Source organism: Arcicella sp. BE140 (genome assembly GCF_031456255.1).
GTDB classification, from domain to species: domain Bacteria; phylum Bacteroidota; class Bacteroidia; order Cytophagales; family Spirosomataceae; genus Arcicella; species Arcicella aquatica.
The window spans coordinates 1-57,671 of sequence record NZ_JAVDUE010000008.1 but is presented as its reverse complement, the minus strand read 5'-3'; the positions used below and the strand labels follow the sequence as shown (position 1 = coordinate 57,671).

At 34.6% G+C, this 57,671-nt stretch carries 43 protein-coding genes, 1 other RNA gene and 1 CRISPR repeat array (1 of these 45 running past the window's edge); of the genes, 15 read left to right on the top strand and 29 right to left on the bottom strand.

Annotated features, from left to right (window positions below; all coding sequences use genetic code 11):
* The 5 genes from J2Y60_RS12665 to J2Y60_RS12645 form a co-directional block, all read left to right on the top strand.
* Positions 1-1,288 carry the 3' portion of an FAD-dependent protein gene (locus J2Y60_RS12665; protein WP_309916088.1) on the top strand. Its footprint begins 287 nt before the window's first position, so 1,288 of the gene's 1,575 nt are visible here — the last part of the coding sequence; its start codon lies off the left edge, out of view; its stop codon occupies positions 1,286-1,288.
* A 103-nt stretch (positions 1,289-1,391) separates the two neighbouring features.
* On the top strand, positions 1,392-2,027 hold the full coding sequence (locus J2Y60_RS12660) for an NUDIX hydrolase (RefSeq protein ID WP_409014228.1): 636 nt from the start codon (positions 1,392-1,394) through the stop codon (positions 2,025-2,027).
* Positions 2,028-2,104: 77 nt separating this feature from the next.
* Positions 2,105-3,832: a hypothetical protein gene (locus J2Y60_RS12655; protein ID WP_309916083.1), complete on the top strand. Its 1,728-nt coding sequence runs from the start codon at positions 2,105-2,107 to the stop codon at positions 3,830-3,832.
* A gap of 192 nt (positions 3,833-4,024) precedes the next feature.
* Positions 4,025-6,691, top strand: coding sequence for a DNA gyrase/topoisomerase IV subunit A (locus J2Y60_RS12650; protein ID WP_309916080.1), 2,667 nt, complete (start codon positions 4,025-4,027; stop codon positions 6,689-6,691).
* Between the two features lie 214 nt (positions 6,692-6,905).
* The gene (locus J2Y60_RS12645) at positions 6,906-7,556 is read left to right on the top strand and encodes an ElyC/SanA/YdcF family protein (protein ID WP_309916078.1); all 651 of its coding nucleotides are present in this window, start codon (positions 6,906-6,908) and stop codon (positions 7,554-7,556) included.
* A gap of 120 nt (positions 7,557-7,676) precedes the next feature.
* On the opposite strand, the gene J2Y60_RS12640 is transcribed toward J2Y60_RS12645, so the two are convergent.
* From J2Y60_RS12640 to J2Y60_RS12615, 6 genes are all read right to left on the bottom strand, one after another.
* The gene (locus J2Y60_RS12640) at positions 7,677-8,459 is read right to left on the bottom strand and encodes an SDR family oxidoreductase (RefSeq protein ID WP_309916077.1); all 783 of its coding nucleotides are present in this window, start codon (positions 8,457-8,459) and stop codon (positions 7,677-7,679) included.
* 47 nt (positions 8,460-8,506) lie between these two features.
* Positions 8,507-9,334, bottom strand: a complete 828-nt coding sequence (locus J2Y60_RS12635; RefSeq protein ID WP_309916073.1) for an amidohydrolase family protein — start codon at positions 9,332-9,334, stop codon at positions 8,507-8,509.
* A 156-nt stretch (positions 9,335-9,490) separates the two neighbouring features.
* Positions 9,491-10,345, bottom strand: a complete 855-nt coding sequence (locus J2Y60_RS12630) for a fumarylacetoacetate hydrolase family protein (protein WP_309916070.1) — start codon at positions 10,343-10,345, stop codon at positions 9,491-9,493.
* Positions 10,346-10,351: 6 nt separating this feature from the next.
* Entirely contained in the window at positions 10,352-11,020 is a 669-nt protein-coding gene (locus J2Y60_RS12625; RefSeq protein ID WP_309916067.1) for a GDSL-type esterase/lipase family protein, read from the bottom strand.
* Positions 11,021-11,036: 16 nt separating this feature from the next.
* Positions 11,037-11,801: an SDR family oxidoreductase gene (locus tag J2Y60_RS12620; RefSeq protein WP_309916062.1), complete on the bottom strand. Its 765-nt coding sequence runs from the start codon at positions 11,799-11,801 to the stop codon at positions 11,037-11,039.
* A gap of 214 nt (positions 11,802-12,015) precedes the next feature.
* Positions 12,016-13,686, bottom strand: coding sequence for an amidohydrolase (locus J2Y60_RS12615; RefSeq protein WP_309916059.1), 1,671 nt, complete (start codon positions 13,684-13,686; stop codon positions 12,016-12,018).
* 364 nt (positions 13,687-14,050) lie between these two features.
* On the opposite strand from J2Y60_RS12615, the gene J2Y60_RS12610 reads away from it, so the two are divergent.
* The gene (locus J2Y60_RS12610; protein ID WP_309916057.1) at positions 14,051-14,821 is read left to right on the top strand and encodes a DUF475 domain-containing protein; all 771 of its coding nucleotides are present in this window, start codon (positions 14,051-14,053) and stop codon (positions 14,819-14,821) included.
* A gap of 119 nt (positions 14,822-14,940) precedes the next feature.
* Here the strand turns inward: J2Y60_RS12610 and J2Y60_RS12605 are convergent, their stop codons facing one another.
* The 9 genes from J2Y60_RS12605 to J2Y60_RS12565 form a co-directional block, all read right to left on the bottom strand.
* Positions 14,941-15,987, bottom strand: coding sequence for a hypothetical protein (locus tag J2Y60_RS12605; RefSeq protein WP_309916054.1), 1,047 nt, complete (start codon positions 15,985-15,987; stop codon positions 14,941-14,943).
* A 21-nt stretch (positions 15,988-16,008) separates the two neighbouring features.
* Positions 16,009-17,652 carry an NAD(P)/FAD-dependent oxidoreductase gene (locus J2Y60_RS12600; RefSeq protein ID WP_309916051.1) on the bottom strand — a complete coding sequence of 548 codons (1,644 nt, stop codon included), beginning with the start codon at positions 17,650-17,652 and terminating at the stop codon, positions 16,009-16,011.
* Entirely contained in the window at positions 17,649-19,145 is a 1,497-nt protein-coding gene (locus tag J2Y60_RS12595) for a polyamine aminopropyltransferase (RefSeq protein ID WP_309916050.1), read from the bottom strand. Before J2Y60_RS12595 ends, J2Y60_RS12600 begins: the two co-directional genes overlap by 4 nt.
* Positions 19,146-19,147: 2 nt before the next feature.
* The gene (locus J2Y60_RS12590) at positions 19,148-19,366 is read right to left on the bottom strand and encodes a DUF350 domain-containing protein (protein ID WP_309916048.1); all 219 of its coding nucleotides are present in this window, start codon (positions 19,364-19,366) and stop codon (positions 19,148-19,150) included.
* A 249-nt stretch (positions 19,367-19,615) separates the two neighbouring features.
* Positions 19,616-20,929, bottom strand: coding sequence for a DUF4178 domain-containing protein (locus J2Y60_RS12585; RefSeq protein ID WP_309916045.1), 1,314 nt, complete (start codon positions 20,927-20,929; stop codon positions 19,616-19,618).
* Positions 20,913-21,263: an adenosylmethionine decarboxylase gene (gene speD, locus J2Y60_RS12580; protein ID WP_309916041.1), complete on the bottom strand. Its 351-nt coding sequence runs from the start codon at positions 21,261-21,263 to the stop codon at positions 20,913-20,915. The genes J2Y60_RS12585 and speD overlap by 17 nt, the downstream gene beginning before the upstream one ends.
* Positions 21,264-21,624: 361 nt before the next feature.
* Positions 21,625-22,947 (bottom strand): DEAD/DEAH box helicase, encoded by a 1,323-nt coding sequence (locus J2Y60_RS12575; RefSeq protein ID WP_309916038.1) that lies wholly within the window; start codon positions 22,945-22,947, stop codon positions 21,625-21,627.
* A gap of 274 nt (positions 22,948-23,221) precedes the next feature.
* On the bottom strand, positions 23,222-24,946 hold the full coding sequence (locus tag J2Y60_RS12570) for a GMC family oxidoreductase (RefSeq protein ID WP_309916034.1): 1,725 nt from the start codon (positions 24,944-24,946) through the stop codon (positions 23,222-23,224).
* Between the two features lie 55 nt (positions 24,947-25,001).
* Positions 25,002-25,550 (bottom strand): gluconate 2-dehydrogenase subunit 3 family protein, encoded by a 549-nt coding sequence (locus tag J2Y60_RS12565; protein WP_309916031.1) that lies wholly within the window; start codon positions 25,548-25,550, stop codon positions 25,002-25,004.
* Between the two features lie 355 nt (positions 25,551-25,905).
* On the opposite strand from J2Y60_RS12565, the gene J2Y60_RS12560 reads away from it, so the two are divergent.
* The 4 genes from J2Y60_RS12560 to J2Y60_RS12545 all read left to right on the top strand — a co-directional run bounded on the left by J2Y60_RS12560 (position 25,906) and on the right by J2Y60_RS12545 (position 29,258).
* Positions 25,906-26,439 carry a 30S ribosomal protein S16 gene (locus J2Y60_RS12560; RefSeq protein WP_309916028.1) on the top strand — a complete coding sequence of 178 codons (534 nt, stop codon included), beginning with the start codon at positions 25,906-25,908 and terminating at the stop codon, positions 26,437-26,439.
* A gap of 143 nt (positions 26,440-26,582) precedes the next feature.
* On the top strand, positions 26,583-27,110 hold the full coding sequence (gene rimM, locus J2Y60_RS12555) for a ribosome maturation factor RimM (protein WP_309916026.1): 528 nt from the start codon (positions 26,583-26,585) through the stop codon (positions 27,108-27,110).
* 16 nt (positions 27,111-27,126) lie between these two features.
* Positions 27,127-27,813, top strand: a complete 687-nt coding sequence (gene trmD / locus J2Y60_RS12550; protein WP_309916023.1) for a tRNA (guanosine(37)-N1)-methyltransferase TrmD — start codon at positions 27,127-27,129, stop codon at positions 27,811-27,813.
* 449 nt (positions 27,814-28,262) lie between these two features.
* Entirely contained in the window at positions 28,263-29,258 is a 996-nt protein-coding gene (locus J2Y60_RS12545) for a glycosyltransferase family 2 protein (protein WP_309916020.1), read from the top strand.
* A gap of 74 nt (positions 29,259-29,332) precedes the next feature.
* On the opposite strand, the gene J2Y60_RS12540 is transcribed toward J2Y60_RS12545, so the two are convergent.
* Together J2Y60_RS12540 and J2Y60_RS12535 are read right to left on the bottom strand one after the other, a co-directional pair.
* On the bottom strand, positions 29,333-30,247 hold the full coding sequence (locus J2Y60_RS12540; RefSeq protein ID WP_309916017.1) for an alpha/beta hydrolase: 915 nt from the start codon (positions 30,245-30,247) through the stop codon (positions 29,333-29,335).
* 37 nt (positions 30,248-30,284) lie between these two features.
* A complete protein-coding gene (locus J2Y60_RS12535) occupies positions 30,285-31,211 on the bottom strand; it encodes an EamA family transporter (protein ID WP_309916014.1) in 927 nt (308 codons plus the stop codon).
* A gap of 68 nt (positions 31,212-31,279) precedes the next feature.
* On the opposite strand from J2Y60_RS12535, the gene J2Y60_RS12530 reads away from it, so the two are divergent.
* The 5 genes from J2Y60_RS12530 (at position 31,280) to J2Y60_RS12510 (ending at position 39,158) form a co-directional block, all read left to right on the top strand.
* Positions 31,280-33,328: a S9 family peptidase gene (locus tag J2Y60_RS12530; protein WP_309916011.1), complete on the top strand. Its 2,049-nt coding sequence runs from the start codon at positions 31,280-31,282 to the stop codon at positions 33,326-33,328.
* A 56-nt stretch (positions 33,329-33,384) separates the two neighbouring features.
* Positions 33,385-35,811, top strand: coding sequence for a zinc-dependent metalloprotease (locus J2Y60_RS12525; protein WP_309916008.1), 2,427 nt, complete (start codon positions 33,385-33,387; stop codon positions 35,809-35,811).
* 115 nt (positions 35,812-35,926) lie between these two features.
* Positions 35,927-36,556 carry a Uma2 family endonuclease gene (locus tag J2Y60_RS12520; RefSeq protein ID WP_309916005.1) on the top strand — a complete coding sequence of 210 codons (630 nt, stop codon included), beginning with the start codon at positions 35,927-35,929 and terminating at the stop codon, positions 36,554-36,556.
* Between the two features lie 308 nt (positions 36,557-36,864).
* Positions 36,865-38,325 carry an amino acid permease gene (locus tag J2Y60_RS12515; RefSeq protein WP_309916003.1) on the top strand — a complete coding sequence of 487 codons (1,461 nt, stop codon included), beginning with the start codon at positions 36,865-36,867 and terminating at the stop codon, positions 38,323-38,325.
* A gap of 122 nt (positions 38,326-38,447) precedes the next feature.
* Positions 38,448-39,158 carry an SDR family oxidoreductase gene (locus J2Y60_RS12510; RefSeq protein WP_309916000.1) on the top strand — a complete coding sequence of 237 codons (711 nt, stop codon included), beginning with the start codon at positions 38,448-38,450 and terminating at the stop codon, positions 39,156-39,158.
* Between the two features lie 84 nt (positions 39,159-39,242).
* Here J2Y60_RS12510 and J2Y60_RS12505 read toward each other — a convergent pair whose 3' ends face one another.
* The 12 genes from J2Y60_RS12505 to J2Y60_RS12450 all read right to left on the bottom strand — a co-directional run bounded on the left by J2Y60_RS12505 (position 39,243) and on the right by J2Y60_RS12450 (position 57,404).
* On the bottom strand, positions 39,243-40,085 hold the full coding sequence (locus J2Y60_RS12505; protein WP_309915997.1) for an SDR family NAD(P)-dependent oxidoreductase: 843 nt from the start codon (positions 40,083-40,085) through the stop codon (positions 39,243-39,245).
* Positions 40,086-40,202: 117 nt separating this feature from the next.
* Entirely contained in the window at positions 40,203-41,159 is a 957-nt protein-coding gene (locus tag J2Y60_RS12500) for a hypothetical protein (RefSeq protein ID WP_309915994.1), read from the bottom strand.
* 166 nt (positions 41,160-41,325) lie between these two features.
* A CRISPR array of direct repeats spans positions 41,326-46,564; the repeat unit is 29 nt; unit sequence ATTTCAATTCCACTTGGTACGATTAAAAG.
* A 203-nt stretch (positions 46,565-46,767) separates the two neighbouring features.
* On the bottom strand, positions 46,768-47,031 hold the full coding sequence (gene cas2, locus J2Y60_RS12495; protein ID WP_309915991.1) for a CRISPR-associated endonuclease Cas2: 264 nt from the start codon (positions 47,029-47,031) through the stop codon (positions 46,768-46,770).
* Between the two features lie 110 nt (positions 47,032-47,141).
* Complete coding sequence (gene cas1b, locus J2Y60_RS12490) at positions 47,142-48,146, bottom strand: type I-B CRISPR-associated endonuclease Cas1b (RefSeq protein WP_309915987.1); 1,005 nt, start codon at positions 48,144-48,146, stop codon at positions 47,142-47,144.
* Positions 48,147-48,193: 47 nt separating this feature from the next.
* A complete protein-coding gene (gene cas4, locus J2Y60_RS12485; RefSeq protein ID WP_309915984.1) occupies positions 48,194-48,724 on the bottom strand; it encodes a CRISPR-associated protein Cas4 in 531 nt (176 codons plus the stop codon).
* Positions 48,725-48,883: 159 nt separating this feature from the next.
* Positions 48,884-51,211, bottom strand: coding sequence for a CRISPR-associated helicase Cas3' (cas3, locus tag J2Y60_RS12480; RefSeq protein ID WP_309915979.1), 2,328 nt, complete (start codon positions 51,209-51,211; stop codon positions 48,884-48,886).
* Entirely contained in the window at positions 51,192-51,872 is a 681-nt protein-coding gene (cas5b, locus tag J2Y60_RS12475) for a type I-B CRISPR-associated protein Cas5b (protein ID WP_309915976.1), read from the bottom strand. Before cas5b ends, cas3 begins: the two co-directional genes overlap by 20 nt.
* 2 nt (positions 51,873-51,874) lie before the next feature.
* Complete coding sequence (gene cas7i / locus J2Y60_RS12470) at positions 51,875-52,960, bottom strand: type I-B CRISPR-associated protein Cas7/Cst2/DevR (protein WP_309915974.1); 1,086 nt, start codon at positions 52,958-52,960, stop codon at positions 51,875-51,877.
* A 34-nt stretch (positions 52,961-52,994) separates the two neighbouring features.
* Positions 52,995-54,395, bottom strand: coding sequence for a type I-B CRISPR-associated protein Cas8b1/Cst1 (gene cas8a1 / locus J2Y60_RS12465; RefSeq protein ID WP_309915970.1), 1,401 nt, complete (start codon positions 54,393-54,395; stop codon positions 52,995-52,997).
* A 145-nt stretch (positions 54,396-54,540) separates the two neighbouring features.
* Entirely contained in the window at positions 54,541-55,329 is a 789-nt protein-coding gene (gene cas6 / locus J2Y60_RS12460; protein ID WP_309915967.1) for a CRISPR-associated endoribonuclease Cas6, read from the bottom strand.
* A gap of 239 nt (positions 55,330-55,568) precedes the next feature.
* Positions 55,569-55,970, bottom strand: an RNA gene (gene rnpB, locus J2Y60_RS12455) — RNase P RNA component class A.
* Between the two features lie 24 nt (positions 55,971-55,994).
* Positions 55,995-57,404, bottom strand: coding sequence for a DUF4403 family protein (locus J2Y60_RS12450; protein ID WP_309915964.1), 1,410 nt, complete (start codon positions 57,402-57,404; stop codon positions 55,995-55,997).
* Positions 57,405-57,671: the final 267 nt, after the last annotated feature.

Sequence of the window (57,671 nt, the reverse complement as noted above, 5' to 3'; positions counted from 1 at the left end):
CGCTGCACTAAGAATGATTGAGCTGGGTGTAAAACCTATTCTATTAGAACGTGGCAAAGACGTTAGGGCGAGAAGAAGAGACTTAGCGGCTATCAATAAAGAACATATTGTAAATCCTGAATCAAACTATTGCTTTGGCGAAGGTGGTGCGGGTACATATTCTGACGGGAAACTTTATACTCGAAGTAAAAAAAGAGGGGATATTCGTAGGGTACTAGAAATTTTCGTGGCTCATGGTGCTACTGAAGAAATACTAGTGGATGCTCACCCTCATATAGGTACGAATAAATTACCACAGCTAGTTGCTGACCTCAGAGAAAGTATATTAAAGGCTGGTGGAGAAGTACATTTCAATACCAAAGTAGTTGACTTTATTATTCAACAAAAGGAAATCAGAGGCGTTGTTTTAGAGGATGGCAGGGAGATTTCAGGTATTGGTGTAATTTTAGCAACTGGTCACTCAGCCAGAGATATTTTTGAATTATGTCAGAAAAGAGATGTATTGATTGAATCCAAACCTTATGCAATGGGTGTAAGGATTGAACATCCTCAATCTTTGATAGATTCATTGCAATACAACTGTAAAGACCGCGGAAAATATTTGCCTGCGGCTTCCTATAGTCTGGTAGCCCAAACCTTTCATAAAGGCGTTCAAAGGGGCGTATTTTCGTTTTGTATGTGTCCGGGTGGATTTATTGTTCCCGCAGCCACAGCCCCGGGTGAATTGGTTGTAAACGGCATGTCACCTTCTCGTCGTGATTCCCATTTTGCTAATTCAGGCATGGTAGTAGCTATCAATGAAATAGACGTTTTGACTTACAAGGAATACGGAGCCTTGGCAGGCTTGCAATTACAAAGAGAACTTGAACAAAAAGCTTGTCAAATGACAGGCGGAGGTCAAACTGCACCTGCACAACTAGTCCATGACTTTATCAAGCAACATACATCCAAAAACCTGCTAGAAACATCTTATCAGCCGGGTTTACAATCAATGGATATGCTTGAGGTACTTCCAGATTTTATCGGAAAACCTTTGCAGGATGGACTACAACAATTTGGTAAGAAAATGAGGAATTATGCTTCTAACCAAGGGCAAATCATTGGAATTGAAAGTAGAACATCCTCTCCTGTTCGTATTCCGAGAGACAAAGAAAATTTAGAACATCTAACAATAAAGAGGCTATATCCTTGTGGCGAAGGTGCTGGTTATGCAGGAGGAATCATGTCGGCTGCAATGGATGGTGAGCGTTGTGCTGAAAAATTGATTGAAAATTATGCTAAAAATTAATTTGTATGATAAATTTAATGTTAATTTACTAATTAAATATCATCCTTAATTTAACGGAAAGATTATATAATTTGTCAGCGGTAGTCTAACCTTTAAAATACAAATGCCTATGATAGGTTTTGTACCCTTTACTGAAAAAATAAAAAAACGGCTTCAAGAACCTTTACCCGGAAGAATTGCTCATGAAAAAATGCTTTCTGATTCAAGGTTAAAATTGAAGATGCCTTCACCGAGCGAACGAACAAGAGAAAGCGCAGTTTTAATTTTATTTTATCCTCACAATAATAATATATACATTCCCCTGATACTTCGTCCACAATATGATGGAGTACATGGAGGACAAATGGCCTTTCCGGGAGGTAGAGCAGAAAAAGAAGATGAAAATCTTGTAAGAACTGCCATGAGGGAAGCTCAAGAAGAAATTGGGGTGCGCCTGACTGATGTAAAAGTATTAGGGACACTCACCAAGCTTTTTATTCCTGCTTCCAATTTCTATGTACAGCCAGTCATAGGATTTATCCCTCATAAGCCCGATTTTTATCCTGATGCCCGTGAAGTGGATAAGGTAGTGGAAGTATCCTTAGAGGAGATGTTAAATCCTAGTATTATTGGCAGGACAATTATTAATGTGAGAGGTATTGAAGTAGATGCACCCTTTTATAATATCCAAGAACATACGGTATGGGGAGCTACAGCCATGATGATTGCTGAATTAATAGATGTCGTTGAATCTATTTAAGTAAAATAATACCTCTATAACACTGCATTTCCTTACTATCGTTAATTTTATGTAAACTATTCCTAAGCTAAGTACCTATGATGCTAAAAAAGCCCGCAGTTTTTGTTAATTCAACAGCATACCTTTCAATTATTCTAATTGTTGGTATTTATTATATTGTTTGTTACTCCTACTCATTCAATTTCTTTTTTCAGGACGATTACCACCTCCTCAGTTTCGTAAATACTGCTTATAATCCTTTATTAACCTTCCATGAAAAGCTACAAGCACTTTGGAGTTTACATAACGAACACCGTATTGTTTTTCCAAGGCTTTTTGTACTGATAGATTGCTATTTACAAGGTCATATCGACTGGAAAGTTTTGAACACCGTAGCTACTTTATACTACTTGGGCATTTTTATGATATTTAGCTTGTTCATAAAAAGGTTAAAACTTAGCATCATCTATGTTGTACCCATTGCCTTTATCATATTCCAGCCTGCGTCTACCGATAATTATCTTTGGACGATTTCGACATTACAACAAGTTGGGAATATTTTCTGGGCGATGCTTTTGTTTTATAGTGTTTGCTTTTTCTCCCCAAAATACTTTTGGGTTTCCATAATATTAGTCTTTGTCTTGACCTTTACACATGGGAATGGCTTGTTTAGTTTTCCCGTCGTTGCCTTAATCCTTCTTTTTCAAAAAAGGTTTAAGCAATTAATTATTTGGATATGCCTAATGATTTTTGTCTCCGTGATTTACTTTTGGGGGTATCAGAACGGACAGAACTCAAATCTAGCAGGTAGTTTAAGCGACCCAACGAGGTTAGCCTTATGTTTTGGTGGTTTTTGGGGAAGTTTTGTTTCTATTATTTCACACAGATTAGAAACATATTATCAAGCAATCGCACTTGGGTTTATTGTATTTGTCACCTTGCTATTTTTTAACCTAAGATTGACCTATCACGAAACGTTAACTTTATTCAGTAAAAAATATTCAACCATTCAAGTAAAAGATTCATCGGTAAATGGTCATTTTTTGTTAGCCTATTTCATATTCTTTACCATCACAGCACTTTTGGTCACTTTGAGTAGGTCTTGGTCGGGACTAGAATCTAGTTTCGCTAATAGGTATTTACATAACTCATTTATTCTTTTTGTATTATTCTACTGTACCTTATTGTATTACTTACCTACCTTTAAAAGATCAATTGTTGGTAGTTTTTTAATAATAGGGATAGTATTTAATACTTTTTCTTGGTATCAAAATTTCGACCGAATCATCTATATCAAGTATTTAAATCAAGCTGAAGCATTCAATTATCAACAGGATAAAATCACAATAGAAAACGCGGCATCATTTAATAGAAATATCAAAGATGTTTTGGCACAATCTTTCCAAAATGGTGTAAGTGTTTTTCCCGACAACTTTTTACAACCAAGCATTTTCAATACTGCTAACCAAATACCAGATTCTTCAAGTCAGTATAACCTTGTGGTATCAAAAGATTCGTTATTGATGTTAGACGCTAAAGAATCACATTACTTACCAAAAGTAATGTTAAAAAATACTACCCTACCCTATGACGGTCAGGCTTTTATGGTCTTCAAATCCTCCAAAAATACGTATATCTATCCTGTCCTTCATCAAAAGTCTGGCAGACGAAGATTCATGCAATTGGAACCTTACTTCACAAAAGGGTTTAGTACTTCTGTCATGCTCGATTCTTTTGAAAAAAACACTTATCAAATAGGTATTATTCAAAAAATAAATAATCAACTGGTTTGTCATTTTACTCCTCAAACTATTACTGTTCGTTAATTTTCATCATTTAATCAAGGTTTCTTAGCTTATTTGAGCCCAATTAGGAGGTAATATTTATAATCTGTTATAACGTTTGAGTTATATTAATTCATTGATGTTATCAGTATCAGATGCTTTTTCTTAGCTTTTTTTATGTAAATTAGGGTTTTGAAATACCACAAAATACGAAGAGAAGTAAAATAAGTGTCAATGGAAAACGAAAGTCTGCCTGAAAATTTAGAAGAGAACACAAACGATAATCCCCAAGACGATGCCCTTCATCAGCAAGTCGCTGTAGCAGGATTGTATGAAAACTGGTTTTTAGAATATGCTTCTTATGTAATTTTAGAAAGAGCTGTACCTGCAATTGAGGATGGATTAAAACCTGTTCAGCGCCGTATATTACACGCCCTAAAAGAAATGGACGATGGTCGTTTCAACAAGGTTGCGAACGTAATTGGACAAACGATGCAATATCACCCTCATGGTGATGCTTCTATTAATGAAGCCATGGTTAACCTAGGTCAGAAAGATTTAGTATTTGATTGCCAAGGAAACTGGGGAGACTATCGTACTGGCGATGGTGCTGCTGCTGCTCGTTATATTGAAGTTAGGCTCTCAAAATTTGCCCTTGATGTAATCTTTAACCCTCAGACGACCGAATGGCAACTTTCTTATGATGGTCGTAAACGTGAGCCAGTCGCCCTTCCGGTAAAATTCCCTTTACTTTTAGCACATGGCGTTGAAGGTATTGCTGTTGGGCTTTCAACCAAAATTATGCCTCATAATTTTGTTGAGTTGATTGAAGCCTCCATAGCGATTCTAAAAAACAAACCTTTTGAAATATACCCTGACTTTTTGACTGGTGGCTCAATAGACGTTTCCAATTATCAAGATGGTCATCGTGGGGGGAAAATTAGAGTAAGGGCCAAAATTGAAGAATTTGATAAAAAAACCTTAGTAATTAAGGATATTCCGTTCTCTACTACTACCACCAATTTGATTGAGTCTATCATCAAAGCGAATGATGCGGGGAAAATAAAAATCAAAAAAGTAATTGATAACACTGCCAAAGAAGTAGAAATACAAGTACAGCTTGCACCAGGGGTTTCTCCAGATGTAACGATTGATGCTTTGTATGCTTTTACAGATTGTGAGATTTCAATCTCTCCTAATGCCTGTGTAATCATTGCCGATAAACCTCACTTTGTGGGGGTTTCTGAAGTGTTAAAAGTTTGTACCCAACAAACTGTAAAACTGTTAGAACGCGAGTTAGAAATACGTAGAGATGAATTGATGGAGAAGTTATTATTCAGTTCTCTTGAAAAAATCTTTATTGAAAATCGTATTTATCGCCAAATTGAAGAATGCGAGACATTTGAAGATGTAATTGCTACAGTTGATAAAGCATTGGAGCCTTACAAACCCGAATTTTACAGAGAAATAGTTGAAGAAGATATTTTAAGATTATTAGAAATCCGTATCAAACGTATTTCTAAGTATGACGGTTTCAAGGCAGATGAAGCCATGAAACGCTTACAGGAAGAGTTGGCCGAGGTATTGGATAATCTTGCGAACATCATTCGCTACTCCATAGATTATTTCAAAAATATCCTGAAAAAACACGGTAAAGGTCGTGAGCGTAGAACTGAAATCAGAAACTTCAATACTATTTCAGCGGCTGTTGTGGCAGCGGCCAACCAGAAACTATATGTCGACCGTGTAGGTGGCTTTATTGGTTATGGTTTGAAGAAAGAAGAGTATGTGATGGATTGCTCGGATATTGATGATATCATCGTTTTCAGACAAGACGGACGCTGTGTCGTGACCAAAGTACAAGAAAAGGTATTTGTTGGAAAAGACATTATTTATGCATCTGTTTTCAAAAAGAATGATGATAGAAAAGTATATAATTTAGTCTATTTTGATGGAAAAACAGGGATTTCATATGTAAAACGTTTCAAGGTTACAGCTGTTACGCGTGACCGCGAATATGATTTAACGGCAGGTAATCCTAAATCAAAAATTCTATACTTCACAGCCAATGAAAATGGAGAGGCAGAAACCATTCAAATAAATTTGACGGCCTCTAGTACTGCTAGAGTCAAGCAATTTGAATATGATTTCAAAGAGTTGCTTATCAAAGGGCGTGATTCGATGGGTAATTTATTAACTAAATACCCTATTAGAAAAATTACCTTAAAATCTGCTGGACTTTCCACTTTAGGAGGTGTAGATATCTACTACGACGAAAATGTAGGGCGACTCAATCGTGATGAGCATGGTAAATATCTGGGTAATTTTGATGCCAAAGATAATATCTTGGTTATCTATAAAGATGGGCAGTATGAATTGACAAATTTTGAGTTAACAAACCGCTATGAGTCAAAAGATATTGTTTCGTTGACCAAATTTATTCCAGATGGTATTATTACGGCTCTTTACTATGATGGTGGGTCTAAATTGTATTATGTAAAACGTTTCAGGATAGAGACAACCACGATTGATAAAAAATTCTTGTTTATTTCGGACGAAAAAGGTTCTAAGCTGACTTTTGCTAGTGTTGACGTATATCCACGCATCGAAATGTCTTATAAAAAAGATAATCAATCTGGAATTATTAAAGAAGAAGTCAATCTGGATGAAATAGCAGAAGTACGAGGTTGGAAAGCGATGGGAAGTAAATTATCTACTTTTAAAGTTCAGCATATTACACCTTTGGCACCCAAAATTGTAGAAACGCCTGTGAAACAATTGGATGAACCTTCGGCTAATAAAGATACTAGCACTCAAACACCGAAGCTGATAGCGCCAGAAGAAATTGATTTTCCAGAATCTGGTGATGGCACAACAGGGGAGCAATTAGGATTATTTTAACATTAGGAAAAATCCTGAATTTTTATTTTTCTATAAAAAATACAATAATTACTGATTATAAATATATTAAAAATAGTTTTTGGATATTTTGTTTTTTTTAATGTGATTTTAAGGAACTACTTATTTTTAAATCTACAAATTAGTTAATATATTTATAATCAGTAACTTCCACTATAAATGATTATTACTACTGAAAAATACCTATGAAATATCATTGACAGAGCCATTCGATTTCACTACATCAGTAAAATGGTTCTTTAAAGGAATCATCGCATTGATTTTCTTTGCGTTGATTGGTATTTTAGTGTGTAACATTTGGATTGTCTATTCCACTGAAGATAGAAATTTTTACAGTCTCGACAAACTTCCCTCAAATGATATAGGATTGGTTTTAGGAACCAGTAAAGCCGTACAAGGTGGCAAAGCAAATTTATTCTATAAATATAGAATGGAAGCTGCAGCCCGTTTGTATAAAGAAGGGAAAGTGAAGTTTTTGATTTTAAGTGGTAATCACGATTCTATTTTCTATAACGAACCAAACGACATGAAAAAGTCTTTGATGCGTTTAGGTGTTCCAGAAAATGTGTTAATACTTGATTATGCAGGCTTTCGTACTTACGATTCTATCATTCGTTGCAAAGAAGTATTCAGTCAACGTAAGTTCACGATTATATCTCAGCCTACCCATAATGCTAGAGCATTATTTTTAGCTAATCACCTAGGAGTTGATGCTGTAGCCTTTGCGGCACAAGATGTACAGTCTGGCTATAAAACTTATCTAAGAGAGTACTTAGCTCGCCCAAAAGCTATTCTTGACGTATATATTTTTGAAAGAGCTAAATATCAAGAATCAGCAGGGGAATAGTATTGATAATATAATTTTCAAAATCCTTTCTTTCTATTAGGGGGTGACTTAAGTCACCCCCTAATAGAAAGAAAGGATTTTGATTTAAAGGGCATTTTCAAGAATGAACTCAATGTTTTTCTACAACAAAGCTCTATCTAAATGCGTATAGCCACCATCAACATAAATTAATTGACCTGTAGTATGGCTTGAACGTTTTGACATTAAAAAGGCTACCATGTTGGCAATTTCCTCCGCCGTAGTCATACGTTTACCCAATGGTATTTTATCCGTAATTTTTGCTAATGTTTCTTCTGGATTAGGCAATGTCTTAATCCAACGGTCATACAAAGGTGTATAACATTCTGCAACAATTACAGCATTAACACGAATGCCATAAGGCAATAATTCAACCGCCCATTCACGTGTAAGGGCATTTCTACCTCCATTTGATGCTGCATAGGCAGAAGTCCCACCTTGTCCGGTCTCAGCCGTTTTTGAACCTATATTTACGATTGCTCCTTTAGATTCTTTCAAGTAGGGCAAAGCATGTTGTGCTAATAAATAATAGTGAATTAAATTGCTATGTAATGAAGCCACAAAGCGTTCGTAGTTTCCGCTTTCTAGTCCAACGCCATCGTTTACACCTGCATTGTTTACAAGTCCATCAATTCGTCCAAATTTAGCTACAACTTCATCTACAGCTTTTTTACATTCTTCAGGCTTAGATAATTCAGCTACAAACGACCATGCTTGTCCTCCTGCTGCCTGAATTTTCTCAATTGCTTTCTGATTATCAGCATCATTTCTACCTACGATAGCAACATACGCTCCTTCGGTAGCCAATACGCCAGAAATACCTTCACCAATTCCTTTTGCACCGCCCGAAACGATGATTACTTTTTCTTTGAGTCCTAAGTTCATATTAAATTTTTACCCAAAGCAATAATTACATAGAGCTGAGGTAAGGTTTAAATATTATAAAATTTGAGAGCGTTCCCTCCCATTATCTTTTTCTTTTCTAAGGTCGAAAATGCAGAAAAATACTCATTAACAATCCCCAATTGTTCTTCATATTCAGCAGCAACTAAGCAAACTGGCCAATCTGAACCATACATTAGGCGTTCGGTACCAAATGCTTTTACTACCGTATCTAAGTATATTTTAAAATCTGCTACTTTCCAATCCTTCCACTCGCCTTCGGTAACCATTCCTGATAATTTACAATATACATTTTGATGTAAGGCTAGTTTCTTGATATTGGTTTGCCATTGCGTATACTCCCCAGATTTTATATCGGGCTTAGCGATATGATCTAAGACAAACTTTTGGTCTGGAAACAACTTTGCCAGTTGGATAGCCTGCTCTAACTGATAATGATAAATCAAAATATCATAAGTGAAATCAAATGCTCCTAAGGCTGTAATTCCAGCCTTGAATTTTGGTCTGAGCATAAATTCAGTATCGGCTTCTCCTTGCACTACATGCCTAAAACCTTTTACAATAGGCAATTCGGCATAATGTTCTAAAATATCATCAACATCGTCTGCGCGTAAATCTACCCAACCAACTACGGCTTTTATAAAAGCATTTTTGTTGGCTAATTCAATCAAAAAATCGGTTTCTGCTAAAGTTTGGTCAGCTTGCACGGCTACACAACCCGAAATGTTATTTTTTGCTAAAATTGGAGCAAGATCCTCAGGCAAGAAATCCCGCTGAATCACCTTCATTTCATCTGAAATCCAATCATGTCGTTGTGCATCGTACTGCCAAAAATGTTGATGTGCATCTATGGTCATAAGGTTTGTTTTTCTTTAAAAATTGAAAATAGTTTGAAAATTTGAAAAGAGGTAAGTATTAAATTACCTAAAGATAAGACACAGCTTGCAAAAAACTGGCAGTATCTCTTTCATTTTCAAATTTCCAAACTACATAACTCATTTTTAAATAAAAAATTATGCTTTCCAGTTTTTAGCCGTTTGCTTTTGTGTACCCAAACCTTCGATACCCAATTCAACTACGTCTCCTTCTTTCAAGAAAACTGGAGGGTTAAAGCCTAAACCAACACCTGGAGGCGTGCCTGTAGAAATAACGTCGCCCGGTAATAATGTCATGAATTGACTTAAATAAGAAACCAAGGTAGGTATTTTAAAAATCAATTGGTCGGTATTACTATTTTGTACAATTTTTCCATTGACAGAAAGCCACATTTTTAAATCATTCTCATCTTCAATCTCTTCCGTAGTTGCTAAGAATGGTCCAAGTGGTGCAAACGAATCACAGCCTTTTCCCTTACTCCAGTTTCCTCCTCTTTCAATTTGGAATTCTCTTTCTGAAACATCATTGTGTAAGCAGTAGCCTGCTACATAGTTCAGCGCATCAGCTTCGTCTACATACTGTGCTTTTTTACCAATGACAAATGCTAATTCTACTTCCCAGTCAGTTTTTACTGAATTTCTAGGAATAATAATATCATCATTTGGCCCAGAAAGTGCCGTAGTTGACTTAAAGAAAATAATAGGTTCTGGTGGAATAGCTGCGCCTGTTTCACGAGCGTGATCGGCAAAGTTCAACCCAATACAAACAATTTTAGAAGGACGAGCAACACACGAAGCGATACGAACACCTGTGGGAATCTCTTGCAATTCATTTTGTTTTTCAACCAATAATAAACTTAGTTTATCTAAGCCATCATTCTCAAAAAAAGATTCGTTATAATCTTGAATATAAGCCGAAACATCTAGCCATTTTTCTTCTAAGATTACTCCAGGTTTTTCATTACCTACTTCGCCAAATCTAAATAATTTCATAACAATTTATTTTGTAATTAAAGGGAATAATTTATCGGCAACAAACTGATTTCCAAGCTCATTCAAATGAACTCTGTCAGTAGTCAGTATACCTTTATCTTTATTTTCAGGATTATTATTCAAATTATGCGCTAAGAATTCTTTTCTTAAATCACACAAAGGAATATTATTCTTTGTTGCCAAATTTCTGATAAAAGTACTGTATTGATTCATATCACCATCCTGTTGATTACTGAAATCTGTTTTTTCACCAATAGTAGCAGGTGTACACAATATCAATTTGGCGCCACTTGCTTGAATCTTGTTGATTAAAGCTTGATAGAATCTAATGAATTTATCAGGGTCAGTACCAGTACCTGATGTCGCTTTGTGCCAAACGTCGTTTACACCAACATAAATCACTACCAAATCAGGCTTTTTGCTCAGTACGTCATCTTCTAAGCGTAAGTATAAATCATAAACTTTATTCCCTCCAATGCCTGCACCAATCAATTCATATTTAGCTTTATCGCCTTTCTTGTCAATCATCTCTTGCAACTGCGAGATATATCCTTTGGGTTGTACGCCAGCTTGAGTGATAGAGTCTCCGAAGAAAATAATTTTTTTAGGTTTTCCCTCTTGAATAAATGAGGTCATCGTCCAGAATAATACAGAAAACAGGACTATTTTTTTCATAAGTATTGTTTAAAATTTAGTTGTTTAATCTAATAAATCCACCATCAATTGGGTAATCAGAGCCAGTAACGAAGCCAGCTTCATCCGAACATAAATATAGTGCAAGAAAAGCAATTTCTGATGGTTTGGCCATTCTTCCTATGGGCTGAGTAGCTGAAAGTTTTTCGAACATCTCTTCAATATTATTCGGATAATTCTTTGCTAAAAAGCCATCTACAAAAGGAGTATGAACACGGGCAGGAGAAATGCAGTTACAACGTATATTATCTTTGATGTAATCTTTGGCGATAGATAATGTCATGGTGAGAATGGCACCTTTAGACATTGAATAAGCAAAACGATCGGCAATGCCTACAGATGACGCCACAGAAGCCATGTTTAATATTACCCCTCCTTTGTTTTCCTTCATCATCGGAACGGCAACGTATAAACAATTGTAAGCTCCTTTTACATTTACATTATAAATTCTATCGAAATCTTCTTCTGAAGTTTTTTCAAGGTTACCCACATGTGCGATACCAGCATTGTTTATCAAAATATCAACGCGACCGATGTTGGCAAAAACTGTTTTAACAGCCTCTTGACTCGTTACATTACAAGCATAAGCATTAGCTTTGCCTCCTTCTGCACGAATTTCGTCAACAGTCTCTTGTGCGGCTGTTTCATTGAGTTCTAAAATATTTACTTCTGCTCCCTGTTTAGCAAATAATAATGAGATTGCACGACCAATTCCTGACCCTCCACCTGTTATTACGACTGACTTGTTAATTAATGAAAACATTGTTCTGATTTTTTTCTTGATTGTTTAGTCCTTTGTATGAAAAAGTAATCAGGATATATAAGTAGTTTATTAAGGAAACATACCCTAAATTTTTAAAAATATTATTCATAAAATAAAAATAGACGGCAGAAATAGCCGTCTATTTATTTTAAAACCCTAATTGACAAATCAAATTGTATCAAGTAGGTTAAAATTATTTAATATTTTCTTTATTTTAATTTCCTCCACTCTTTACGCTACTCTTGTTCTCTTCAGTTGCCGTTTTTCTGATAGTTGGATAGGTAATCCCTAACTGCTCCATGTAGGTTTTATATTTCGATGGGTCGTAATATAATTTCTTCATTTCTGGTCTAAATTTAGCCATTATCTGCTGATTGAGATTAATAGCAGGCTTATCGTTTGGTGAAATCAATGGTTCATATTTTACATCCTTTGTTTGCTCATTTTTATAATAATCCCATGCTTTCGTCAGCAAATCTGGTTTTACTAACATATCTAATAAAGTAAGGGCTTCTACTTTCGCTCCTGCCGTTACACCCTTGTGTGCAATCGGTGTAGCCATGCTAATAGCATTTGCCCAATGATGTCCCGGTAATCCAGGAATATTAGAAGGATAACGCAATACTACAGTCGGCAAATTCCATGAAATATCAGCAATATCATCCGAACCACCACCCATACTTACCAAGACAGGCTCGATGGTAGTATCTATTTTCATCGCTAACCCTTTTTTCTCGGGCGACTTTAATTCTGCTTGTAATGAAGTCGCTAACAATTGGTCTTCCTCACTCCATTTTGGTAAACCTACTTTTTTGATGTGTTCAAAAACATTTTCTGCAATAGGTTTATTAAAGTGTCCGGGCCAAGCACTACCCAATACCTCGTAAGTCATCGTAGTACCCGTCATCATCGTTGCTCCTTTTGCGATTGCTACGCCTGCTTCATACAACTCCTTAATTTTCGGATATGTTCTTTCACGGAAGTAATACCATACAGCCGCTTTAGAAGGCACAACATTTGGTTGGTCGCCTCCATCCACAATGACATAATGCGAGCGTTGAGAAGGATATAAATGTTCTCTTTTGAAATTCCAGCCAATATTCATTAATTCAACAGCATCCAAAGCACTTTTACCTCTCCAGGGTGCCCCTGCCGCATGAGCTGCCTCGCCTTCAAAGCTAAATTTTACGGAAACTAAACCATTATTACCAGCATCACCCCATTGTACGCCTAAATTATTAGCCACGTGGGTGAATATACAAGCATCAATATCTTTGAAATGTCCATCACGCACAAAAATAGCTTTGGTTCCCACTAATTCTTCTGCTACGCCAGGCCATAGGACTAATGTACCTGCGATTTTCTCACGCTCCATAATTTTTTTAATTACCAAAGCGGCAGTGATGTTAAGTGCCTGACCAGAATTATGACCTTCGCCATGCCCAGGAGCGCCTTCAATAATAGGGTCATGATAGGCTACTCCAGGTTTTTGCGATGCTTTAGGAATACAGTCAATATCAGAGCCTAAAGCAATCACAGGCTTACCACTCCCCCACTTAGCAATCCATGCCGTTGGAATACCCGAAACACCTTTTTCGATGGTAAATCCTTCTTTTTCAAGAATGCTTGTTATATAATTTGAAGTTTCGTACTCTTGGAAGCCAAGCTCTCCAAAACTGAAAATCATATCGACCATCTGTTGAGAAAACACTTGTTTCTTGTCGATTTCCTCAATAATCTCTTTTTGTAATTTTTCTATTTTCTTGGCATCAATCAGTGTTGTTTCTACTTTAGCCACTGCTTTTTTGGACTGAGCAAATAAAGGGAATTGACTGATTAAACTCAACAAAAGAAGGTAAGATAAAAAGTAAGTATTTTTTTTCATGTTGTTGATATTAAGATAGTTTAGTTGAATGAATTGTATTATCTAATTTGTTCAATTTTTAACTTCAAACAAAATATGAACTTAGTTATTTATTAATAAAAAAGGTAGCACTTATAAAAATGAGTACTCTTTTGCCAACAAATAAGTAATTATAGCTAGAAAACAGTGATAATTTATCAGAATTATTCCCTGAAAATTGTCTGCCATTGTTTTTAAGGTATTAACTTACTTCTCAAATATACATCTTTGTTCATTTACCATTCTTAATCCTATATAACCAACCAAATTAATATTCTTATCAGCCTTCTCTTTTAGGCGTCAAAGTTTGTAACTTTGGCAATCTTTTGGACACTAAACAGTTTTTATGGATTTTTTGCATCAAATTTTTGGGAATGATTTAGGGGCAGCAGCCTTAATAGTTGGTAATTTAATATTGATAGAAAGTCTTCTTTCGGTGGATAATGCAGCGGTACTCGCTACGATGGTAATGGATTTATCGCCCGAGAAACGAAAAAAAGCCCTTAAATATGGTATTATTGGTGCATATTTTTTCAGAGGTATTTGTCTTTTATTCGCCTCTTTTTTGGTAAAAGTTTGGTGGTTGAAACCGATAGGCGGTTTATATCTATTGTATCTTACATATGATTATTTCAAAAAAGAAGCTACTCCATCAGAAAGCGACGACCTGCTAGACAAAAAAAGCAATTGGTTCTATCGCATGACCTTAGGAGCATTAGGTCCTTTCTGGGCTACTGTTTTTTTGGTAGAAGTAATGGACTTAGCATTCTCTATTGACAATGTTTTTGCAGCCGTAGCCTTTACAGATAATCTATATTTAATCTGTATCGGAGTATTTATAGGCATTTTGGCAATGCGTTTTGTAGCCCAAGCTTTTGTGAAGTTGATGGAAAAATATCCTTTCCTAGAAACAGCAGCCTTTTTAGTGATTGGCGTACTTGGTTTAAAGTTAACCTTATCGTTGTTAACGCATTTCTTACCAGAAAACCCAATTGCTAAATTCTTGGAAAGTGAAGAAGCAGATGCTTATATCTCTGCCATTACAGTAGCAATTTTTGGAGTGCCTTTACTAACGTCCTATTTCTTCAATTACCCGCATCATGCTAGGAAGAAGTAAGGTAGACTCCCTCAAGCAAGTGACTGTTATACAACTTTAAATTGCTTGAGGGGAAAATACCTTCTGAATGAAATTGTCTCTACAATTGGCTATATACAAGACTTCATCTTAATATAACCCTAAACCTCAAAACTTCTTTTCCAAATAAAGCCGTCTAAAACATAATGTGTTATCTGAGGTAGTGCTAATAATGGAATGAGTAAAGACTGTACTAATACAGAATCAGTAGTAGGCAGAAAATAAGCCCAAGAAAAAAGAGATTCATAGCTCCCCCATTGCGTGGCATCCCAAAGAGCTTCTTCAAAGTAGGCTATGCTTACAATGGTTACTATAAAAATAAATAGTCCATACTTACTAAAAACAACGCTACTAAAACCTGTGATTGTTCCCTTTCTTTTCTGGAGGTCTATCCAAATCAAACCCATGTATGGAATACCGTGTGTTACTACATTCAAAATGGTAAAAACTAAATCATTATTGAATACCACTATTCCTAAATACCATGATGCCCCGGTACCCAACATTAGTAAAATACGAGGTATATTTAACTGATTATTAAGTATACAATATGCTTCTTTAAGTAAATAAATCACTACAAAACTTATATAAAGCCAGTTTACTGCCGATAGATACATTGCTGTAGAGGGCATTAAATAAAAATCTTTTTCGATAAACCAGACAAAATTTCTTGGCGAATTAAGATGCCAATGAATGATGGGTAAGATAGTAGCTAGGTAAATAATCAGTTCATCGAATATATCAAAATAGCTAGCTTGTTGATGTTGTCGATTATAAAGTCTGACAAAACCATATTGCTGACGGATGAAATGAAAAACAGCTAAATAGGCTAATATCCGCCAGAACCAAAGGTTTCCACCATACCAATATAAGCTTACAAAAAATAGATATGAAAGTAGGGGTATTAATAAATAGAGCGTTTTATGCTTGGTGAAGCTATGCGAATCAAAGTATGTTTTGAACAAGGTACTATGCACATGCGCAACATCTATTAATAAAATAAAAATAACCCATGCCCAGAGTGGCGTTTCTTCATACATCAATGAAGAACGAGTAAATAAAAATGACAAAGCCAATGCTACAAAAGTTGGCGTATGGATAAGCAGTAAGTCTGTTTTTGAATTGGTTATCCAAGGTTGTTTGGTCATACAAATACCTATTAAAACTATCTATAAATGTTGCATTACTTCTTCTGCTACTCTATTGCCTTGATAAAATGCTTCCTCAAAAATTGAAATACCACTTAAATCTGAATGGGCAAAAAATATTTTATCTTCAATGGGTTGGGCAGATAATTTACGCATTTTAGCACTAATAAAACCCACAACAGGGGAAATCATCCCATGTCCCCAGACTTTTACATCAATTTCTTCTACTGTACTCCTAATAGCTGGATGATAGCTTTCTAAATCACTCAAAATCTCTTCAATCCAATCTTGATGCTTTTTCAGAATAGCTTCTTTTCTAGCTTCCAAAGGAGATTTACTAGATAAGGGTAAATAATAAGTCAATACCCATTTATCTTGATTACGATTAAGTAATTGATGGCAAGCGTTAATATATCCTAGTGAAGGAGAACGATAAGCAACATTATCCCAACACATAAATCCATTACTGTCAATCGGTAATTGATTTACTGTAATATTTGCCACCATCCACGGTGCGTATTGAAATAAATCATGATTATTACGTTGCAAACTTTCTGGCAATAATCGATTAGCAATGAATTGTGGGATAGCTAAAATAACTCTCTGAGCATTTATATGCAGGTATTTCTGGCTTTTCCAATTGTATGCAGTTACTTCTACACTCGCAGAAGTCAAATCAAGCATTTGAACTAGTACATGGGTTTTTATGGCTTCTTTAAAATCATTCCCAAGGGCATTAGCCAAAAAGTTATTACCTTCTGGCCATGTTAATACGGCACTACTTTCTGCATTGGCAGCTTTGGCTTTTCGGGCAGCAAAATAATGAATACCAGCATAAGCGGAGGTGATAGTACTTTGAATACCATAATCATCTCTACAACAATAATTTACATACCATAATAAATATTCTGAATCAAAATGATGTTGCTTCAAAAACTCAGTCATCGATATTTCATCCAAGGCTTTAAACGATTCATCTTCTGAAGCTTCACTGAGTGGAATGGTAAAAGCCCAACGTCCATCAGCGCCTTTGGCTTGCCGATAATGATTCATTAATTCAAAAAAATCATTTATTTGCTTTCTATCACTTTCAGCTATCCCATAATTGGGAATCAACCCTTCTTGCCAATGACCTTTCATAAAAAGTCTTTCTTGCGGAGATTGACACAAATAATATTCATTGTAATTAGGTAAGCCTTGGTCAGAGTAACCAGTTATCACGTTGTGTTCCTCTAAAAAATGTAATAATTCTTTATTATCATTGTTAGCAACTGGTAGATAATGTGCTGCCCATGGATATGAAGTGACAGCATTTTTGCCCGCATCGGCATTCCCTCCAAGATGGTCTTCTAAATCAACTAAAAAGAAATCTTTGTGTCCTGATTGATATAATTTTCTAGCAGCAGCCAAACCAGATACTCCAGCACCTACTATCAAAATGGGCGTTGTTATCTTTTCGATAGCTTGTTGATTAATTGAGTCAATATTGACAGGCTGTTTCCTTAACAAATGACCTATTTTAAAGTTTGCACCTAATATTCGCCCCTTAATCGGACTTTTCAAGGGTTCTAAAAGTACCTTTGTTCCCCACGAAACACCTAATATAGCACTGACCCCTGTAAGCAAACGGAAAATAAATGTTTTTCGTTTTAGCTTATTATTCATTGTACCTTCCCCCATTCTTCCTCAAAATAATGTACTAGTATTTGGTTATTCAGTTTATTAATATCGGTATTAACGGCTTGCATATCCTTGGGAAAATACGCCATTTGGTCAAATGAATCAGTAGTCAGGAATTTAAGGTTAGGAATCAGACTATTCTTTACTTGAAAGGATTTTTTTGAGGCTAAAACATATCCCCATTCACCAAATGAAGGAACATAACAATGATAAGGTTGGGTTTGTAACCCGATAGACTGAAGGGTATTATTAACACACCAGAAAGATTTGGGTGCTACATAAGGTGAGGTTGATTGTACTACTAAAACAGCATTATCATTTAATAACTTACCTACTTCTCGGTAAAAAGTATTGGTATAGAGTTTGCCTACGGAAAAATTAGAAGGGTCTGGAAAATCAATGACGATAAAATCAAATCGTTCATTGGTATTTCTAACCCATTGAAAAGCATCTGTATTAATTACATTTACTTTAGGATGCATCAAAGAGTTTTGATTTAATGAGGTTAATAGAGTATTCGTTTTGAACAAATCTGTCATATAAGCATCCAAATCAACCAGCGTAATTTTCTGAATTTGCTTATATTTTAACAATTCGCGAACTGCAAGCCCATCTCCTCCACCCAATACTAGTACTTTTTTGATATGAGGATTAGTTGACATGCCAGGGTGAACTAGGGCTTCGTGGTAACGGTATTCGTCAGTGGAACAAAACTGTAAGTTACCATTAAGGTATAATTTGAGTTCTTTTCGATTACGTGTCAGAACGATGCGTTGATAATGACTTGATTTAGCAAAAATAATTTTATCCTGATAAGCCATTGATTCTGACCAAGACATGATTTTGTCAGATGTAAGAAAACCTATCAGCAGCAATATTAATACTGTCCAAGCTGATAGTTTTAATGCAAATTTGTTTTTTAAATCGGTGGAAAACTGATGACATACAATTAAGGCTACAATAGTATTGAATATACCGAAAAAGAAGGAGGTGCGTATTAATCCCATATACGGGACAAAAATCAAAGGGAATAATACTGAAGCCAATAAAGCACCGATATAATCAAAAGTAAAAACCTTTGATACAATTTCTTTGAATTCAAATTTACTTTTCTCTAGTACCCTCATTAACAAGGGTATCTCTAGCCCAACTAGAATACCTGTTAAGCCAATAAGGAAATATAAAACTATTTGAAAAGAAGCTACTTTGTCAAAAACTAAAAAAAGTATTGATGAGCTTGTTCCACCGACTAATCCTACTAAAATCTCAATTTTTACAAACCAAGCTAATAGCTCTTTTTCAATGTATTTAGAGAAAAATGAACCCACTCCCATCGAAAATAGGTAAACACCAATAATCGTAGAAAATTGGGTGACAGAGTCGCCAAGTAGATAGCTCGCGAGCGTTCCTGCTATCAATTCGTAAATAAGCCCACAGGTAGCTATCACAAAAACTGCGAATAGTAAGAGTATAGGCATAATTATCCGTGAATAGCTGCGCTAATAATGATAGCAATGGCAATAATAAACGCCGCAAATATCAATGCTATTGCTGTATTATTTTTTTCAACAACCTGTTTATAAATATTTTCAGGTGTGATTTTCTCGATAGTTACGAATGATATTACTAAAATAAAAATCCCAATGAATGAATACACTATTGAGTCGATAATAGAACTTAAATGAAAAAATGCTCCCATGATTAATTTGGTTTTCAGTTTTATTACTGTTTAAACTTTTATTTATGATTAAATCCATTATTATTACCTTTAGGTGCCCATTTTTCTGAATGTGACTCCATCAAGTAAAGTAAGCTATGTCCGTTGTATTTACAGTAAGTAAAATACGACATCAAAACTGTAATAAAGCCTATATATAATAGTTTTTCTGTAGCTTGATTGGCTATTATTGACTTAAAGTTTTTAATAAAATTTTCTATATTATCCATACTAATTATTTTCTAAATAAGGCGAGTATTCACTTGAGTCCCATCTGCTCTTTTCAAAATTTCTCTCTATGTAAAAGCTATAGGCAGGGATAATAGCTATACAAACTAGCACGATAAAAAAATTATATATGTCAGCAACGCCACTATCTACAATGATTGAAAAATCAGAAACTATGGATGGATAAGCAGATGAGGGTGTAATCTCTAAATGATATGTTCCTTCTGGTATTTTTTCAAGTAGTGTACTCATCTCTGTGCTTCCTTCTGACCAAGACTCTCCTCCTTCAACACCCGAATAATATTCAACACCCAAGTTTGTTGTGTATTCCTCCCCTGTTTTTTCATTGACTAATACCAAATCTGTTTCAAACCAATTGTTTGAAACATCTGCTCTTAAGGTAAACTCAATGTTTCTATTCCCTCCTTTTAGTTTAAAACTTGGCGTAATATAGAATTTAGTGCTATCGTACTCACTATTCGGACGCATTTCCTCGATAGAAAATACATTAAAATCTTTTGAATAAACACGCTCTGAAGGTGAGAAAAACACTTGTATTATTACTAATAAAGTAAGGGCAATCACTGCTATTTTCATTAGTTCGACAAAAGACACTGAAAAAGAACTAGGTTGTATTACACCTATTCCATCTTCTTTTGGCAATTCCACTTTTTCACCTAATGCCTCGTATAGTTCTATACTAGGCAAGTGCTCTCCTTTGAACCAAGTTATTTTTTTTCTATGTTTTTCAACCGTTAATAAATAAGGTGGATTGATATATTCTTTTACTGAAGTACTTGATACTTCCAGTAAATCTATCGGGAATTCTCCTAATGCTCCCTTAATGTTAGCATGATATTCGCTGAAAAGGCGATAATTTTGGTGTTCAAACGTAATCTCAATTTTGTAAGTATTAATATTTGCGTCAGTAGATTCTTTTAAAAAAGTCCAATGTCCTTTATACTCTGTAAGAAAATAATACCCTTCTTTTTCATTATAAAGATAATATTCTTGCCAAGCATAAGAGCCTTCTTTCTTTTTAAGAAAGCCAACCACCGTAAAATCAATTTCTTTTAGTTTTAGCTTAGTTCCTATTGAAATAGTTGATTTAGCTCCTTGTGGATATTTATGGTTATGGATTTCATCTACTTTATATTGGCCATCATAAAGATTACTTTTCTTTACTACGTGTAATGTTCCACAACTATTACATACAAGACATTGTGTATCAGCACAGTTAACACGGAGTAATGTTAAACAGCTTGCACATTGATAGTCCTGAGAAAAGTGAAAAAGTTGATTAACGCTTAATTTCATGAGAAGCAATTACCTTGGCGTTGAACAGTTCTATTAATTTATCGTAAATAGTATGGGCTATTTTATCATTTACCTTCTGATAATTAGAAAGAAAAACATCAAATGTTATGCGTCCAAACTCTGGCCAAGTATGAATAGAGATATGAGATTCTGTTAAGCATACAACTCCTGTAAAACCACCTGTAGGAAAGTTGTGGTAAACCTCTCCAATTTTAGATAAGCCTTGATGCTGAATCATTTCATTTAATAATTGTTGGCAATCAATATAATCTGAAAGCAACTCAATTTTACTGCTTAGACAGTCACAAATAAGGTGTAACCCTGGTTGATACATTTAGTAGTTTTTTTACAAAAATACTTAAATTTAAATATCATGCAAAAATGAATCATCCTGATTTCTCTTTAAAACAAGGTTATTTGAAGATTTTGGTTTTTGAGGTTTGTTTTAATTCCTTTTGGTGCGATTAAAAGTTACTATCTCAGGCATATTTATAAACGACGAAGAATTTCAATTCCACTTGGTGCGATTAAAATCCATTTCAAAAATGGTTATTATAGCTTAATTTAGCCCTTATATCAAAAAAATATGTAAAATAAATCTATCATTTCTATAATTGACGATTATCGTCCTTTATTAAAACGCTCTTTATCTTACATATTTTCTATATAAACCTTCTGATGATTAATTCACCAAATTACTCTCTCTTCTTATAAGCCCTGCCATATTTCTTTTTCATTTCTGCGGCATGGTTTCTTCTTACGTTTACTTTACTGTTTTTCTCTGATTTTTCATGAAATGCCGCTCCGCTTTCTTCTTTTTTAGGAGCTTTTACCTGAATCGTTTTCATCGTTACTCTTTCAGTCTCCGCAGGTAAAATTTTCGTTGATAATATTAATTCCTCTGGTAATTCTTGTTGAGGAATCAAATAATTCATCAGATTTTCTATCTCTGAAAGATATTCTTTCTCTTTTTCAACCACAAACGATATTGCTATACCTTTACGCTCTTTTCGTCCTGTTCTACCTATACGGTGGATGTAGTTTTGTGGAGTTTCTGGTAAATCAAAATTTATTACATGGGTTACTTCTGCTACGTCTAACCCTCTGGCTATAATATCGGTCGCAATTAATATTCTGCACTCTCCTGATTGAAATTTATCTACGCTATCAAAACGATGTTTCTGAGCTTTATTCGAGTGAATTACTCCTACTGCTTCTCCATATACTGGACTAACCTCCTCAAATAGTACATCAGCTAAGTGTTTGGTTGAAACAAAGACTAATACTTTTGTCATTGTCTCGTCTTTGGCTAATAACAAATTCAAGAAATTCACTTTTGAGTAAAAGTTGGGTACTTCGTAATAAGATTGGCTAATATTTTCAAGAGGTGTACCTACGGGAGTAGCTTCTACTCTTACTGGACTATTGAAATAGTCTTCTATTAATTGCTCTACTTCTTCATTAAGTGTTGCTGAAAAAAGTAAGTTTTGTCTTCTTTGAGGCAGTTTACCAAACACAATCTTTAACTGTGCTCTGAAACCCAAATTCAACATTTCGTCAAATTCATCAATCACTAATTTCTTGACTGATTTACCCGAAAATGCCCCTACTGATATTAAATCAACTAATCTCCCTGGTGTGGCTACTAATATATCTGCTCCTTCTAACAATTCTGCTACTTGCAATTTTGTATTTACACCGCCATAAACGCCCAATACTTTAAAGCTCATATAAGTCAATAACTTCTGAGCTTCTTCTACAATTTGTACTACCAACTCGCGAGTAGGCACAATAATTACTAATTGTGGGGCTTTTTCTTTTGAAAATTTTAACTGACGAAGACATGGCAATAAATAGGCATACGTTTTTCCTGTTCCTGTTTGCGCTATTCCACAAACATCTTTCCCTGACATTACTACAGAAAAAACTTTTTCTTGGATAGCTGTTGGTGAAGTAAAGCCCAAATCCTCAAGGGCGTTAAGTAATTGTTTATTAAGATTTAATTCTTCGAAAGTCATGACTGTAAATTGATTATTACTGCAAAGGTAGCTTTAAACTTTCTGAAAGATAAATTAATATCCCATAATCGTCTGTTTATTAAGCAGATTAGTTTAGCTATCGGCTGTCAGGTTTCAGCTTTCTGAGAGTATATTAGTCATTAAGGAATAGATTTAAAGTAGTAAATAAATCAAAAATACCCAAAACAAAAAGTCCCCAGTTACTTAAAACTGAGGACTTTTAATCATTTTCTGAAACCTAAAACTTCGATTTACAAAGCCCTATAGTTCACAATTATTTCAACTCACCTTTTTTCAAAGCATCAACGGCATAAGAGGCTGCTCTTGCTGTTAAAGCCATGTAAGTAAGTGATGGGTTTACGCATGAAGCCGAAGTCATAGCTGCACCGTCAGTTACAAATACGTTTTCTGCACCCCAAACTTGGTTGTTTTTATTTAATACAGAGTTCTTAGCATCCGTTCCCATTCTGGCAGTTCCCATTTCATGAATACCGATTCCCAAGTGTTTAGTTTGGTCATCGTAAGGAGTAACGTTTTTCAATCCTGCTTTTTCTAACATTTCTGCTGCATCGTTTTTCATATCGACACGCATTTTTAGTTCGTTGTCACCATAAGCAGCATCGAATACGAATAATGGCATTCCCCACTTATCTTTTTGGTTAGGGTCTAATGTCATTCTGTTTTCAGGATTTGGTATTACTTCACCAAAACCACCGATATTGAATGTCCATTTTCCTGGGTAACTCAATGCGTCTTTAAAGTCTGCACCTAATCCTTCTTGACCAGCACCACGACCCCAATCTTCACGAGAAGCTCCACCTTGGTAACCAAAACCACGTAAGTAATCACGTTTGTCAGTTCCCCAGTTACGGTATCTTGGTATATATATACCATTAGCACGACGACCATAGTAATAGTCATCTTCTAACCCTTCAAATTCGCCTCTTGCACCAACTGCCAAATGGTGGTCCATGATGTTACGACCTAGTTGGTCTGACTCATTTCCTAAGCCATTTGGATGGCGTTTCGATTTTGAATTCAACATAATACCTGTACTTCCAAAAGCAGAAGCATTCAAGAAGATAATCTTAGCAAAATATTCGATTGACTGTAAAGTATTTTGGTCAACTATTCTTACACCTATTGCTTTGCCTATTTTGTCATCATAAATAACTTCTTGAACGATAGCGTCAGGGCGAAGTGTTAAATTTCCCGTTTTTACCGCTGCTGGAAGCGTTGAAGACTGCGTAGAGAAATACCCTCCGTAAGGACAGCCCATCATACAACGGTTACGGAACTGACATTGCGAACGTCCTAAATCATAAGCAATTTTAGATTCTCCCGTTAAGTGTGCAGTACGCCCCATGATAAAGTGACGAGAAGAGAATTCCTTTTCAATTCTTTTCTTTAGTTCTTTCTCTAAAGCATTCATGTTCATCGCTGGTAAGTAATGGTCACCATGCGGTAACACATCAATACCATCCTTATTACCGCTGATACCTGCAAATTTCTCTACGTGGTCATACCAAGGAGCTAAATCTTTGTAACGAATTGGCCAATCGGTACCAAGACCTTCTTTAGCATTTGCTTCAAAATCCTTTTCATTTAAACGATATGACTGACGACCCCACATCAAAGAGCGACCACCAACATGGTATCCACGAATCCAGTCGATTGGTTTTTTCTCAACAATTGGGTTTTCTTTATCATTTTCAAACATATCTCTCCAAGGCTCATTTACGGTATAACCCGTACGAACACCGATGAAATGCTCTTCCGCAGATTTATTATCTACTCTACCACGGTGTTCAAATTCCCATGGTGCTTTAGTAGCATTCGGATAGTCTTGAATATGTTTGATATCACGCCCTCTTTCAAGCATGATTACTTTTAAGCCTTTTTCACACAATTCTTTGGCAGCCCAACCGCCAGATATTCCTGAGCCAACTACGATAGCATCGTAAGTATTTGCTTTATTTCCTGTTCCTGTAATTTCCACTTTGATATTGATTTGAAATTAATGAATTATTTGTGACTTCTTTTCTAAAAAACAACTAGCTCATTGCCCAAGCTTTTTGTCCTTTTTCTAATTTAATGGGCTCATATTTACCCGGAACTTCCAAATACGCTAGTGCTTTTGTCGCACCTGGCTCAGAAGTAAAGTATCCCAAAATCGTCAAATCCTTCATTGTTTTCCAAAACTCAGAACGTTCTTTTGCTGAATCTTCTGCTTTAATCAACGCTAATTTTTGTGCTGGTGTTGCTTTTGAAAATTCAGTACCATTGGCTTTTTTAGAATCCTCATCCAATTTAGTTAATCCTGCAAAGAAAGCTTTCTGTTGGTCTTCTTTATAACAGTCCTTCACCATCATTTGAATAAACTCTGGTACTTTAGCATCAATTGCTCCTGGTGTTTGTGTGCGGGGTAAAATAATCTCAGCAATTTCTGCAATCATTGCACTTTCCTCAGGCGAAAAACTTAGGGCTGTTGCTTCTGCCGAGCTGCTTGATTTACAGCCTTCCAAAACTGTTGCCAAAGTACTTGCCGAAAGGATTCCTCCCATCGCCAAAGCCATTTTAGCAATTGCGTCTCTTCTTTTCATGTATTTAATTTAAGTTTTGTTTATAATTCAGTATTGAACGTAAAATTACATTTATATTGCAAAAAATTGCATTATTATTTGCTAAACTACTTATTAGCCACCATGTAAGTCAGTGCAGTAATAAATAGTATGATAAAAAATCCAAATCAAAGTAAATTAAAAATAAATATCTTAAAAATACAATTATTTATTTTTAAGAAAATCGATTCTCAAGGCAATTGCATTCTTTTTAGTTATTCTAAAATATTTTGTCAATCAAATCATTGTTAAATCTTTAATTTTAACTATCTTTGCACTCCAATTTACAAATACCATAACCGAAGGACGGGTTCCTTCACTAAAACGTAAATAAAAAATGGCTGTTAAAATTAGATTAGCACGTCGTGGACGTAAAAAATTAGCGATGTACGACATCGTTATTGCTGACGCAAGAGCTCCACGTGACGGTAAATTCATTGAGAAAATCGGAACGTACAATCCAAACACAAACCCTGCTTCTATCAACTTGAACGAAGATAGCGCTTTGAAATGGGTTTTAAACGGTGCTCAACCAACAGATACTACTCGTGCAATTTTGTCATATAAAGGTATATTGTTGAAAAAACACTTGCAAGTGGGTGTTAACAAAGGTGCTATTTCTCAAGAAATTGCTGACTCTAAATTCAACGACTGGAAAACTAGCAAAGATTTAAAAATCACTGGTAAAACTGACGGTCTTGAAGCTACTAAAGCTGCTGATAAAGCTGCTCGTATGGCAAGAGAAACTGAAATCAATGCTGCTCGTGCTGCTGCAATTGCTAAGAAAAATACTGTTGAAGAAGAAGTTGTTGCAGAAGAAACTGAAGCTCCAGCGGCTGAAGGAGAAGCTACTACAGAAGCTGCTGAGTAATTTTCCCAAAGAAATTTCCATAAAAATGATACAAAACTCTTTTGATAAGCTGTTTTGTATCATTTTTTATTTTAACACATTTGTTCATTTTATCAAAGCAAAATCAAGTGTCAAGCCACAAAGTTGATACTGAATATATACCAATGACTAAAGAAGATTGTTTTGAACTAGGGAAAATCACAAAAACTCACGGACTAAAAGGCGAAGTAATCCTTTGGTTGGATGTTGATTTTCCTGAAGATTATGAAGATTTAGAAAGCCTTTTCTTAGAAGTAAAAGGAGAATTGGTTCCTTATTTTATAGAATCATACCGACTATCGGGTAATCGTGCTATCGTGCATTTTGAAGATGTAGACTCTTTTGAAAAAGCAGAATTAATGATTAACCTACAGGCTTTTTTACCATTAGAAGAACTACCAGAACTGGATAGCGACCAATTCTATTACCATGAAATCATTGGTTTTCAAATAGTTGACAAGAATCTAGGAAATTTAGGTACTGTACAAACCGTACATTCAATGCAAGCGCAAGATTTGTTGGTGATGGATTATAAAGGTAAAGAAGTGTTGATTCCGGTAATTGATGAAATTGTATTGCAAGCGGAAAAAGCGCAAAAAATCCTTCATGTAAATTTACCAGAAGGGTTGTTAGAAGTGTATTTGGAAGATTAATTTCAAAAAAACTACCATGCGAATAGATATTATTTCTGTAGTACCCAAATTGATGGAAAGCTTTTTTGCTCATTCAATTTTAAAACGTGGACAAGAGGCTGGTCATGTAGAAGTTGTTTTACATGATTTAAGAGATTACTCTCTTTCTAAACAACGTCAAGTAGATGATTATGCTTTTGGAGGCGGTGCTGGCATGGTAATGAGCGTCGAGCCGATTGCACGTTGTATCAGACATTTGCAAAGCGAAAGACATTATGATGAAGTGATTTACATGACGCCTGATGGTGAAACGTTCAATCAACAGACGGCTAACCAACTTTCGCTTCAAGGCAATCTGTTATTTCTTTGCGGACACTATAAAGGTGTTGACCAAAGAGTTAGAGATATGTTTATCACCAAAGAAATTTCTATCGGTGATTATGTACTTTCTGGTGGCGAATTAGCAGCAGCGGTTTGTGCTGACGCTATTATCCGATTGATTCCAGGGGTATTGAATGATGAAACTTCAGCCTTGACAGATTCTTTTCAAGATAATCTTTTAGCACCACCAGTGTATACACGTCCTGCCGAATTTGAAGGCGTTGGTGTTCCTCCTGTCCTTCTATCTGGTCATGAAGCGAAAATAAATGAATGGAGATTCGAGCAATCTATTGAAAGAACTAAGACTAGAAGACCAGATTTGTATGCAAGAAGCGGTTTATAGTGCAAAATTAGAGCATTTTTAGTACTATTTTTTGTCTAAATGATGAAAAGAGAGGCTAAAACCAAAAAAAACAAATATTTCTTACAAATAATTGTATTATATGTTTATTTATTTGGATTTTTTATTATTTTTGTAACGAAGAGAAAAACGAGAGGGTGAAGCAATTAAAATAGAAAAACAAAGACAATAACATTAAATAAAGTAAGGATTATATTTAGAAAGCCTGATGTCTGTGGCATCGGGCTTTTTTGTGTCCTTAGTTTCCCTTTTCTCTATTAATACTTATTTCGTAGCTTTAATCGTACCAAGTGGAATTGAAACATTATATTTGTATTCATTTTTTTGAATATAGCCCATAAGCAAGCACTTTTGATTGATAAGATTAAAATTTATCTAATCTCATTTAATCAAAATTAATTTTATGAAAATTTTCAACAACCCAGTATCGCATGGATGTTTCGGTTATCATTATTAATTACAAGTCAGCAGAATTAACAGTCAATTGCATAAGCTCTATTAAAAAATTTACTCAGGATATTAGTTATGAAGTAGTGGTGGTGGATAATGATTCTCAGGACGCTTCAGAAAGTATTATTAAATCTGTTCATCCAGAAATCATTTGGGTTGCTAGTAAATATAATTCGGGCTTTTCAAGAGGGAATAACCAAGGAATGGCCGTTGCCCAAGGTGATTATTTTTTATTATTAAATGCAGATACGCTCTTATTCGATAATGCTATATTTAAAGCTTGGCAATTGCTTAAATCTCAACCTGAAATATCTGTTATTGGTGGAATTCAGGTTACGGCTGATTTAGTAAAAATGCCATATTTCAGGAATAGGAATGAGTTTTTGAAATTCTTGATTATTACCCCTAATTCATTTAACAAATATTTAGATAAACTATTTCCCGAACCTCAATTTCAAGATCCTAATCAATCAGAATTATGTTGTGGAGCTTTTATGCTAATTGCTCGCAAAACAGTAGAAAAAGTAGGCAAAATGGATGAAGATTTCTTTATGTATGCCGAAGATTTCGAATGGGCTGGTAGGCTAAGAAAAGCAGGGAAAATATGTTGTTCAGAAGACATTAAATTTATTCACCTCGAAAAAGATTCTCCTTTTAGAAGAACTAATATTTCGCCTATCAACCGATTTGGCACACAAATGCAAGTTTCTAATTTATTGTGGATTCGGAAAGAATATGGTATAGGCTTTTATCTCTTCCTTATTTTCCATTATGTAAGTCTGGCTATTTTCTTTTATGTATGGAAAATATCCGTGAATATTTCTAAGCTTAGGAATCCATTTTTTGAATTGAGAAGTCAAAAAATATTTGCTTTAAAAACATTAGTCTTTCTAAAGTTTTTCTGGAAGACTATCTTCAAAATCAAAGACTTTTATAAAATTAAGCCCAGCGATAATATTGATTTAATATTTCGCTAGGCTAGTTTTAAATGATATTTTCAGCCGTGAACTCAAACAGAATAATGCAAAAGTTTACGGCTGATTATTAAAAGTTATTTGCTAAGTAAACCCAACGAATCCATCCAGTTTTTCACATTATCCATCCATTTTTCTTTGGTGGTTTTATTGTTCAAACCAAATCCGTGGCCACCTTTAGGATAAATTACTAATTCAGCCAATACCCCATTTTTTTGTAAGCCTTGATAAAATTCTAAGGAATTTCTTACTGGCACTGCTGTATCATCACCAGCGTGTACTAAAAAAGTAGGAGGCGTTTCGGCAGTAACATGCAATTCATTTGAATATTCATCAATCAAAGCTTGGTCAGGCGTTTTACCAATTAAATTGATTCTTGAACCTGCATGTCCAAAATCCTTAAAAGTAATAACAGGGTAACCCAAAATCATAAAATCGGGACGAACGGATACTTCGCTAGTCACCTCTCCTACTTGTTTATTAAAATGTGTTCCTGCGGTTGAAGCCAAGTGTCCACCTGCTGAAAAACCCATTATGCCTATTTTACTAGGATTAATACCATACTTGGCTGCATCTTTACGAACGGTTCTTAATGCTTGTTGGGCATCTTGTAAGGGAGCAATTGATTTATCAACCTGAGCATCACTATTAGGCAATCTATATTTTAATACAAAAGCTGTTACACCCATTTTATTAAAAACACTCGCCACATCTGACCCTTCGTGACTTGCCGCTAAAATAGCATAACCACCACCCGGACAAATAATTACAGCAGTACCATTTGCTTTGTCAGCATCAGCAGGATAGACGGTTAAGGTAGGAACGGTTACTTCTGAAATTCTAAGTACACCGTTTTTATCAGTAACAGATTTTTGGGTATTAGGTACTTGTTTCGCATTCGGAACACCATCTGGATACAATGGCATTTCTTGTTGTGCTTGAGCGTACTTCATGCAGCATAAAAAAGAAAATGTTAAAATGATTTTTTTCATACGATTGGTTTTGAAAGGTAAAAATTTGAGAATGATGTTATGTATTTTTTGTAATAGCTTTGTTTTTGGCAGTAGTAATCAAAATCACAGCTGTAATAATGATACCCCCTGCCAAAAGCATTAATGGATGTAGGCTTTCGCCTGCAAACAATGAACCCAATACCATGGCAACTAACGGATTGACATACGTATAGGTAGCAACCAAGGTTGGAGAAGTAACTTTTGATAACCAGTTAAAAATTAGAAAAGCCAAAGTAGATCCAAAAACTACTAAATAAATAAAAGATAAATATGCTTTGGGTTGGATATTGGTAATATCAAAATGACTAAATTCTCCTAGTCCTAAGCTGATAATCAAGGAAATAATCCCCCCCGTCATCATCTGCATTCCCGAAATCTGGGAAGCGTGATAATTAAATATTTTTGCTTTTTTGACGATTACCACCCCGATATTCCAAGCTGAAGTAGCCAAGAACAGGAATAAAACGCCTAATCCATAATATTGTTCAAAGCCTTTTAGGGCTAATGTTTTCAAACTCATCAAGATTCCTACACCAATAATACCCAACAATGCCCCGGCAATTACTTTCGGTTTTGGTTTTTCATGATTGAATACCCAAAGTAAAGAAACCAGCATAACAGGTCCCAAGGCTGAAAACAAGGCTGAGTAGCTTGAAGGCATCCATTTGGCAGCTATGGTGAATAATCCATTACCAAAGCATAGCATCAAAAAGCCAGTAAAAAAGCAAGTGACCAACATTTTACGCGAAGGCTTCTGATACTTTTTACTAACGATAGAAAAAAGAAAAAGTATAGTGCCCGCTATTAGATTTCTAAAACCAGAGGCCATCATTGATGGAACGGTTTCAACAACAAACCGCAACGCTAGATAAGTAGAACCCCAAACTAAGTAAAGCGTAATTAGTCCTGCCCAAATTTTAAGTGGTTGATTTTGATTATTCATGACACAAAATTGGCGTTTTTTTACGATATTTAAACTGTAAAAAACAAACTATTCATCAATCAACCTCCATGAAAAAAAATGTCATTATTTTACTTTTACTTTCTCTGAGTACATTTGCTCAAAAAAATAGTAGTTTAAAATTTGAAGATTACCTGTCTTTACGAAATGTAGCGAATCCTGTTATTTCACCGGATGGAAAAAATGTTGTTTTTTCGGTTACAACAGCAGACTGGAAAGAGAATAATTATGACACAGAGTTGTGGTTATCTAAAAACAAGCAAACGCCTTTTCAATTAACCAGAACACTAAAGGGGAATAGCGTAGCTGCTAGTTGGTCGCCTGATAGTAAATGGATTGCTTTTTTAGCAGACAGAGGGGATAAAAATCAAATTTATGTCATCAGAGCTGACGGTGGAGAAGCACAACAGATAACCAAAGAAGATGAAGGAATTAATAGTTTTAGCTGGTCGCCAGATGGTAAAACTTTGGCGATTTCAATCACCGAAAAAGATTCAAAAAGCTTGAAATCTAAGAAAGAACGCTATGGGGGCTTTGAGGTAGATGATGAAGAATTTAAGCTTACACACTTATGGTTGGTAGATTTTTCAACAGATTTGTTTCCGTCGCCTAACGAAAAGCCTTGTTATGATTCAAAAGATTCGACTAAAACTTGTATTACCCTACCTAAACCTCGCAGATTAACCCAAGGCGATTTTACGGTTACTTATTTCAAGTGGTCGCCCGATGGGACTAAGATTGCTTTCACACATCAACCTAATCCGCTCATTCAATCAAGTACTTATGCCAATGTTTCTTATTTAGACGTTTTATCTAAGAAGAGTACACTATTAGTTAACAATGCAGGAGGTGATTTTTTTGAAACTTGGTCACAAGATTCAAAAAGTATTTTATATACTACTTCACTGAATGATACAACTTCAAATTATTATAAAAATCCTAAAACTTTCAGCATTGATTTAGTCTCAAAAAAGACGAAACAATGGGTGAGTGATTTTGATGAAGATATTAATATATTAGAGTGGACGAATGAGGGCATGTATTTTACAGCTTCGCAAAGGACAAAAATGAAATTGTTTCTAGCGGATAATATCACAGGAAAAGTAAAAGAAATTCAGGCTAAATTTGATTTGATTGCTAGTCCAAGTTTTTCAAAAGATGCTAAACAAGTTGCCTTTTTAGGGAGAAATTATGATAGCCTTTTTGATATACAAATTGGTGAAATAGCTGATTTGAAGTTTACAGCGATAACCAATATGAATGCTCAGATTGCTAGTTGGCAAACGGCTAGTAGTGAAGTAATAAAATGGAAAAGTAAAGACGGAGCAGAGATTGAGGGTGTTTTGCATAAACCCAAAAATTATGACCCAACCAAGAAATATCCTTTATTAGTATTGATTCATGGCGGACCAACGGGGGTTGATGTACCTACACCAACACCAGGTGGAAGCGTTTACCCTATCTTGCAATTTCTGGAAAAAGGCGCTTTAGTACTTCGTCCGAATTATCGAGGTTCAGCTGGATATGGTGAAGCTTTTCGTTCTTTGAATGTTAGAAATTTGGGGGTTGGCGATATGTGGGATGTGATGTCAGGTGTTGATTATTTGAAAAGCAAAGGGTTTGTTGATACCACTCGGATGGGTTCAATGGGCTGGAGTCAGGGTGGATACATTTCAGCATTTTTGACGACGAATACCAATGTATTTAAAGCTATTTCAGTAGGTGCAGGCATTTCAAATTGGGTAACATATTATGTCAGTACAGACATTCACCCTTTTACAAGACAGTATTTACAGTCAACTCCTTGGAGTGATAAAGATGTCTATTTAAAGACCTCTCCGATGACCAATATCAATCATGCTAGTACACCGACACTTATTCAGCATGGAGAATTAGATAGAAGAGTTCCTATTGCTAATGCCTACGAATTATTGCAAGGTCTTCAAGACAAGGGTGTTCCTGCAAAACTAATCGTTTACAAAGGTTTTGGACATGGGATTACTAAACCCAAAGAACGCCTAGCGGCGATGTGGCATAACTGGATTTGGTTTAACAAATACATTTGGAAAGAGGTAGAAGAAATGCCTTTGGATAAATAAAAGCTTTTATATTATTTACTCACTTAATTTAATTTTCATCAACTTATTACAATTCAATGAAAAAACTATTTTCCCTCATTTTATTATTAATTTTCTTTCAAGGTTATGCGCAGAAATTGCCCACAATTGCTGAAAAAACTGCTTCCTTCAAAAAATATGAAGGCTTTATGAACTACTGGTGGGATGAAGACAATGGCAAAATCTGGCTAGAAGTCGCTAATCTCAATCAAGAATTTCTGTACATTACTTCACTTCCTGCGGGTTTGGGTTCAAATGACATTGGACTAGACCGTGGACTTCTAGGTGATGAAAAAGTGGTATTTTTCAATAAAGTAGGCAGAAAGATTTTATTAATTCAGCCCAATTTAAAGTATCGTGCTATCACAAACGATGCCAATGAGAAACGTGCAGTTATGCAATCTTTCGCACAGTCTACTATTGCAGGTTTTACCGTTGAAGCCGAAGAAAATGGCAAATATTTGGTAGACATCACCGACTTGCTAATGCAGGATGCCATGGGTGTAACCGACCGTATTAAAGGCATGGGCGAAGGTTCTTATTCATTAGATAAATCTCGTTCAGCCATGTATTTTGAACGTACTAAAAATTTCCCACAAAACTCTGAATTTGAAGTAAGCCTAACCTTTACTGGTGGAAGTGACGCAGGAAGATTTGTAAGATCGGTTACCCCTTCGTCGGATGCTATCACTTTAAGAATGCATCATGGGTTTGTGCAATTACCAGATAATCAATTTGAGAAAAGAGAATTCGACCCACGTTCAAGCTTTAATGCTATTTCGTATTTTGACTATTCGACTCCAGTAAGCGAACCTGTTGAGAAATACTATACCGTAAGACATCGTCTAAAGAAAAAAGACCCTAGTGCTAAGGTATCAGAGGCGGTAAAACCCATTATTTATTATTTAGACAATGGTACTCCTGAGCCAATACGTTCGGCTTTGTTGGAAGGTACGTCTTGGTGGAATCAGGCATTTGAAGCAGCTGGTTATAAAAATGCATTCCAAGTAAAACTATTACCAGATGATGCCGACCCAATGGATGTTCGTTACAATGTAATCAACTGGGTACATCGCTCAACGCGTGGTTGGTCGTATGGTGCTTCAGTGATTGACCCACGTACTGGCGAAATTCTGAAAGGGCATGTTACTTTAGGTTCTTTGCGTGTTCGTCAGGATTACCTCATTGCGCAAGGCTTACTTTCCCCTTTTGAAAATGGCAAAAAATTAGACCCTGAAAAAGACCCGATGTTGAAAATGGCTTTGGCTCGTCTTAGACAATTGGCTGCCCATGAAGTGGGTCATACGTTAGGTATTATGCACAACTATTCAGCAAGTACGAATGAACGTGCTTCGGTGATGGATTATCCGCATCCACGAGTAACCTTGAATGCTAAAGGTGAAGTTGATATGTCTGACGCTTACGCTGTGGGTATTGGTGCATGGGATAAAGCTTCTATTGCTTTTGGTTACCAAGATTTCCCTAAAGGAACAGATGAAAAAGCGGGGTTAAACAAGATTCTGCAAGAAGCTAGAAATAAAGGTTTATTGTTTTTAACCGACCAAGATGCACGTCCAGCAGGTGCAGTAAGTCCGAATGCTCATTTATGGGATGAAGGTAAAGACCCTATTGAAGGGTTGACAACACTATTGAAAGTAAGAGAAAAAGCGTTAAGTAATTTTGGCGAAAAGACCATTCGTGAAGGAGTACCTATGGCCTTTTTAGAAGATGCTTTGGTACCAGTTTACAACTTACATCGTTATCAAATAGAAGCTGTTGCTAAAATTGTAGGTGGGGTAGATTATCGTTATGCTTTACGTGGTGACGGACAAACTCCAACGATTTTGGTTTCAAAAGAAACACAGCAAAAAGCCTTGACAGCGGCCATTAAATGTTTAAGTCCCGAAGTATTGACACTTTCAGAAAACATTATCAAATTGATTCCTCCTCGTCCAGCGGGATATAATGCATCAAGAGAATTGTTCAAAAAGAGAACAGGTTTAGCATTTGACGCTTTAGCAGCAGCGGAATCTGCGGCAGATTTTCCTTTGCAGTTCTTATTACATCCAGAACGCGCTTCAAGAATGGTAGAATATGCATCTCGTGGTGAAGGCTTGACTTTGGATGATTTAACGAGTCAATTAATAGAAGCAACATTTAAAGCCCCACGTCAGAAAGGGTTAGCCCTTGAAGTACAGTATCAAACAGAGCAAATTTTGTTGACACACTTATTGGCTTTGAGCGTAAACGAAAAAGCTAACTATCAAGCCAAAGCCTTGGTTGCTAAAAGTTTAAAAGACTTAAAAGCATATATTGAAGAAAGCAAAAAAACAGTAAAAGACTCAGGATATTTAGCTCATTTAGATTATGCGTTAGAACGTATGAAAAGCCCATCGGCTGCCAAAATAGCTGTTCATAAAGAGTTACCTCCGGGTGCACCGATTGGTTGTGAAGATGAATTTTAAGAAGGCATATAGGTAGCTTAGTCAACTTTTAAAAAGTTGACTAAGCTATTGTCCGATTGATGTCAGTAGTAATACGAGTAATAATTTTCATTATATTTGATTAAAAATAAAGGTTATGGTAGTCGCTAAAAATATCAAAGAAACCATCTTGTCGGAGCTTAACACTCAGCAATTGGTTCGAATTCCAGCCTCAGAGGAAGAATATTTCTCTGTCGTAGCGGATTTGCCTTTTAAAATAGAATATCATGAAAATGAGATTATTACAATGGGATTAGCATCATACTGGCACGAAAAAATAACGGCTACTTTTATAGGGTTACTTTTTCAATTATTTAATCTTAAAAAAGATGATTATGATATTCTTGGAAGTAATTCCGGTGTACAAATTCCTAAATTTGAAGGTGGATATTATATGCCTGATGTGATGGTTGTAAAGGGAAGTCCTATTTTTAAAGCAAATTCTCGTACAATCATTACGAATCCTTATATTATTGTAGAAGTCCTTTCGCCAGCCACCAAAGCCTTTGATTTATCAGAAAAACTGTCTGAATATAAATTACTCAGTAGTCTTCAACAGGTGATTTACATTAATCCTGAGAAAGTAACTGTATCAACTTTTATTCGTTCTGACAATCCAAACACTTGGATAAATCAAGACTTTTATAGTCTAGAAGATTCAATAACTGTAGAAGGGAATAGTATTTTGGTATCAGATATTTATCATAAAATTAAGTTTGAGGAGTAATACCTTAGATTAGACAACTTTTAGAAAGTTGTCTAATCTGTGTAATTATCATAAAGTTTAAAGTGTAATACCCTTACTTAATATTTTCAAAGCCCAATTATTTTTGAATAATTGGGCTTTGTTATTTATCAGCTTTATTTAGCTTAGACAACTTTTAAAAAGTTGTCTAAGCTGTATGGTTTCTATCTAAAATATGCTTTTTAACTGATGGCATGACTTGAAGTCATGCCATCAGTATTGATTAATTTTGAAATCAGGCTTCATTTCGTTAAGTTTGTTTATCAACCAAACTAACCCAAAGTCCTTCAATGGAAAAAAACACTTCCCCTACTTCATCACAAGAACTTAAAAAAGAACTCAGCCTAATTGATGCCACCATGATTGTGATTGGCTCAATGATTGGTTCTGGTATTTTTATTGTTTCAGCAGACGTTACTCGTAACCTTGGCTCACCTGGTTATTTATTATTAGCTTGGATTATTACTGGTATCATTACCTTAATCTCAGCCCTCTCTTATGGCGAATTAGCAGGCATGATGCCTAACGCTGGCGGTCAATACGTTTATTTAAGAGAAGCCTATAATTCCTTAACGGGTTTCTTGTTTGGCTGGACAACCTTTTTAGTCATTGAAACAGGCACCATTGCAGCAGTAGCTGTGGCTTTTGCCAAATATACAGGCGTATTATTGCCACAATACATCGGTACAGAACACAAATTCTTATTCTTTGATACGCAACAACTCCTTGCTATTGCCCTAATTCTTTTGCTTACTTTCATTAATATTCAAGGTGTAAAAAATGCCAAATTGGTACAATTAATCTTTACTGTTACCAAAATTGGGGCATTGTTGGGTTTAGCAGTTGTAGGAATCATTGTAGGCTCCGACCCTAAAAAAGGAATGTGGGCAATCAATTCAATTGACTTCTGGAGTCCTGTGAAAATCATTTGGGAAAATGGAAAAATCATGGACTATGAATATTTGTCGGGTATAGGTTTATGGTCGGCAATGGGTTTAGCCTTGATTGGCCCTTTGTTTTCTTCATCAGCTTGGAACAATGTTACTTATACGGCGGGAGAAATGAAAAATCCTAAACGTGATATTCCACTAAGTTTATTGTACGGTACTTTAACAGTTAGTGCTTTATATATTTTAGCCAATGTTGCTTATTTGATGCTTTTGCCTGTACAAGGACATCCAAATGCGACAGATACGCTTTCAAGAGGAATTATGTTTGCGAGCAACGACCGCGTAGGAACGGCTGCTGCTGAAATGATTTTTGGCAATCCTGCGACTATCATTATGGCAGTTTTTATCATGATTTCTACTTTTGGTTGTAATAATGGCATCATTTTATCAGGTGCCAGAGTGTATTACGCCATGGCGAAAGATGGACTTTTCTTCAAAAAAGCAGGGGAATTAAATAGCAAAGGTGTACCTGCCTTTTCATTATTAATCCAATGCGGATGGGCTTGCTTGCTTTGTTTGACAGGAACTTATGGCGATTTATTAGATTATACCGTTTTTGCTATTCTAGTATTTTATATACTTACCATTGTAGGCGTATTTATCCTGCGTAAAAAACAACCAAATGCACCAAGACCTTATAAAGCTTTTGGTTATCCAGTAATTCCAGCAATTTATCTTTTATTTGCTACTGCACTTTGTGTTAATCTTCTGATTTACAAACCTGTGCCTTCTTGGGCAGGTGTTGGCATTGTGGCGCTGGGTATTCCAGTTTTTTATTTGTGGAAAAAGAAAAAAGTTTAGTAGAACTTCAAGTTATCTCTTAATGTTACTCTAATGCGAATTGCCTTGTTCGTTTCATGTCAGGATGAAGAACAAGGCAATTCTTTTTCATAATTACTGAAACAAACTTATTTTTTAAATCAATGACAAACATTATCAAAACAGCTCTTATCACAGGAGGCTCAAAAGGAATAGGCTACGGCGTTGCAGAAGCCCTTATCAAAGATGGCATTAAAGTAGCAATTACAAGTCGTACACAAAGCAGTGCCGACGAAGCAGCTACAGCATTAAATAAAATCAAAGAAGGCTTTGCCATTGGTATTGAATCGGATGTAAGAAATTTAGCTTCACAACAAAGTGCTGTTGATACCATTATTGCTACATGGGGTAGACTTGATTATGTTATTGCCAATGCAGGGGTGGGTCACTTCGCTCCTATCCAAGACCTTACGGCTGAACAATGGCAAGAAACCATTGACATCAATTTAACGGGAACTTTCAATAGTATTAAGGCTGCTTACACCGCATTGAAAGAAACTCAAGGATATTTTATTACAATTTCTAGTTTGGCAGGTACCAACTTTTTTGCAAATGGTGGCGCATACAATGCTAGTAAATTTGGCGTAGTAGGTTTTTCTCAAGCCATTATGATGGATTTAAGAAAAGATGGCATTAAGGTTACAACCGTCATGCCAGGGTCAGTAGCTACCCATTTTAACGGACATGCTCCTTCAGAAAAAGATGCGTGGAAGATTCAACCAGAAGATATTGGACAGATTGTGGCAGATTTAATCAAAATGCCTGCAAGAACGTTACCTAGTAAAATAGAGGTTCGTCCTACGATGCCAGCTTAATTTAATGGTGAGTTAGTGAATTGTGAATGAGTGATTATTTTTTTAGAACAAGCATCCTCTCAATTACAATTCACTAACACCAAATTAAATAAACGCCTTTGTTGCTTCTAAGCTTTTTTCCCAACACCATTCAACACTTTCTGGAGTGATACCACTATTGAACGTCGAAGCTGGTTTTGATTTTGTAAAATAATACCCATTTCTGAATCTTAAATCCTGAATATCTGTAGTAGCTAAATAGATAGAAGTAGCCGCACCTTTTTCGACAGAAATCATGAATGGACGAGCTAGCGCAAAACCTATTTTTAGTAAGCCATTCATATCGCTTCCAAAATTTGACTTCACTACTCCCGGATGCACACTATAAGCAGTAATTGAAGAATCTTTATAATACTTAGCTAGACCTTTGGTAAACAAAATATTGGCTAGTTTACCATCACCATAAGCACCCATATCCGATAATTTTGTATTATTTTTCTCGAAAAGACGCGTTACTTTTCCCAAAGCATGCGCTGCAGAGGAAAGATTAATCACCCTACTTTCTTTTGATTTCTTTAATAAATCAATCAAATTCATCGTCAATACAAAATGGCCTAAATGATTTGCCACAAAAGATTTTTCATAGCCATCTTTTGTAAAAGAAATTCCCACGGGTGAATATCCAGCATTATTAATCAAACGGTCGATTGTAGTATATTTTGTTTTAATCTCATCCGTAGCTTTTTTAACAGAAGGCAAATCCATTAAATCAGCAATAATGAAATTCATTTTAGTAGTAGGCGCAACTTTTAAAATCTCAGATTCAGTAGCCATTGCTTTCTCATGACTTCTAACTAGCAAAATCAATTCAAATTTTTCAATAGCCAAAGCCTTTGCTGTAGCCAATCCAATACCAGAATTTGCACCTGTAATCAAAGCTATTTGCATAATCTTTTTTGTTATAAAGGTTATAAATTAAACGAGCAATCATTTTTAAAACAGATGGCATGACTTAGTGAGCCATGCCATCTGTTTTAATTTCTTTGAAGATAATATTACTCCTATTTAATTATAAACGAACTCTACTTGATAAAGTTGTTTTTGTTTTTTCTTTAGAGGAGGAATCGTATTAATTTTTAAGGTAATAAAATCAGCATCCGTCGAAGAGCTATAGTTAGCATCGGTATTAGCTTGTTCTGTCCAATTTCTAGTAAGCACTTGCAATTGCTTTTTTAATGTTTCAAAATAAGCCTTTGCATCAGCTTCATTCTCGCTTTCTAGCAAGATACTTTTATAATTAGCCGTTTGTCCCCCATTATCTTGAAAAATAAAAGCAGACTTCCCAGCTACCAATTCAAAAGATGTTTTAAAGCTTTCTAGTCCAGCACTTTTATCTTTCTTCTCCTCCTTTTTATCCTTTTTAATTTTTTCGCCAGTAATATTTTTAAAGTTCACCTTCTTTGATTTCTCAAGAGCTTTAAATTGATTAGCAAAATTTTGGTCTAGTCCAGCTTCTATGACCGAAGGCGTTGTTATCGTTTTGGTAATTTTATACTTTCCTGTTTGTCCAGCATCCATTGACGTAGCCAATAAAGTATAAGTACCCGTAACTGGCACAACATAATGAAACTTATTAATACTATTTCCTTTAAAAGGTTGAGAGTCATAGCTAAGCTCCTGTTTATCCTTGGCAGGTGTTTTCAAGCTAAGCATTACTCTAAAATTGGAAGAAGAATGTTCTAAAAAAAGCTCTTCACCAGCATGAAGCAATAATTTATAAGAATCATAAAAACGTTTTTCACCATTTTGATTAGCAGTTAAATCCTTACCAGTGAGGCTAGCTTCGACAACATCATTTGCTTGTTGAGCACCCACCTTTAGAGGATTTTTATTAAGTAGCTCAGTAGAATCAATTTTTGAAACTTTAACAGGAGGAGCCTTCTTAGCAGGTTTTTTCTTTTGGGCTAAAGTAGTAAAACAAAAAGTTAGAGAGATAAAAAAAAATAACAACTTAGTTTTCATTTTATGGGAATTTTGTGATTTCACGCAAGAAGGCACAGAAAAGTAAAACATGCAAATTTTGGAGAGATTTTGAGTAAAATTATATCGTATAAAAGGCTTTTGTTATATCCTTAATACAATCAGAATTAAATCTCAGCCATAAAATAACGATTAAGTTTAATTACTTATTTTAATTCCACTTGGTACGATTAAAAGAGTACTGGATTGACGAGCTAGCGTACAGCCCGCACAATTTCAATTCCACTTGGTACGATTAAAAGGTTGATACTGTAAAGAAGGCAGTACTCACTAATAGATTTCAATTCCACTTGGTACGATTAAAAGTGATTTAACATTGCTGGAGGATTATAATTAATTGAATTTCAATTCCACTTGGTACGATTAAAAGTTCACAATCTCCCTTTTTATCTGCCCACAATTTATATTTCAATTCCACTTGGTACGATTAAAAGACAAAATGCGTAAAGGATTAATCACATGGTTCATATTATTTCAATTCCACTTGGTACGATTAAAAGAGCATTTTTTAGACGATAGTTTTTGCGTGTCTCGTATTTCAATTCCACTTGGTACGATTAAAAGGAATTTTACGCAAGATGCCTTATATGACCATTATGATATTTCAATTCCACTTGGTACGATTAAAAGGTTACTAGAAAAAGACCGGGATAATTGGAAGTCCAATTTCAATTCCACTTGGTACGATTAAAAGAAAATACTCATCATGATTGCAATACTCACCACAATCGTATTTCAATTCCACTTGGTACGATTAAAAGTTATCTCTCACAAACAACAAATAATCACGAAAGGCATATTTCAATTCCACTTGGTACGATTAAAAGACTCATTCACTCAATAAAATCATGGCAAACACAGTAGAATTTCAATTCCACTTGGTACGATTAAAAGAGCATCAAATAAGGTGCTTCAGCTGATTGATCTATTATTTCAATTCCACTTGGTACGATTAAAAGGAAGGGTTACTAATGCAAAACGATTTATACAACTATATTTCAATTCCACTTGGTACGATTAAAAGCTAACGATTTCAAACAGCTTGACCCTGCCTTACAAAAATTTCAATTCCACTTGGTACGATTAAAAGAATCTGTAATGTTCTTGGGTGTACGCAAAGACCCAACTAATTTCAATTCCACTTGGTACGATTAAAAGTTGAAGTCTAAACGTGATTCAATCGCCAAGGAACATTTCAATTCCACTTGGTACGATTAAAAGATGAATAGTGGCTTGAATGTATTGTCTTTATTCGAATTTCAATTCCACTTGGTACGATTAAAAGTGCACGATTGAACGAAGCATAAGAAACATTAGGAACATTTCAATTCCACTTGGTACGATTAAAAGTTGGTTTATCCTTTCGGCAAAAAGTTCGTAATCATATTTCAATTCCACTTGGTACGATTAAAAGTCTGAAGAATAAAATCCTTCCAGAAATTCAAACGGCTATTTCAATTCCACTTGGTACGATTAAAAGACTTTCAAGATGGCTATCGTGAAGGCATCATTACAAATTTCAATTCCACTTGGTACGATTAAAAGTACATCCAGCGGGAATAGCATAAGCATTTCCTAAAATATTTCAATTCCACTTGGTACGATTAAAAGAGCCCAATCGGTACTTGAGATATTGGAGGGTCAAAAACATTTCAATTCCACTTGGTACGATTAAAAGTCACGGGAAAATAGTCGTATAACCAAGTTTCCCTCTATTTCAATTCCACTTGGTACGATTAAAAGAATTAGATTGTCCAGTTTGTTTTCTAAATGCAGGCTTATTTCAATTCCACTTGGTACGATTAAAAGTACAAAGCTACTAACCGATTAGCAAGGTCGGTATCATTTCAATTCCACTTGGTACGATTAAAAGCTTTAATACCAATGCTTTAACTGGTATTACTTACGAAATTTCAATTCCACTTGGTACGATTAAAAGGTTGTAAATCTGTTTGAGTATAAGCAGGATTAAACACATTTCAATTCCACTTGGTACGATTAAAAGGGTAATCGAGGGAAAGGAACTTTCTGTTTCAATAAATTTCAATTCCACTTGGTACGATTAAAAGCTCATGTCTTCGTCTTGAGCAAAATGTACTTTCTTATTTCAATTCCACTTGGTACGATTAAAAGAAAAGCATGAGTTTGAAGTTAATAGTTCCGATTACATTTCAATTCCACTTGGTACGATTAAAAGCCCACACTTGATAAAAGCTGAAGGAGTACTATTTAATTTCAATTCCACTTGGTACGATTAAAAGGTCATGTCACTCTAAGAAGACGGCGAGCGAAAATAATTTCAATTCCACTTGGTACGATTAAAAGTAAGTGGGAAATAGGGGGCGTGAAAGTGGTTGTGATATTTCAATTCCACTTGGTACGATTAAAAGTAGGAAGAAAGCCGTATTTGTTAGTTATGCTTCAACATATTTCAATTCCACTTGGTACGATTAAAAGAAGGGAAAATAGCTACTAATCCAGACACTGACCCTTAATTTCAATTCCACTTGGTACGATTAAAAGCGTCTGCTTTTTCGTCGGGATCACCATCGTTTGTCTATTTCAATTCCACTTGGTACGATTAAAAGTAAGGTCGTTTGGTGTCGCTGAGTAAGTTGTATAACTAATTTCAATTCCACTTGGTACGATTAAAAGCTCTGCTATTAAGACCGGTGGTGTTGATGTAGTATGATTTCAATTCCACTTGGTACGATTAAAAGCATAATGATTGTTTTTGATACCTAACTTGTTAACTGTATTTCAATTCCACTTGGTACGATTAAAAGACAGACGTTACAATTATGTAAGGCTTTTTAGCATCATTTCAATTCCACTTGGTACGATTAAAAGTCAAAGTTACCGCTCTGCTTTACTGAACCTAAATCAATATTTCAATTCCACTTGGTACGATTAAAAGTGAAATGTTAAGCGATTGAGAAATTGAGATAGGAGATTTCAATTCCACTTGGTACGATTAAAAGTTTGCCATCTGGAACCCAAGTAAGGTTTGTAATCTCATTTCAATTCCACTTGGTACGATTAAAAGTAATCAAAAAGGATAAATCGTCGGAAAGAAACCCAAATTTCAATTCCACTTGGTACGATTAAAAGATTCAACTTGATTGAAAGATGTAACAACATTTCCTCTATTTCAATTCCACTTGGTACGATTAAAAGAGAATACACTCGAAATGATATTTTTTTGCATCCTGTATTTCAATTCCACTTGGTACGATTAAAAGACTGTGGCGTACATTGGTAGGTTCATATTCAAAAACTAATTTCAATTCCACTTGGTACGATTAAAAGGGACAAAGATTACAGGTTGAAATATTACCGACTGTTTCATTTCAATTCCACTTGGTACGATTAAAACTCTTATCTACTTATGCAACTATTGTAGATAATATTTATTTCAATTCCACTTGGTACGATTAAAACCTCAGAGGTTCACCAAGTACCAAGAATTGTGATATTATTTCAATTCCACTTGGTACGATTAAAACTTTAAAACTTAAACAAACTCCACCATGAGCATAAACATTTCAATTCCACTTGGTACGATTAAAACCTCAGAAAGCTGATATCGTCAAGTTGATTAATGAATTTCAATTCCACTTGGTACGATTAAAACAGCGTCGAAAAAAAAGTAACTGTCATTGAGAAAGAATTTCAATTCCACTTGGTACGATTAAAACCTTCAATGCCCCACATCGCATCACAGTGCGGACATATTTCAATTCCACTTGGTACGATTAAAACTAACAATAATACGACATCTAATTTACTCCTAAAAACATTTCAATTCCACTTGGTACGATTAAAACTGGAGACATTTTGAAAAGGGGGAGTATCCAGAAGTATTTCAATTCCACTTGGTACGATTAAAACTTTATTTCTGATATTTGCCAAGCGTAACTTTCATATTTCAATTCCACTTGGTACGATTAAAACGCAAAAGGCATTTTAACACTTAGCTGGTCTGATATTATTTCAATTCCACTTGGTACGATTAAAACCCATCGTAGTTGATTGTCTTACCTGTAGTGGTGCTAAATTTCAATTCCACTTGGTACGATTAAAACTCCCTTGATATATGAGCCATATTCAAGCGTATAGATATTTCAATTCCACTTGGTACGATTAAAACTATCAATTGTCACATCGGTAGGTGTAAACGGTTCAATATTTCAATTCCACTTGGTACGATTAAAACTGTAAATACTGTTTCTGTTGTTTGATAAACAATATAATTTCAATTCCACTTGGTACGATTAAAACGATTAGTATGTTTTACATTCCGAATCCCTTTCCTAAATTTCAATTCCACTTGGTACGATTAAAACAATCCAGGTGTAGGTTATTACCCAAGCCCAAGTAACATTTCAATTCCACTTGGTACGATTAAAACCATTTTTATCTATTTTATTTCAGTAAATGCTTCAATATTTCAATTCCACTTGGTACGATTAAAACTCATACTTCAACCCACCAAAAGCTATTGGCGTAATAATTTCAATTCCACTTGGTACGATTAAAACTTCGTTAGGTTCACAGAAAGAAGCTAGTGAAGCCCTATTTCAATTCCACTTGGTACGATTAAAACTAAAAGTCATGTTAGCAATCCAATTTATTAAGGCATATTTCAATTCCACTTGGTACGATTAAAACGTCTAAGTTAGTCTTGTAAGTTGGATAGACTCCTATATTTCAATTCCACTTGGTACGATTAAAACCTATCGAAATGGACTCGTTTTTCATGTCAGTCACAAATTTCAATTCCACTTGGTACGATTAAAACCATATCTAATTTCATATCCCTCCCTTCGTTTTTTGTATTTCAATTCCACTTGGTACGATTAAAACAACAAACAAAACGAGGCTATTAAATACGGGAATGATTATTTCAATTCCACTTGGTACGATTAAAACCCAAACATGGATTCAGTTTATGGAGTCGCTAATGATATTTCAATTCCACTTGGTACGATTAAAACCAATAAATAGGAGTAACATTTTCAAACTCTTCTTTATTTCAATTCCACTTGGTACGATTAAAACGGGGCATGAGTCCTAAAGGTGGTTTGTTTATGTTGTCATTTCAATTCCACTTGGTACGATTAAAACGACAAAACGAATAATACCATTCTTCAAAATCTTTATATTTCAATTCCACTTGGTACGATTAAAACTTAGTGATTTTTTTTTAGGCTCTTATGATAACTATAATTTCAATTCCACTTGGTACGATTAAAACTATATCTGCATTATATTCATTTTCATATATACTATCATTTCAATTCCACTTGGTACGATTAAAACTTACCAGACTGGCTTTTATTGTATTCCAGTTATCAAATTTCAATTCCACTTGGTACGATTAAAACCGTTGCAAAAACTGCTTATTGGGCTCAATTTAACACTTTTTTTATTCTAAAAAACACTTAAAAATCGTCAACCTAGAATGATATGATTTTAATGGGCTATCGACGACAATTGATAATCAACAACTTAGCTTATTTTTAGATATTTTTTCGAGTAGAATATGCTTGAAAATATCAGAGTTTTTCTTCTTCGACGACTACGTTATTTACAAAAAGTTGTCAATTTTGCTTAATTCCTTCCCTACTATCTGTTTATCTAGCCACTTTTGATCTCTACTTTTAAACAGAATTAAACTATCAAATTCTTCATTCATTATTTTTTTTGCTCCAATCACTAGCTCTTTTAGCTTTACTTCGGTAATCTCTCCTTCAAAAACAGAATTTTGAATCCAATTTAAATATTTTCGGCAATGTTTCAACATCTTGCCTACTCGTCTTTCACCAATATCATATACTAATATTACATACATAATTCGATAATTTATCTGTTAATTAAAAATGTTGGTGATATGTTAAAAGATTAGTATCTAGTAGTTTGTATGTACAAATATTACATAAAACTATTAGACTCTTTACTGCTCTACCAATTCATCTTAAAAGGTTTATATTCTTCCATTCCTAAAATGTGTTTACTCAATTTATAACATTCTAGTTTTACAAGGTGTTTATAACTTACTGACCGCCCAAGGTTTCTATGTTTAAAAGTCTCTTTTAATTTTTCGTCAAAGGCTGCCATAAATGTCTTTCTGGCAGATTCTTTCATCACACAACGGTTCAATTCCTGTCTGAAATCGCTTGATTGAATTTGTTTTTTATTGAGCAAGCTAAAAATAGTTCTATCCACTAATATGGGTTTGAATATTTCTGCTAAATCTAATGCTAATGAATACCTCCTGTAGCCAGGTTCATGTAAAAAACTTATCGTCGGGTTTAACTGAGTATGATAAATCTGTCCTAAACAAAGGGTATAACACATCATATTTCCAAAAGAAATTAAAGTGTTTATTTCATTATTGGGTGGTTGTTTGGTACGATTCCCCATCTGAAAATCATTGATTATTACATCAAATGCTTCATAATAGGTTTGTCGTACATTTCCTTCTAATCCCATTAATTCATCTATCTGTGTAGTCTGAGGAATCTTTTCAATATATCCTTCTATTGCTTTTACCTGTCTTGCTACGTCCTTTTGTCGATTGTTATAATAGTTTAGATTTTTCAACATATTCATAGCTCCACCTAACACAAACTTTTGGGCAAGTATAATTCGCTTTTTATTGGCTAGGTAATATTTTGTTTGTTCTACCTGCATTTTACCAGCCAGTAAATACTCTTTGGGCATAAATGAACCTGTGTAATGTTCATAATAATCAAAGAAATGAACAGCTACTTGATTCTTTCCCAGAAAATTATACATGGCTGAATTGGCATCTAAAGAGCCAAAACAATAAAGATTATCTACTGTTTCGATAGGGATAAATCGGGGCTGACCCTCATTACCGTGTTCGTCTACAGGTTGAAATTTTAACGTATTGTCTTGTCTAGACAACCGTCCAGGGTTAAATAAATAATAGGGCTTTTTCATGATTGTAGATTTACTAACGGTAAGCTATATATTTTAATAGTACATCTTTATTCTTCTCCACTCCAACAAAATTCAAAATAAGAGCAATTTTTACATTTACTTTTTGGCAACGCAGGCGGACACATTTCTTGGTTAATAATCTCATCTACCTTTTTCACCCAACGTTCTACATTTCGCATATCATCTTCCAACAATTCAACTTTTTCAGTTTGCCTTAACTTGGGGTATTCAATCAATCCATAATTAGCAGTTATTCCATTCTTTCGCAATAGATATAAATAAAACTGTACCTGTGCAACATGAGCCATCTCTTTGGCACTAGATTTCTTTATTTCATGAACCACGCTAGTTTTGGCATCATAAAAATCTATCTTAGCATTACAGGTTATGCCATTAATCTCTGTAGAAATAGCTACTTCTTGATTTCGTTCAGCTCTTTGCGGGTAACTCTCCTCCCCGATTTGCTTTCCCTCTGTTACTAAATCGGAGGTGTGTTCCATTGTAATATTGTTGGAAAACAGCCATACCTTTCGATGACATACGTGTAAGTAGTTTAAATGTGTAGCGGTGATATTCATAGTGTGTAAAAATTTATGTTTTGCTTATTTATTGATTATTAATGAAATATCATAAAGGTTCGATTTAGAAGAGTGTATTGAAACGCCTTTACGCCCACATTAATGTATTTTGCCTTTAATCGTTTCATACCATTTGTTTTCAGTTTTAAAGGGTTTTATCTACCACAAATTGTCATCAACCCAAGCCTCCTCATTATTACTAAAAAGCCCTAATTCTGAGTTATAAATTTTATTTGTTAAAAAATAATCTATCTTCATTAAATCACCTTTCTTATTTTTTTCAAATGCAAATGATTCTTTTCTAATAGTACCTTTATTAATCCAACTTGCAAAACGTCTCTTACTTACTGAAACTTTAAGGTTCTCTGCACTAATAAAATCAAATGCAAGCAAATAATTTTCAAATTGTTTTTTATATATCTGTGGTAAAATTTTTGCTCCGTCAAATTTAGAATAAAAATCATCTTCTGTATTTTTGGAATGAACTAAAGGAATTAATAAATCAATAGTAGCTTTCATTGTTTCATAAGTCATTTGAAAATCATTTAACTGCTCATTAGTCCATTCAGGGTAAACAAAATCTATATACTCCTGTAAAATTGCTTCATCTATTACACCTTCATTCTCATCTTTAGAAAAAATTTGAATAGTTCTTTCTATCACTGTTTTATCATAAATATGAAAATCTGATTTATTATTTTCACGAAACACGACACATGGCGAAACTCCTTTCTCTCTTTTTCTATTAACCCTTCCAAATCGTTGAAGCAAGGCATCAATTGGTGCAGGTTCCGTATAAATTATATCAAAATCAATATCTAGACTAACTTCAATAGCTTGAGTACCTACTAGCAACATTACATCGTCAATATCTTTGTTTAATTCTGACTGTAAAAGTGTTTGTTCATGGCTGTTTCTATCCACTCCATTAAAACCCCCATGCAGCAGTACTGACTTAACTTTTTCATTCTTTAATATATTGTATATTTCCTGTGATTTTGCCACAGTATTACAAACGACTAAAACTTTTCTACCTTTCCTTAAATCTTGTTGTATAATAGATAGGTTTTCCTCTAATAAACCATTCTCTAAGATAATTTTATGTCTTTTAAAAGCATCAAAAAGAGCATTATCAGCAAAAACAGGCTTATATTTATCAATTGCGATTACAAGCTCATTTCTTAAAAATTTAGGTAGTGTTGCTGTCATAATCATAACTTTAACATTAAGATGTTGTGTAGCAAACTCCAATAATACTTTTATTTGAGCAAATGTTTTAGGGTCATACGCATGAATTTCATCAAAAATAAAATATCCATTAACCCATTCAAATAAACCTTGCTCGAATCCTTTTAAACCGAAAAGATGTTTTAGTAATTGAAAGGGGGTACATACTTTTATTGGAGTAGTTACATATTTAAACTTCTGCTTTAATTCTTTAATTGCTTCTACTTTATTACTTTGGCTATATTGATGTTCTTCAAAATAATTATTTAGATAAGCGCTAAGTTTTCCATGTAGCATTCCTACTTTTTCATTATCAATAACCTTTCTAAGTCTTTCAAACATAGCATTAATAGATGCAGTGAATGGAAGAATATAAAAAATTCTACCAGTTTGGCTTTCTTCAAAATGTCTTCTTAACCATAGAAAAGCACTTTCTGTTTTGCCTGAGCCAGTTGGAGCTGTAAGTATTACATTTCCTAATGTTTCAGCACAATCCTTTTGATGCTGATAAAAATCATGCCCTTTTGTCTTTAAATCAAGTTCGTACTTGTTTAAAAATCCAAAATCCTTCAAAGTTGTCTCTGGAATGTGCTTTACCCCTGCTGAACCTAAATGGTCGCAATTTTTAATAGCACCAAATAACAATACTAAAAACCAATAATCTTTATTCTTAATATTTATTCCATTCTTTAGGTATTTAGGAATTTCATTTTGAATCGCATTTAAATATTTTTGTGGGTCATCCTTTAACTCAATTCTAAACGCCTCCTTAAGAAGTTGTCTAATCTCTTTTGCTTTGACTTTATTAAATTCTACTTCAAATGTAATTTTATCTGTTGAGCCTAAATCAATATTATAAGGGTCATTTTTATCTGATTCATAGAAATTAGAAATATACTTTGAAAAGAGTTGACCAAAATCCTTATGATGACCAGCTATAGCTAAAAACATTAGATGATTAATTTTACTATCTTGAATTTGGTCATAAGCTAAATAAAAAGGTAATGAAAAAAGTTCATGTCTTTGCCTTTTCCAATTATCTTTTTCTTTTCTCAACATTTTCTGAAACTCAATATGACCTTTCCCTAAATCATGAAAAATCATTGCTATTTTTACCAAATACCAAAAATCTTTTGGGATGTTTGGCATTTGGATAATATTAGCAAATTGGTGTTCTAAAAGGGCATGGATAGATAAACAATCATTTATATGACCTAATAAAGTTATCTGAGGCTCAGATTTAGCTAATAAGTTGTTCATAACTATAATTTAGTTGATGTAAAAATACATTCAAGCCAATAGTTTCGTCTCTGAAGGTTTCAATATTAGATGTACCCACAGCACTCTTACATGAAACAATAGAATAGGGTTTTGTTCCTAAATTCTTCCTAGGAAAAGTATTCGTAAAGTATTGTGGCAGAGCTTGTATCATCCCTGATAATTTATAAGGGAATACGGGAACAATTTGTCCTTTTAGTTCGCTAACATCATCGTTTATAGATAAATCAACTTCTACAATACTATCAACACTAGCTAAATCATTCATTCTACCAAGTAGCAAAGGATATACAGGCTCTTTGAAATACTGAGCAATTTCATCATTACTAGTGTAAATTATAAGGTGTGGGTTAAATAAAAATTCTCTTCGAATAACATTTGATTTTGCATTATTATTAGAAGTGCTTTTACCGTTCCCATCCATTTGATAAATAGTTTCTAAATCAACAGCTTTTGAATCATATTCAAAATAATACCCTATTTTTTCATTTTCATAAGTAATAAATTTTCCTGCAGCTGCATTAATTAGTCCTAAAACTGTACTCAGTGGAGGTACTTCCAATGTGGGCTGAAAACCACTTAATAGATTAGGGTATCTAAAACTGGCTGTCCAACCTGAAATATTAATTTTATGGAATTTCATAATTAATTCAATTGTTTTTTTAGCTGTTCACAATAGCCATCAATTGCTTGATTGATAGTAGTTACTTGAACAATCTCTGAGTTAAGCTTTGCTAAATCGTCATTGCATTCATCCATAAATCCAGACCTTTTGCCAATAAATACTGTACCGATTATTTGTTCTTTATAATCTTCTAATACTTCTTTTAGAGCTGAGATATTTAAAACAGCAATATTGTTGTATAGCCCTTCTCCTGAAGCAATATGTGAAAAGGGATGATTTCCACTTTTAGTTGTAGCTAAGACAATGAATTTGGGAGTAACATCAGCTAAATTATTAGTTTGCATAGCTCCACCTGAAATAGTTTTTAACGCTTTCAATGTATCGACTACTCTTTTTAATCTTGTTGATAATGGTAGTTGGACTAATTGTTTTGGATTACCTTTCGCATCTTTAACAAATGAATCACTTACTAAAGTACAGCCATTGGTTAAACCCTCCTCTTGTAGCTTGGAAGTAAGGTTTTTGAACCCCGTTTTATTATAAGTTGCGAAAGTCCCCACTTGAGCTAAATCTAAAGAAAACATTCCTTTCATAATAGCACTATATTCTTCTTTGCTATACGGAACAGAATCTCCTTCATGACGTGCCATACTAGACCAATGTTCCTCTGACTTTATACTTGCGACTGATACAAGTACAGAATTTTTTAAAGGTGAAACACGAGTTACCGTAACATCTTCTTTTTTTTCTTTACCTTTTGAATCTAATTCTGGAGAACCATCTTCTTTAAGAATTACATCCTTAGCTGCCTTCATATAACCAAATACATCATCGTCTGAATATTTTAAAGGATTGGCATCTGTAAAAGCTATCTTACTTTCTCTTGTTATAGGTGACAAATCCCAGCCAAAATCCTTCTTTAAAGTATCTCTCCACCAATAACGCCATGCTTGTCCAGATACATAAGCATATTTTTTTCCATTCTTTGTAATTGTCTTAGTGGCTACACCATTGTCAAAATTTGTGGTAGTACTTGCACCTGCATTGTTCAATGCAACAACATCTACGTCAATAAGTACAAACCCTTGTGTTTTTAATATTTCCATTTTCTTAGTTTATTTAATTGGCTTAAATTTTAAATTATTCTTCGTTTTCTTCAATATCTTCTATATCAGGCAAGTCATTTAATCTTAAGTTTAACTCATGCAATTTTTGATAAATCGAAATGAGCAATAAATCTCTTGTGTTTTTCCAAAATGAACCATCTGGGAAAAGATATAAAACATAGTCCTCTAAAGTAATTAGTGGCTCAGGATTTTTAGTTTCATAGTTTTCCTTAATAAGCTTTATTAGAAAAAGCCTAAAGTCTGCACTACTTTTCAAACCATTAAGTTTTACTATCGCTTTTGTAATTTGATCATCAGACCTATTAATTAAAATAAAATCCGATAACTCCTTGATTTTCTGAATTGTATATTTGTCCATTTTTAATAAATTAATACAATAAATTTCTACAATGTTAAAACTAAACTGATTTTTACGACTCCATTTACATAAATGCCCAATAATAGATTCATTTTTCAGTAGCTTATTGAGAATAGGATTATTCCAAATTTTATAACTATCAAAACCTAAGCGTTCCTTGGCATTATACCATTCTTGTTTTGATACATCAAAATGAGCATCTTTGAATTTCGAATATTTAAAATGTTGATTTATAAAACCATTCCATTCCGTTGAATAGTTTTTTTTACAGTAAGCATAAAATGCAAATAGTATATTAGAAAATGTGTACAATACGATGTCTGGGCTTGCTCCAAAATTGGTAAAATGATACATATTCAATTGAACATCTTTTAAAGCAAGAGGGTCTTCTTCGTCTATAATAGCAATTCTTAGATTACCAATACAGAAATCAGCATAACTAAATAAGGCATTAGTTACAATACCGTATTCAGATTTCAATGTTCCTTCTGATAAACCTGATGCAACATTTTTTAGGTTTTCTTCAACGTTCTTTTGTATTAGAAAGCTTGATACTTGAGCATGATTACTTTGCAACAAAGCAACTTTATCTCCCACAAAACAAACACCTAGAGGAACAAAGAATATACGTATCAAAGCTTCCTTAGATAAATATAATCCACTTTCGTAAGCACTATGAAAGTTTATAAAAGCGCCCGATGCAGACATCATGTGGTTACTTCTCCCAGCTACATACAATTTTGTTTCTTCTCCTAAAATTCTACAAAAACCATATTTAACATCTGGATTAGTTTCTTCAAGAAGTCCTTTATAATATTTCAGTGTTTCAGAGACTTTTTTCTCTGCATTAAATGCAGGTTGAGTAATAGATGAATTTAAAAAATAGGTATGTAACTTACTGTTCCATTGTTTTATATAAATGGTTGTCGCATACTCTACTAACTCAAAAATAGTTTTTTGAGGAAACCTATCACCTAAGCACTGTATAACGTACCCACCAACATCTATAAAAGGGTCTCCAGTAGGTTTTGTAAAACTATCGTGTGTTTCTTTCATTATTACATAATTTGTTATTGGTTTATAATCTGTTTTAGGCAAGATTTTTCTACGATCAGTAATTAATAATTCTTTAAATTTCAATAAGCTTTTAAAGCCAATACAATTTGAGTTTCTTTTTCTGTTGACATAAACCCATTATTGATTACTCCACCTCACAAAACCCAAACCCAGTAGCTCCATACTTCCCCAGCCCGCCATAAAGACCTACTTTTATAATCTCTGGCGGAGCGGTTAGTTCAAAAGAAAAATTACGATAACCCTTTATTTCTGTAGCGGCTCCTCCTCTTTCTTTGATGGTTACTTTTCTGGATTTCATTTTTGATGTATCCAACAATCTGAATACAATGTTATGATTATTCAAGGTTGGGTCTATTGCTTCTCCTCTTTCTAGCTTCATACTGATGTATTTATCAATTAATCCATCAATCAAATATTTTCCAAATAGCTCATCTGTTGGTTCTAAGTATTGGTCTTTACCATTTATTTTATCGGCAACTACCATTGCAGACGATGCCCAAAGTTGGGTGGTACTGTTAATTGTTGGTTCAGGGAAGGTCTCTACACGTTCTACCATAAACGTTGTGTCAAATTCTCGGTTAAAAAGATGAATTTCTTGGTTTTGGAAAAGTCCTATAATAAAATGTTCTGCTGTTTTGTCTATTAAGAACGACACCGTCCATTGTACTTGGGGTGAAGCAATTTCAAAACCATTAGGTAACATCTTTCCCATTTTGAAGCGAAAGTCGGAGAAAGTAAAATGCTTAAAACATTTTCCGTTAGGAGCTACATAACCTTCTTGATGCAGAAAAGTTGCATACTCGGCATCGGCCTTGGCAATAACACCATAAAGCCACGATGCTAAAGCATAGTGATAATTCCACATCAACTTGGGATACTTCGTTTGGGGAGTAAGATGTAGTGTAAAACGCATGAATATATGTTAATTTTAAAACGATGATTAAACTTACATATTTTCTCAATATTGTTTCAAAAAATAATTCTATTTTTATTATACGGTAAGTAAGGACTTAAGGATTACGCGACTTGAAGACTAAAGGATTTTAAAATTGTAGTTTTTTTAAATAGAAGCATCCCTAAAGTCATTTAGTCTTAAAGTCCTACAGTCCTAAAAAAAATCCTCAGAGTGTGTAAAACGCTCTGAGGATTTTTTTTAGATAACATTCTATAAGCCGGATTCTGTCGATTGAATTTTTCTTTGCAGAAATATCCAAAAGTCTTATCATTTATCTCGAATAGTAGTCGCCTACTACCTCTATCAACCTACCCACTGACACGAACGAGCCGTCCTTTACTTTGTTGTTACCAACGCCGCTTGCCAGCCTATTTGGTCTTTCAACTCATGAGGTTTACCGATGCCTCGTTTGTCACCAACCGAGCGGTAGTCTCTTACACTACCTTTTCACCCTTACCCTTACGGGCGGTTATTTTCTGTGGCACTTGCTGTTACGGTTTCGTCTCCAAAAACGTACCTTCCCGTTAGGAAGCATGATGCTCTGTGTTGTCCAGACTTTCCTCCCCTGCTTTCACAAAGGCGATAAGACGAATGCTTTCTGCTACAAAGTTAGCTGTTAGTTTTTACAAACCATCTACTTTTATATCTAACTTTCCACTGGCGTTTATTACAGCGATAATTGAATTAGGCGTTAGATATACTTTATCAGGCGTTAGTTCGCTAATGCTTCCATTCAAAGTAACTCCTTTTGCGACTTTATTATTGGTTAAGTTAGCTTGCATTTGCTTTTTCATTTCATCAATTTGCCCACCAATTTTAAAAGTTAAAGCATCTTTCATGTTTTTAGCAAACTTCCCTTGAAAAAACCAGTTTGCAGTACTAATCAACAAATTTTTGGTTTTTAAGTCGTAATCAAAGTTTTCTAAATAAACAGACTTGGTAGCTGGATTATACGCTGGCACACCTTTGTAATAAATGTTACCATTGATACTCCCTTTTAAGCCCGCTTTGATCACCATTTTTTCTTGGTCACCATAAATATCAACTTCAGTTACCCCTACATTATACTTTCCGTCTTTAAATGAAAAATTTTGCCCAATCAAAGTATCAGCTGTCAATTTAGCGGCTTCGCTCAATGGTATTTCAGCAATGATACCTACTTTAAAATTATCAGCAATATCATTAACCAGTTTCAAGTCAGGTACAGTATTGACAGGTTGAAAACTTGGTTTTGCCCCTGTAATAGTTTCTGTATAAGCCTGAATACCAATCATCGCTTTTACCTTGTTATTAACTGTCGTAAGCGGACTCATCTGTAACGCTATCGGCGTTACTTTTAACCATGTACGATATTTTTCAGAAAGCAAATATGGTTGCATAGCTGTATTCCAAGCCTGAACGATATATTTTTTAATATCCACATTTTTCTTTACAGCATCATCAACCGATTTCAACAAAGTAGCTTGTTGTGAATTCAACGCTCTTTCTACTAGCGATGTCACAGGGATTTCGTAGCCCCCTAAACGTAAAGTGGGTTTTTTAATCCATTCATAACCCAATGGGAAACTCTGTACAGATGCCGTCCAGTTGGGTGCAATTGAAAACTTCGTGCCAAATTTTAGGTTAAAATCAAAGGATAATTCCTGTGGAGGAATCGAAATACCCATTACTTTATAACCAGCTTTTACCCAAACTTTCAGAGGAACACTAAACAAAAAGGCTTCGTCTTTGGTCGTTACGGTAATGTTGTCTCTTTTGTTAACTTTACACATGAAGTTATCAAAATTGTTGTCCTCCATGCTAGCATCTTCATAAATCAAGTCTTTGATATTAGCATTTATTTGTCTTTCAACATCCCCCATGGTAATTTCAAAAGGAATGCCAATCGTGGAAAGACTTTTCTCTACTTGTTTTCCATTATACATGTACGATTCTTTTGGAGCTTCTGGATTAGCAGTAGTATTAGTATTCTTTGAACTTGAACAGCCTTGAAATAAGCTAGCAGCTATTAAGGCAATAAGTATTTTTTTCATTTTTGGTTAAAACAATTGTTTAAATGATGACTTTTATAAGCGGTTTTTTATTAAAAAATAATTAGGTTAAACACTAAGAATATAATTCCCTCAATCTTTATCCCTAGCGAGGAACATATTCCCTACTGATTACCCACAAGCAAGTATTTGAAATTCTTACAACATCCCTAGCGAGGGACTTATTAAGATTCATGAAATAATCGTTCTTTGCAATTTGGGTAAAACTCATTAAATTTTCGTCAAAATTCATATTTATGCGACTTATTG

Excerpts from the sequence above, each read along its gene's own strand:
- J2Y60_RS12545 (WP_309916020.1), top strand. The coding sequence starts at position 28,263 with ATGGATGTTTCGGTTATCATTATTAATTACAAGTCAGCAGAATTAACA.
- J2Y60_RS12655 (WP_309916083.1), top strand. The coding sequence starts at position 2,105 with ATGATGCTAAAAAAGCCCGCAGTTTTTGTTAATTCAACAGCATACCTT.
- J2Y60_RS12615 (WP_309916059.1), bottom strand. The coding sequence starts at position 13,686 with ATGAAAAAAAATACTTACTTTTTATCTTACCTTCTTTTGTTGAGTTTA.
- J2Y60_RS12625 (WP_309916067.1), bottom strand. The coding sequence starts at position 11,020 with ATGAAAAAAATAGTCCTGTTTTCTGTATTATTCTGGACGATGACCTCA.
- cas5b (WP_309915976.1), bottom strand. The coding sequence starts at position 51,872 with ATGAAATTCCATAAAATTAATATTTCAGGTTGGACAGCCAGTTTTAGA.
- J2Y60_RS12635 (WP_309916073.1), bottom strand. The coding sequence starts at position 9,334 with ATGACCATAGATGCACATCAACATTTTTGGCAGTACGATGCACAACGA.
- J2Y60_RS12595 (WP_309916050.1), bottom strand. The coding sequence starts at position 19,145 with ATGCCTATACTCTTACTATTCGCAGTTTTTGTGATAGCTACCTGTGGG.
- J2Y60_RS12600 (WP_309916051.1), bottom strand. The coding sequence starts at position 17,652 with ATGAATAATAAGCTAAAACGAAAAACATTTATTTTCCGTTTGCTTACA.
- J2Y60_RS12660 (WP_409014228.1), top strand. The coding sequence starts at position 1,392 with ATGCCTATGATAGGTTTTGTACCCTTTACTGAAAAAATAAAAAAACGG.
- J2Y60_RS12505 (WP_309915997.1), bottom strand. The coding sequence starts at position 40,085 with ATGCAAATAGCTTTGATTACAGGTGCAAATTCTGGTATTGGATTGGCT.
- J2Y60_RS12565 (WP_309916031.1), bottom strand. The coding sequence starts at position 25,550 with ATGAAAAGAAGAGACGCAATTGCTAAAATGGCTTTGGCGATGGGAGGA.
- J2Y60_RS12510 (WP_309916000.1), top strand. The coding sequence starts at position 38,448 with ATGACAAACATTATCAAAACAGCTCTTATCACAGGAGGCTCAAAAGGA.
- J2Y60_RS12575 (WP_309916038.1), bottom strand. The coding sequence starts at position 22,947 with ATGACTTTCGAAGAATTAAATCTTAATAAACAATTACTTAACGCCCTT.
- J2Y60_RS12540 (WP_309916017.1), bottom strand. The coding sequence starts at position 30,247 with ATGAAAAAAATCATTTTAACATTTTCTTTTTTATGCTGCATGAAGTAC.
- cas7i (WP_309915974.1), bottom strand. The coding sequence starts at position 52,960 with ATGGAAATATTAAAAACACAAGGGTTTGTACTTATTGACGTAGATGTT.
- rimM (WP_309916026.1), top strand. The coding sequence starts at position 26,583 with ATGACTAAAGAAGATTGTTTTGAACTAGGGAAAATCACAAAAACTCAC.
- J2Y60_RS12515 (WP_309916003.1), top strand. The coding sequence starts at position 36,865 with ATGGAAAAAAACACTTCCCCTACTTCATCACAAGAACTTAAAAAAGAA.
- cas1b (WP_309915987.1), bottom strand. The coding sequence starts at position 48,146 with ATGAAAAAGCCCTATTATTTATTTAACCCTGGACGGTTGTCTAGACAA.
- J2Y60_RS12640 (WP_309916077.1), bottom strand. The coding sequence starts at position 8,459 with ATGAACTTAGGACTCAAAGAAAAAGTAATCATCGTTTCGGGCGGTGCA.
- speD (WP_309916041.1), bottom strand. The coding sequence starts at position 21,263 with ATGTATCAACCAGGGTTACACCTTATTTGTGACTGTCTAAGCAGTAAA.
- J2Y60_RS12605 (WP_309916054.1), bottom strand. The coding sequence starts at position 15,987 with ATGACCAAACAACCTTGGATAACCAATTCAAAAACAGACTTACTGCTT.
- trmD (WP_309916023.1), top strand. The coding sequence starts at position 27,127 with ATGCGAATAGATATTATTTCTGTAGTACCCAAATTGATGGAAAGCTTT.
- J2Y60_RS12530 (WP_309916011.1), top strand. The coding sequence starts at position 31,280 with ATGAAAAAAAATGTCATTATTTTACTTTTACTTTCTCTGAGTACATTT.
- cas4 (WP_309915984.1), bottom strand. The coding sequence starts at position 48,724 with ATGAATATCACCGCTACACATTTAAACTACTTACACGTATGTCATCGA.
- cas6 (WP_309915967.1), bottom strand. The coding sequence starts at position 55,329 with ATGCGTTTTACACTACATCTTACTCCCCAAACGAAGTATCCCAAGTTG.
- cas2 (WP_309915991.1), bottom strand. The coding sequence starts at position 47,031 with ATGTATGTAATATTAGTATATGATATTGGTGAAAGACGAGTAGGCAAG.
- J2Y60_RS12535 (WP_309916014.1), bottom strand. The coding sequence starts at position 31,211 with ATGAATAATCAAAATCAACCACTTAAAATTTGGGCAGGACTAATTACG.
- J2Y60_RS12620 (WP_309916062.1), bottom strand. The coding sequence starts at position 11,801 with ATGTTTTCATTAATTAACAAGTCAGTCGTAATAACAGGTGGAGGGTCA.
- J2Y60_RS12560 (WP_309916028.1), top strand. The coding sequence starts at position 25,906 with ATGGCTGTTAAAATTAGATTAGCACGTCGTGGACGTAAAAAATTAGCG.
- J2Y60_RS12525 (WP_309916008.1), top strand. The coding sequence starts at position 33,385 with ATGAAAAAACTATTTTCCCTCATTTTATTATTAATTTTCTTTCAAGGT.
- J2Y60_RS12630 (WP_309916070.1), bottom strand. The coding sequence starts at position 10,345 with ATGAAATTATTTAGATTTGGCGAAGTAGGTAATGAAAAACCTGGAGTA.
- J2Y60_RS12450 (WP_309915964.1), bottom strand. The coding sequence starts at position 57,404 with ATGAAAAAAATACTTATTGCCTTAATAGCTGCTAGCTTATTTCAAGGC.
- cas3 (WP_309915979.1), bottom strand. The coding sequence starts at position 51,211 with ATGAACAACTTATTAGCTAAATCTGAGCCTCAGATAACTTTATTAGGT.
- J2Y60_RS12585 (WP_309916045.1), bottom strand. The coding sequence starts at position 20,929 with ATGAAATTAAGCGTTAATCAACTTTTTCACTTTTCTCAGGACTATCAA.
- J2Y60_RS12650 (WP_309916080.1), top strand. The coding sequence starts at position 4,025 with ATGGAAAACGAAAGTCTGCCTGAAAATTTAGAAGAGAACACAAACGAT.
- J2Y60_RS12590 (WP_309916048.1), bottom strand. The coding sequence starts at position 19,366 with ATGGGAGCATTTTTTCATTTAAGTTCTATTATCGACTCAATAGTGTAT.
- J2Y60_RS12610 (WP_309916057.1), top strand. The coding sequence starts at position 14,051 with ATGGATTTTTTGCATCAAATTTTTGGGAATGATTTAGGGGCAGCAGCC.
- J2Y60_RS12520 (WP_309916005.1), top strand. The coding sequence starts at position 35,927 with ATGGTAGTCGCTAAAAATATCAAAGAAACCATCTTGTCGGAGCTTAAC.
- cas8a1 (WP_309915970.1), bottom strand. The coding sequence starts at position 54,395 with ATGAAAGAAACACACGATAGTTTTACAAAACCTACTGGAGACCCTTTT.
- J2Y60_RS12500 (WP_309915994.1), bottom strand. The coding sequence starts at position 41,159 with ATGAAAACTAAGTTGTTATTTTTTTTTATCTCTCTAACTTTTTGTTTT.